The 57,671-nt window shown below is 56.1% G+C and carries 50 protein-coding genes (1 of these 50 running past the window's edge); 12 read left to right on the top strand and 38 right to left on the bottom strand.

The annotated features are described in order from the left end of the window. The 9 genes from CJP46_RS33915 to CJP46_RS33880 all read right to left on the bottom strand — a co-directional run. Positions 1-875: the 5' portion of a dipeptidase gene (locus CJP46_RS33915; RefSeq protein ID WP_094600030.1), read on the bottom strand. The gene continues 67 nt to the left of window position 1, outside the view; 875 of the gene's 942 nt are visible here — the first part of the coding sequence; it begins with the start codon at positions 873-875; its stop codon lies beyond the left edge, outside the window. Beyond that, positions 862-2,007, bottom strand: a complete 1,146-nt coding sequence (pqqE, locus tag CJP46_RS33910; protein WP_094600029.1) for a pyrroloquinoline quinone biosynthesis protein PqqE — start codon at positions 2,005-2,007, stop codon at positions 862-864. Before pqqE ends, CJP46_RS33915 begins: the two co-directional genes overlap by 14 nt. Beyond that, positions 1,998-2,276: a pyrroloquinoline quinone biosynthesis peptide chaperone PqqD gene (gene pqqD / locus CJP46_RS33905; RefSeq protein ID WP_094600028.1), complete on the bottom strand. Its 279-nt coding sequence runs from the start codon at positions 2,274-2,276 to the stop codon at positions 1,998-2,000. Before pqqD ends, pqqE begins: the two co-directional genes overlap by 10 nt. Further along, the gene (pqqC, locus tag CJP46_RS33900) at positions 2,273-2,983 is read right to left on the bottom strand and encodes a pyrroloquinoline-quinone synthase PqqC (protein ID WP_094600027.1); all 711 of its coding nucleotides are present in this window, start codon (positions 2,981-2,983) and stop codon (positions 2,273-2,275) included. Before pqqC ends, pqqD begins: the two co-directional genes overlap by 4 nt. Before the next feature lies 1 nt (position 2,984). Further along, entirely contained in the window at positions 2,985-3,908 is a 924-nt protein-coding gene (gene pqqB, locus CJP46_RS33895; protein ID WP_094600088.1) for a pyrroloquinoline quinone biosynthesis protein PqqB, read from the bottom strand. A 51-nt stretch (positions 3,909-3,959) separates the two neighbouring features. Continuing rightward, positions 3,960-4,031 carry a pyrroloquinoline quinone precursor peptide PqqA gene (pqqA, locus tag CJP46_RS37685; RefSeq protein ID WP_373558072.1) on the bottom strand — a complete coding sequence of 24 codons (72 nt, stop codon included), beginning with the start codon at positions 4,029-4,031 and terminating at the stop codon, positions 3,960-3,962. A gap of 234 nt (positions 4,032-4,265) precedes the next feature. Beyond that, the gene (gene nadE / locus CJP46_RS33890) at positions 4,266-5,075 is read right to left on the bottom strand and encodes an ammonia-dependent NAD(+) synthetase (RefSeq protein WP_094600026.1); all 810 of its coding nucleotides are present in this window, start codon (positions 5,073-5,075) and stop codon (positions 4,266-4,268) included. 116 nt (positions 5,076-5,191) lie between these two features. Next, positions 5,192-5,626, bottom strand: coding sequence for a BrxA/BrxB family bacilliredoxin (locus tag CJP46_RS33885; protein WP_094600025.1), 435 nt, complete (start codon positions 5,624-5,626; stop codon positions 5,192-5,194). A gap of 121 nt (positions 5,627-5,747) precedes the next feature. Then, on the bottom strand, positions 5,748-7,343 hold the full coding sequence (locus tag CJP46_RS33880) for an ATP-binding protein (protein WP_256992656.1): 1,596 nt from the start codon (positions 7,341-7,343) through the stop codon (positions 5,748-5,750). Positions 7,344-7,812: 469 nt separating this feature from the next. On the opposite strand from CJP46_RS33880, the gene CJP46_RS33875 reads away from it, so the two are divergent. Then, the gene (locus CJP46_RS33875; RefSeq protein WP_094600024.1) at positions 7,813-9,075 is read left to right on the top strand and encodes a BaiN/RdsA family NAD(P)/FAD-dependent oxidoreductase; all 1,263 of its coding nucleotides are present in this window, start codon (positions 7,813-7,815) and stop codon (positions 9,073-9,075) included. Further along, positions 9,056-10,177, top strand: a complete 1,122-nt coding sequence (locus tag CJP46_RS33870; protein ID WP_306431115.1) for an NAD(P)H-dependent flavin oxidoreductase — start codon at positions 9,056-9,058, stop codon at positions 10,175-10,177. Before CJP46_RS33875 ends, CJP46_RS33870 begins: the two co-directional genes overlap by 20 nt. 171 nt (positions 10,178-10,348) lie before the next feature. On the opposite strand, the gene CJP46_RS33865 is transcribed toward CJP46_RS33870, so the two are convergent. From CJP46_RS33865 to CJP46_RS33820, 10 genes are all read right to left on the bottom strand, one after another. After that, positions 10,349-11,614, bottom strand: coding sequence for an ABC transporter permease (locus tag CJP46_RS33865; protein WP_179281441.1), 1,266 nt, complete (start codon positions 11,612-11,614; stop codon positions 10,349-10,351). Positions 11,615-11,630: 16 nt separating this feature from the next. Next, complete coding sequence (locus CJP46_RS33860; RefSeq protein WP_094600021.1) at positions 11,631-12,341, bottom strand: ABC transporter ATP-binding protein; 711 nt, start codon at positions 12,339-12,341, stop codon at positions 11,631-11,633. Between the two features lie 234 nt (positions 12,342-12,575). Next, positions 12,576-13,589, bottom strand: a complete 1,014-nt coding sequence (locus CJP46_RS33855) for a S66 family peptidase (protein ID WP_094600020.1) — start codon at positions 13,587-13,589, stop codon at positions 12,576-12,578. Between the two features lie 177 nt (positions 13,590-13,766). Further along, positions 13,767-15,308 (bottom strand): MDR family MFS transporter, encoded by a 1,542-nt coding sequence (locus CJP46_RS33850; protein WP_256992655.1) that lies wholly within the window; start codon positions 15,306-15,308, stop codon positions 13,767-13,769. Positions 15,309-15,432: 124 nt separating this feature from the next. Then, positions 15,433-16,986 carry an ABC transporter ATP-binding protein gene (locus tag CJP46_RS33845; RefSeq protein ID WP_094600018.1) on the bottom strand — a complete coding sequence of 518 codons (1,554 nt, stop codon included), beginning with the start codon at positions 16,984-16,986 and terminating at the stop codon, positions 15,433-15,435. Further along, positions 16,967-17,521, bottom strand: a complete 555-nt coding sequence (locus CJP46_RS33840) for an ECF transporter S component (RefSeq protein ID WP_094600086.1) — start codon at positions 17,519-17,521, stop codon at positions 16,967-16,969. Before CJP46_RS33840 ends, CJP46_RS33845 begins: the two co-directional genes overlap by 20 nt. 201 nt (positions 17,522-17,722) lie before the next feature. Next, positions 17,723-18,496 (bottom strand): energy-coupling factor transporter transmembrane component T family protein, encoded by a 774-nt coding sequence (locus CJP46_RS33835; protein WP_094600017.1) that lies wholly within the window; start codon positions 18,494-18,496, stop codon positions 17,723-17,725. A gap of 32 nt (positions 18,497-18,528) precedes the next feature. Further along, on the bottom strand, positions 18,529-19,095 hold the full coding sequence (locus tag CJP46_RS33830; protein WP_094600016.1) for a GNAT family N-acetyltransferase: 567 nt from the start codon (positions 19,093-19,095) through the stop codon (positions 18,529-18,531). Positions 19,096-19,276: 181 nt separating this feature from the next. Further along, complete coding sequence (locus tag CJP46_RS33825; RefSeq protein ID WP_094600015.1) at positions 19,277-19,714, bottom strand: disulfide oxidoreductase; 438 nt, start codon at positions 19,712-19,714, stop codon at positions 19,277-19,279. A 14-nt stretch (positions 19,715-19,728) separates the two neighbouring features. Continuing rightward, on the bottom strand, positions 19,729-20,451 hold the full coding sequence (locus tag CJP46_RS33820; RefSeq protein WP_256992654.1) for a DsbA family protein: 723 nt from the start codon (positions 20,449-20,451) through the stop codon (positions 19,729-19,731). Between the two features lie 307 nt (positions 20,452-20,758). Here CJP46_RS33820 and CJP46_RS33815 point away from each other — a divergent pair, with 307 nt between their 5' ends. Then, positions 20,759-21,763 (top strand): alpha/beta hydrolase, encoded by a 1,005-nt coding sequence (locus CJP46_RS33815; RefSeq protein ID WP_094600014.1) that lies wholly within the window; start codon positions 20,759-20,761, stop codon positions 21,761-21,763. A gap of 112 nt (positions 21,764-21,875) precedes the next feature. Here the strand turns inward: CJP46_RS33815 and CJP46_RS33810 are convergent, their stop codons facing one another. Continuing rightward, entirely contained in the window at positions 21,876-22,367 is a 492-nt protein-coding gene (locus CJP46_RS33810) for a hypothetical protein (protein WP_094600013.1), read from the bottom strand. A gap of 71 nt (positions 22,368-22,438) precedes the next feature. Further along, positions 22,439-22,747 carry a hypothetical protein gene (locus CJP46_RS33805; RefSeq protein WP_094600012.1) on the bottom strand — a complete coding sequence of 103 codons (309 nt, stop codon included), beginning with the start codon at positions 22,745-22,747 and terminating at the stop codon, positions 22,439-22,441. Between the two features lie 247 nt (positions 22,748-22,994). Here CJP46_RS33805 and CJP46_RS33800 point away from each other — a divergent pair, with 247 nt between their 5' ends. The 3 genes from CJP46_RS33800 to CJP46_RS33790 all read left to right on the top strand — a co-directional run bounded on the left by CJP46_RS33800 (position 22,995) and on the right by CJP46_RS33790 (position 25,833). Then, a complete protein-coding gene (locus CJP46_RS33800) occupies positions 22,995-23,474 on the top strand; it encodes a GAF domain-containing protein (RefSeq protein ID WP_094600011.1) in 480 nt (159 codons plus the stop codon). Positions 23,475-23,582: 108 nt separating this feature from the next. After that, positions 23,583-24,218: an RNA polymerase sigma factor gene (locus CJP46_RS33795; protein WP_373558071.1), complete on the top strand. Its 636-nt coding sequence runs from the start codon at positions 23,583-23,585 to the stop codon at positions 24,216-24,218. Continuing rightward, positions 24,166-25,833 (top strand): DUF4179 domain-containing protein, encoded by a 1,668-nt coding sequence (locus tag CJP46_RS33790; protein WP_094600009.1) that lies wholly within the window; start codon positions 24,166-24,168, stop codon positions 25,831-25,833. Before CJP46_RS33795 ends, CJP46_RS33790 begins: the two co-directional genes overlap by 53 nt. 127 nt (positions 25,834-25,960) lie before the next feature. Here CJP46_RS33790 and CJP46_RS33785 read toward each other — a convergent pair whose 3' ends face one another. The 3 genes from CJP46_RS33785 to CJP46_RS33775 form a co-directional block, all read right to left on the bottom strand. Continuing rightward, positions 25,961-26,380: a TipAS antibiotic-recognition domain-containing protein gene (locus tag CJP46_RS33785; protein ID WP_094600008.1), complete on the bottom strand. Its 420-nt coding sequence runs from the start codon at positions 26,378-26,380 to the stop codon at positions 25,961-25,963. 169 nt (positions 26,381-26,549) lie between these two features. Then, positions 26,550-28,547, bottom strand: a complete 1,998-nt coding sequence (locus tag CJP46_RS33780; protein WP_094600007.1) for an endonuclease MutS2 — start codon at positions 28,545-28,547, stop codon at positions 26,550-26,552. Between the two features lie 488 nt (positions 28,548-29,035). Continuing rightward, on the bottom strand, positions 29,036-30,733 hold the full coding sequence (locus CJP46_RS33775; protein WP_094600006.1) for a glycoside hydrolase family 13 protein: 1,698 nt from the start codon (positions 30,731-30,733) through the stop codon (positions 29,036-29,038). Between the two features lie 373 nt (positions 30,734-31,106). Here CJP46_RS33775 and CJP46_RS33770 point away from each other — a divergent pair, with 373 nt between their 5' ends. Together CJP46_RS33770 and CJP46_RS33765 are read left to right on the top strand one after the other, a co-directional pair. Beyond that, positions 31,107-32,402, top strand: coding sequence for an ArsB/NhaD family transporter (locus tag CJP46_RS33770; protein WP_094600084.1), 1,296 nt, complete (start codon positions 31,107-31,109; stop codon positions 32,400-32,402). 137 nt (positions 32,403-32,539) lie between these two features. Beyond that, positions 32,540-32,821, top strand: a complete 282-nt coding sequence (locus CJP46_RS33765) for a hypothetical protein (protein WP_094600005.1) — start codon at positions 32,540-32,542, stop codon at positions 32,819-32,821. Positions 32,822-33,308: 487 nt separating this feature from the next. Here CJP46_RS33765 and CJP46_RS33760 read toward each other — a convergent pair whose 3' ends face one another. Beyond that, complete coding sequence (locus CJP46_RS33760) at positions 33,309-34,238, bottom strand: coiled-coil domain-containing protein (RefSeq protein ID WP_094600004.1); 930 nt, start codon at positions 34,236-34,238, stop codon at positions 33,309-33,311. A gap of 189 nt (positions 34,239-34,427) precedes the next feature. On the opposite strand from CJP46_RS33760, the gene CJP46_RS33755 reads away from it, so the two are divergent. Then, on the top strand, positions 34,428-35,183 hold the full coding sequence (locus tag CJP46_RS33755; RefSeq protein WP_094600003.1) for a peptidylprolyl isomerase: 756 nt from the start codon (positions 34,428-34,430) through the stop codon (positions 35,181-35,183). 242 nt (positions 35,184-35,425) lie between these two features. Beyond that, positions 35,426-36,160: a ZIP family metal transporter gene (locus CJP46_RS33750; RefSeq protein WP_094600002.1), complete on the top strand. Its 735-nt coding sequence runs from the start codon at positions 35,426-35,428 to the stop codon at positions 36,158-36,160. Positions 36,161-36,274: 114 nt separating this feature from the next. On the opposite strand, the gene CJP46_RS33745 is transcribed toward CJP46_RS33750, so the two are convergent. Genes CJP46_RS33745 through CJP46_RS33735 form a run of 3 tightly spaced genes read right to left on the bottom strand, consistent with a single transcriptional unit; the run spans position 36,275 to position 38,725 of the window. Then, positions 36,275-36,808 (bottom strand): MFS transporter, encoded by a 534-nt coding sequence (locus tag CJP46_RS33745; RefSeq protein ID WP_094600001.1) that lies wholly within the window; start codon positions 36,806-36,808, stop codon positions 36,275-36,277. 3 nt (positions 36,809-36,811) lie between these two features. After that, entirely contained in the window at positions 36,812-38,248 is a 1,437-nt protein-coding gene (locus CJP46_RS33740; RefSeq protein ID WP_094600000.1) for an FAD-binding oxidoreductase, read from the bottom strand. A gap of 3 nt (positions 38,249-38,251) precedes the next feature. Next, positions 38,252-38,725, bottom strand: a complete 474-nt coding sequence (locus CJP46_RS33735) for a MarR family winged helix-turn-helix transcriptional regulator (protein WP_094599999.1) — start codon at positions 38,723-38,725, stop codon at positions 38,252-38,254. A 308-nt stretch (positions 38,726-39,033) separates the two neighbouring features. Here CJP46_RS33735 and CJP46_RS33730 point away from each other — a divergent pair, with 308 nt between their 5' ends. Further along, entirely contained in the window at positions 39,034-40,305 is a 1,272-nt protein-coding gene (locus CJP46_RS33730; RefSeq protein ID WP_094599998.1) for a serpin family protein, read from the top strand. 256 nt (positions 40,306-40,561) lie between these two features. Here CJP46_RS33730 and CJP46_RS33725 read toward each other — a convergent pair whose 3' ends face one another. From CJP46_RS33725 to CJP46_RS33695, 7 genes are all read right to left on the bottom strand, one after another. After that, positions 40,562-42,517 (bottom strand): ATP-dependent DNA helicase, encoded by a 1,956-nt coding sequence (locus CJP46_RS33725; protein ID WP_094599997.1) that lies wholly within the window; start codon positions 42,515-42,517, stop codon positions 40,562-40,564. Positions 42,518-42,714: 197 nt separating this feature from the next. After that, positions 42,715-43,890: an AI-2E family transporter gene (locus tag CJP46_RS33720; protein ID WP_094599996.1), complete on the bottom strand. Its 1,176-nt coding sequence runs from the start codon at positions 43,888-43,890 to the stop codon at positions 42,715-42,717. A 2-nt stretch (positions 43,891-43,892) separates the two neighbouring features. Beyond that, a complete protein-coding gene (locus CJP46_RS33715; RefSeq protein WP_094599995.1) occupies positions 43,893-45,203 on the bottom strand; it encodes a hemolysin family protein in 1,311 nt (436 codons plus the stop codon). 614 nt (positions 45,204-45,817) lie between these two features. Then, positions 45,818-46,381 carry an NADPH-dependent FMN reductase gene (locus CJP46_RS33710; RefSeq protein WP_094599994.1) on the bottom strand — a complete coding sequence of 188 codons (564 nt, stop codon included), beginning with the start codon at positions 46,379-46,381 and terminating at the stop codon, positions 45,818-45,820. 209 nt (positions 46,382-46,590) lie between these two features. Further along, complete coding sequence (locus tag CJP46_RS33705; protein ID WP_094599993.1) at positions 46,591-48,072, bottom strand: DHA2 family efflux MFS transporter permease subunit; 1,482 nt, start codon at positions 48,070-48,072, stop codon at positions 46,591-46,593. Positions 48,073-48,120: 48 nt separating this feature from the next. After that, complete coding sequence (locus CJP46_RS33700; RefSeq protein WP_179281440.1) at positions 48,121-48,753, bottom strand: TetR/AcrR family transcriptional regulator; 633 nt, start codon at positions 48,751-48,753, stop codon at positions 48,121-48,123. A gap of 196 nt (positions 48,754-48,949) precedes the next feature. After that, positions 48,950-51,706: a glycoside hydrolase family 2 protein gene (locus CJP46_RS33695; protein WP_373558070.1), complete on the bottom strand. Its 2,757-nt coding sequence runs from the start codon at positions 51,704-51,706 to the stop codon at positions 48,950-48,952. Between the two features lie 151 nt (positions 51,707-51,857). Here CJP46_RS33695 and CJP46_RS33690 point away from each other — a divergent pair, with 151 nt between their 5' ends. Further along, the gene (locus CJP46_RS33690; protein WP_094599990.1) at positions 51,858-52,796 is read left to right on the top strand and encodes an ArsR/SmtB family transcription factor; all 939 of its coding nucleotides are present in this window, start codon (positions 51,858-51,860) and stop codon (positions 52,794-52,796) included. A 90-nt stretch (positions 52,797-52,886) separates the two neighbouring features. On the opposite strand, the gene CJP46_RS33685 is transcribed toward CJP46_RS33690, so the two are convergent. From CJP46_RS33685 to CJP46_RS33675, 3 genes are all read right to left on the bottom strand, one after another. Further along, positions 52,887-55,187, bottom strand: coding sequence for a glycoside hydrolase family 3 N-terminal domain-containing protein (locus tag CJP46_RS33685; protein WP_373558069.1), 2,301 nt, complete (start codon positions 55,185-55,187; stop codon positions 52,887-52,889). A gap of 244 nt (positions 55,188-55,431) precedes the next feature. Then, complete coding sequence (locus CJP46_RS33680) at positions 55,432-57,054, bottom strand: type 2 periplasmic-binding domain-containing protein (protein ID WP_094599988.1); 1,623 nt, start codon at positions 57,052-57,054, stop codon at positions 55,432-55,434. A 41-nt stretch (positions 57,055-57,095) separates the two neighbouring features. Beyond that, the coding region (locus CJP46_RS33675; RefSeq protein WP_143813062.1) for a carbohydrate ABC transporter permease at positions 57,096-57,671 on the bottom strand (576 nt) is incomplete at its 5' end.

Genomic DNA, 57,671 nt, shown 5'->3' with positions numbered 1-57,671 from the left:
TCTTCCTCGCTGTAATGCTTTTGCAGCATTTCGACCAGGTCATGATATTTCCCCGCATGCTCCAGGCCGACGATCTTTTCGCGGATACCGTCGAAATCCGAGCCCAACCCGATATGCCGGCGGCCCCCCAGCGAGCAGATATGGTCGATATGCGCCAGCAAACGGTCCATCGTTACCGGTTCCTCCGTATGGACAAAGGGAGGCACAAAGGTGACCCCGATGACACCATCCGACCGGATGATGGAACCAATCTGCTCATCACTTAAGTTTCTTCGCCGCGGGCATATTTTGCCGGCATTGGAATGGGAGGCGATGAGCGGCTTCGTAGACAGCGACGCCAGCTCCCAGAACGCTTTTTCCGAGAGATGGGATACGTCCAGGATCATGCCCAGACGGTTGCATTCCTGGATCAGCTGCCGTCCTTTCTCGGTCAATCCCGCTCTCCTGGACTCCATAACGCCGTCCGCCGCCCAATTGGCGTAGTTCCAAGTGATGCCGATACTCCGGACACCCAAATGATGCAAGATCCGCACATAGGCCAGGTTGCCCTGCAGCGCATCGACTCCTTCGAGCGATAATAACGCCCCGGTCAGCCCTTCCTTTTCGGCATATCTGAGATCCTCCTTGGATCGGATAAAATGGATCGGACCGCTCGCGAGCACCTTTTCATGAAACAGATCGACGCTCTCCAGCACATAGCGAAAATGCCCGGCATAGTTCTCGGGCAAGTAGATGGCAAAGTTCTGGAAACCGATACCGGATTGATGCATGCGTTCCAGTGTGACGTCCAGCAGATCCTTTTCGTGCGCAAAATCAAGCTGCGGATGCTCGAGCAGTTTGCTCAGCACATCGCAGTGAGCGTCAAATATTTTCACCGATCATTCCTCCGTTCTTCTTGAACCTGCCGCGATAGGAATAAGAAGGCACAAGGCGATGAGGTGCGGTAACCAAAGGTTGATCGTTGTCTTGATTCAGGGAAGATAAAATATCGGATATCAGTCCATGATGAGGCGACCATTGGCAGACAGGATCCGCCTGCCTCGCATCGCCGGCCAATAGGTAAGCTTGGCAGCGGCATCCGCCGAAGTCGCGGAAACGGTGTTCGCAGCTCCGGCAGGGCTCCGCCATCCAATCGAAGCCACGAAAGCTGTTGAAGGCGGCGGATTCCCGCCATATCCATTCGAGGCTCCGCTCTTTAACGGATTCAAAGGTCAAGGTTTGGATGCTGGATGCCGCGGTGCAGGGCAGCACGGTTCCGTCGGGAGTCACCGTCATGGAAATTTCGCCCCACCCGCCCATACAGGGTTTAGGGAAGTCCTCATAGTAGTCCGGGAGAACCCAAATCAGTTCAATCTGGCGGTCAAAGCGCGCTTTGGCCCGAAAAAAGGCTTCTTCAGCCGCCTTGAGCTGCGCTCTAGTCGGCAGCAGATGCTGGCGGTTAAGCAGCGCCCAGCCGTAGTACTGGGTATTCGCCAGCTCCAGCCGGCTTGCTCCCCATGACACGCACATCTCAATGATTTCCTCAACAAGATGGATATTTTGCCTATGCAGAACGACGTTCATATGTAAGGGAATCCCCGCCGCCTGGATGAGGCTCGCCGTTTTCTTTTTGAAATCGTGCGCCCGCGAACCGGCAATGGCATCGGCCAGCCCGGGCTCGGACGCCTGTATGCTGAGCTGGATGCTGTCGACCCCCGCGTTCACCAGCTGCTGCATACGTTTCTCCGTCACACCGACCCCGCTGGTAATGACATTCACAAAAAGGCCCAGTTCACGGGCCTGACGGATCAGCTGGTCCACGTCCGGTCTCATGAGCGGCTCGCCGCCTGTAAGGTGAAGCTGCACGACGCCGAGCTCACTGGCTTCCGCGAATACCCTGATCCAGTCCTGCGTGCTCAGCTCATGCTCCCTTTTGGCGAGCTCCACCGGATTCGAACAGTAGGCACAATGAAGTGGGCACCGGTGAGTAATTTCCGCTGACAGGGCATACGGTATGCTTACGGCCACTTTTCCACCCACCCCCGCTCGATCGCTTGCGTGAGAAACTCAAGAATATCCTCCTGCAGATTCGATTGATTGTATTTCGTCTCCAGCTCCCCGATGATTTGCTGAACCGACCGCGTCCCGTCACACAGCCAAAGAATGGCCCCTGCCGTCGGATTCAGGTTGACGACGCGTTCGGGGAGCAGGAGCAGATCGGTTTGCCTTGCTTTATCGAACTTCAGCCTTGCGGGACTGCGCAGCCTGAGTTGCTCCGACAGCTCCCAAGCTATCATCGCTGTGCCTCCGCATCGGGATACGCCAGACTTAACGCATCCAGGATAGCCCAAAGAACGTCGCATTTAAAATGTAATGCGGATATCACCCGCTCCTGCTCGCTGCGGTCCTTACATTCACGCAGAACGAGCTCCAAGCCGTGATCCGCGTCGCGCGGAGCCTGATGCAGCCTGGCTTGGAAATACTCAAGCCCTTCCGGACGGATCCATGGATACAGCTGCTCAAACACGGCGATTCGTTGGGATATCAAGACGGGAGCGAACAATTCCGTCAAAGAGGAAGCAACTGCAATGAGCCACGGCTGCAGGCGGCAGAAGTTTACGTAGGCATCGACTGCAAACCGAACGGCGGGAAGAACATGGCGCTCATCCAGCATTTCCTCTCTCGGAATGCCGACGGCTTCGCCAAGGCGAATCCAGGCCTCAATCCCGCCCTCGCTTCCTCCCGTTCCGTCATGGTCCACAATCCGCTGTATCCAGTGGCGGCGCTCCTCTCTGGAGGGCAGCTTGGAAAGGATGATGGCATCCTTGACGGGGATATTTTTCTGGTAATAAAACCGGTTGGCCACCCAAGCCCGAAGCTGCTCGGGACTCAACTTCCCTTCATGCATGCGTACGTGATAAGGATGCTTGTCGTGATACCGCAATTCCCCGACTTGCCGCAATTTCATCGTTAATTCTTCATTCGAGAGCAAATGCTGGCTCATGTCAGACCTCCAATTCCAATCCGTCGTAACCAACCTCAATCCTCAGCTCCCGGAGCTTACGGCTCTCCGCGGAATCCTCGTCAAGGATCGGATTGGTGTTATTGATATGGATGTAAATTTTGCGCCCGGCCGATATTTGAGAAAGGCGCTCCAGGCTACCGTCCGGGCCGGCTATCGGAACATGCCCCATATCGGGTGCGGTCAATCCGGAAATGCCCAGCTGCCGAAGCTCATCCGAATGCCAAAAGGTTCCGTCCACAAGGACGCAATCCGCCGCTTCCAATTGGGTGTGGAGCTCGTTCGACCATGACTCGACACCGGGCGCATATACGGCCGTCCCTCCTGTTCGCCGGTCCACGAACCGGTAGCCGACGACCCAAGGGACCGCAGGCGGCTCATTCCTTTGGGAACTCCGCTGGGCGGACGCGTACCTCGGCGGCTTGGAGCCCAAGAAGAACGGATATACCATTACTCTGCCCCCAAATAGTGGAAAAGATTCCTGCGGCTTGACCTCAAGCCATCGGTATGCGGCATAGGGCTCAAGGATTTGCCGAACCGGGAAAGCCTCCTTTAGAGCGTCCAGTACGGGCGCCGCAGCGTATACGTCGATTTCCGAGGACTCTCTTAAATGAAGAAGGCCCATCGTGTGATCCAGCTCCCCATCCGTCAGCAGCACGGCTGAAATGGGCGTATGCCGGATCCTGGAGCCCGGGGCGAGCTCGGCATGGGCCTCAATCTGTGCGCCGATATCCGGCGTGGCATTCACGAGAACCCAGTCGTTTCCTTCGTCGCTGACAGCCAGTGAATTATGCATACGGGCGTGTAAAGAGGGATCCTGCTTCCGCACGCGCCTGCAATTCGGACAGCCGCAGTTCCATTGCGGGAAGCCTCCTCCCGCCGCTGATCCCAGCACCTTCAACAGCATGTTCGTGCCCCCCTCAAAAAAATAGATGCCGGATCGCTCCGGCATGGGATGTCACTTCTGATACGCGTATGCGGTAACTTCCGCACAGACCTCAATGACTTCAAAATTAGGTTTAACCCACATGCCGCCACCCCCTTTGATGAATCTTCCCACCATGCCAGCCAGTGGGGAGCACAAGTCAGTTAATCATATGTTGCTTTTTGGCATTCTATAACACATGAACACCCGAAAGGGATGCCCGCCTTTCGGCCTCCTGCTAAGCTCTTCGTTCCGTCGGCACGGAAAGTCCTCTCTAATGATGGCATCAAAAAAGCAGGCCGCTGTATGGCGGCCTGCCCTTGATTCCCCGGAACCTGCTTAAATACCCGGGATCATATTGCGCTTATGCGCGGTTCGCTTATAGTAGCTCTCCAGGCGTTCCTTCGCCTGCGGGCTGACTTCCTTGCCTTCCAGATAGTCGCTGTTCTCGTCATAGGTAATGCCCAGCTCGCCTTCATCTGTCTGGCCTTCCCACAAACCGGCGGTAGGCGCCTTGTCCAGAATCGATTGCGGTACGCCAAGGTAGCTCGCCAGCTGGCGGACCTGGCGCTTGTTGAGCGTGCTGAGCGGCGTGATATCCACTGCACCGTCGCCCCACTTCGTGTAGAAGCCGGTAATCGCTTCGGAAGCATGGTCCGTTCCGACGACGAGCAGGTTCAGGTCAAATGCCAGTGCATACTGCATCACCATGCGGGTTCTCGCTTTGATGTTCCCTTTGCCCTGAGGGGTCAGGTGGCGATGGATGCCGATTTGCTTAAGGCCCTGCTCGGCTTCCAGAGCAATCTCACCGACGGCATCCTCGATATTGGTCTCGGCCTTATACTTCAGGTTGAAAGCTTCCGCGACCGCATAGCTGTGCTCGATATCCTCTTGAACCGCGTAGGGCTGGAACACGCCCAGCGTCATATATTCTTGGCCTTCCGCCTCCGTGAGCTCGTCGGTCGCCCGTTTACACAGGCCGGTCGCCACGGCGCTGTCGATTCCACCGCTGATGGCGATGAGCAGACCCTTCGCCCCCGCATTCTTCACGTAGGATTTCAGGAAATCCACCCTTTTCCGGACTTCGCTCTCCACATCAATCGTCGGCTTCACGCCAAGTGCCGCAATAATTTCTTCCTGCAAACTCACGATTAGCACCTCTCTTGAACAGAATAGTCGGTTAAATACGGTGTGACTTCAAACACAAAAGCCCCGTACGTATCGGATGTCCGAATACCCGGGGCATTATGTACGCGGTGCGCCGATTAACGGCACACCCGGTCAAACGCTTCGATCAGATCGTCGGCAATTTCTTGAGCCGAGCGGTCTTCGATTTGGTGGCGTTCAATAAAATGAACAAGCTCCCCGTCCTTCATCAGGGCGATGGATGGAGAAGACGGCGGATACGGAGCGAAATACTCGCGTGCTTTGGCAGTCGCTTCCTTATCCTGTCCGGCAAATACCGTAAACAGATTGTCAGGCACAAGGTCATGCTGCAAAGCCTGGGCTACGCCGGGACGGCATTGGCCGGCGGCACAACCGCACACCGAGTTGACGACAACCAGCGTGGTTCCTTGCGCGTCCGGAAGGTGGGTCTCCACTTCTTCCGCCGTTCTAAGTTCCTTGATGCCGAGGCGCGTCAGTTCGTCACGCATCGGTTGGATCATATCCTTCATATATCTGTCAAAAGACATGGCCATTCCCTATCACTCCTTGGATACAAAATATCAATGGACAAGCTCATAACAACATCCGCTGTTAATACTCCTATTATACATCCATAAGGGTCGAAATCAAGAGAAGCGGCGGCCTATCGGGCCCTCAGATCATGCCTGCCCACGAATCCGTAACCGGGAACTGAATCATGAAAGCCGTTCCTTTTCCCTCCTCCGATTCCACCGATATTTTGCCGTGATGGCGCTCCACGATGCTGAGACAGAGAGCAAGACCAAGGCCGGTTCCTTTGGCTTTCGTCGTAAAAAACGGCTCAAACAGCCGCTCCTGCCTGCTCTTGGCGATCCCCATCCCCGTATCCTTGACGATCAGCTCCACAAAGGAGTCGTTCAGCCTCGTCTCGATCGTCAGCTGTCCTTTTTCCTCCATGGCTTCCATGCCGTTCCGCGACAGGTTCAGCACCAGCTGCTTGATTTCCTTGGCGTTCAGGCTCAGTTCCGGGACCCTCTCGTCCAGAATCAGCTCGATCGTCTGTCCGCGCAAATTCGCGTCCGCCCACAGCAGCGGGCTCAAATCGTTAATAATATTATGCAGATGCCATTGTTCTTTCTCAGCGATACGGTTTTGGGCAAGGGACAAAAAGTCGTTGATAATGCCGTTCGCCCGGTCCAGTTCCTCCATGACGATCCGGTAGTAATGGTCGAGCGCTTCCGGACTCTTCTCCTTCATAAGTTGAAGAAAGCCCCGTACGACGGCCATGGGATTGCGTATTTCATGGGTAATGCTGGCTGCCATCTGGCCGACAAGGCTGAGCCTTTCAACATTCTCCAGCTCGCTTCGCAGCCTCGCCAGTTCGGTCACGTCCTGAAAAGCAAGGACCGCTCCGATGATGGCACCTGTATGTGTATTCGTTAATGGTGATGTGCTTATGTAGTAGTTATTCGTTCCGATGCGGATCAGCTCATTGCCCAGTTTCTTGCCCTGAAGCGCCTGAACGATCCGGTAGCTGATGTAGTCCTGACCCATAATATCCACAAACATCGTGACGGGATAGCCGAGCACGTCCCGCTTGGAGAGCTCGGGGTACTTGGTCTTCACCAGGCTCATCATCGTATCATTTATGCTTGTAATATTGCCGTCATGGTCGACCGAAACCATCGAAATGGGCGTGGCATCGATGACCTGCTGCAGCTTCTCCTCTTCCCTGAGATATTTCTCAGAGATGCCCATAACCTGCTCCTTCAACCGCAGCTTCTCCAGAGCAAATTCAATCATATACAACAAGGTACCCCCGGTGAACATACTGGTTAATATATAGAAGAGAACGATCAGCACCAGCCCTGCATTGGATAAATTCAGGTTGGGAGATTCAATAATCGGGGCGGACGTGATCAATAGCATGGCAGGTAAAAGGCACAGCCACAGCTTGTTGATCTTCTCCGTGAGCGGCCCTTTCCGGAACTTGGGGGACAGCCAAATCAGAAGAGGGTAAAGCGGTAAACCGGTATGCAGAAATAATCCAAGAACCGTCCAATTGGGATTAAATATGAAGTCGCACAGAAGGCACAGCCCCGCCAGCGGCAGACCCGTCTTATATCCTCCATACAGCATCCCGATAAACAGCGGCAGAATGCCCAGGTTTAATGGAATGTAGTTAAAAATGGAGGAGGAAAACAACGAGCACAGCACAATCGTCAGCGCGCTGGACAAAATAATGACAAGATCAAAATCCATTGCTTCCATTCGCTTTCTACGCCTAAAAACCCGGACATATTTGTCCAGTCCCAATGGGAAGAGAAAAGCGAAGGAACCGGCCATAAGTACCTGTGTTATAATGTTTTTCAGTGCATAAATAATCGCCAATCCCTCCTCCCCGCCAGGGCAGGTATGTGTAGTTCCCAACACGAATCTGAGTTATTGCAGCTGGTTCTTCTTGCCGTTCGAGCGAAGTATAAGCGGCAGCTAAAGTTTTTGGGATCGGTCCTTTGCGCTTGTTGGCAGCCAAGGTGATCGGCACAAAAACCGGAACGATTCATTACAGGTTTAACGGACTACAGGGAATAGGAAGATGTTACCGCTGTTTTTTGCGAAAGACGATTTCCTTTTGATTAAAGCACAGCCAACACGATATTACAATATATCCTGATATATCCTAAAAAAGGACACACGAAACAGCAAAACAGACTGTCGCAAAAATAAAGGAGAATAATCAGTGAACCGATATGACGTAATTGTTGCCGGGGGCGGATCCGCGGGTCTAATGGCATGTGTCTCGGCCGCCCGGCATGGGGCATCTGTCCTGCTTTTAGACAAAGGAAATAAACTGGGACGCAAACTCGGAATTTCCGGTGGCGGCCGCTGCAACGTAACCAATGCCAAAGAAACCGATGAGCTGATCGCCCATATTCCGGGCAACGGCCGTTTTTTATACAGCGCGTTCCAGCATTTTAACAACCGGGATATTATGAACTTTTTCGAAGGACTCGGCATTGCCTTGAAGGAAGAGGACAACGGACGGATGTTTCCGGTATCCGACAAAGCCGCCAGCGTCGTTGGCGCTCTCATTCAGGAGGTGAAGAAGCTCGGCGTGGAGATCAAAACCGACAGCCCGATTGCTGAAGTGCTCTATGAGGATGGAAGAACGGCAGGCGTGCGTTTAAAATCCGGGCATATATACAGAGCCACTTCCGTTATTGTCGCCACCGGCGGCAAATCCGTTCCCCATACCGGATCCACCGGCGACGGTTACCCTTGGGCGGAAGCCGCTGGCCATACGATTACCGAGCTGTACCCCACCGAAGTCCCCATCGTTTCCCACGAAAAGTGGATCCAGTCCAAGGAGCTTCAGGGACTCTCCCTGCGGGACGTGGAGCTCTCCGTATGGAATCCCAAAGGTAAAAAAGTGATCGGGCACCGCGGGGATATGATCTTTACCCATTTTGGCGTATCCGGCCCGATCGCCCTGCGCTGCAGCCAATTTCTGCGTCAGGTCAAAAATAAGTTCCATACGCCGGACGTCGAAATGGCCATCGACCTATTCCCGGACCTGGACGTTTCGTCACTCGACAAGCTGCTGAGGGACAAGCTGGCGACCGAGCCGAAAAAGGCGATCCGAAATGTGCTCAAAGGTCAGGTTGCGGAGCGGCTGCTTCCGCTGCTGTTCGATAAATCCCAACTGGACGGGGACGCCACTTACGACCATCTGCCCAAGCAGCAGTGGGGGGATTTTGTCGCTTGCCTGAAGCAGTTCCGCTTCCGTGCCGTCGGCACCAAATCGATAGAGGAGGCGTTTGTCACCGGCGGAGGCGTCAACCTGAAGGAGATCAACCCGAAGACGATGGAATCGAAGCTGATGCCGGGGCTGTTTTTCTGCGGCGAAGTGCTCGACATCCACGGATATACCGGCGGCTACAACATTACGGCTGCTTTTTCGACAGGCTACACCGCGGGCAAGCATGCGGCGGAGTATATTTAAGAAATCCAATCGCGAGGTGATCGGCATGAAGCTTAAACTGGATAATGATCTTTGCCGGCAATTCGGCATTCGTTACCCTGTCTTCCAGGCAGGCATGGCCGGCGGCCCCACCACGCCTGAACTCGTAGCCGCCGTATCGAAGGCCGGCGGTCTCGGCACGCTGGGGGCGGCCTATATGGAGCCAGCGGCGATTCGTGCAGCGATCGCAGACATCCGCGGGCGGACAAGCGCCCCGTTTGCGGTCAATCTGTTCACCGCCTCGATGGAGGACGACAATCGCCGGACCGCCGAGGTCCAGCGCACGCTCGACTCCATTCGGGACGAGCTGGGATTGCCGCCAGCCTCTCCCCAGGCGGTTCAAACGCCGGATCACTTTGAGCGGCAGTTCGCCGAAGTGCTCGAAGCCGGCGTTCCCGTCATCAGCACCGCCTTTGGCGTGCTGTCCCCGCGGTATATGGAGCTGGCCAAGTCGGCCGGCATGAAGGTGGTCGCCATGGCGACCACCTTGCAGGAGGCGCAGGAAGCCGAGCGTGCCGGCTGCGATGCGGTCGTGGCCCAGGGAAGCGAGGCCGGCGGCCACCGTGGCACATTCAACACCGATGATCGACCTATGGGGGCGAACATCGGAACCTTCGCCCTCGTGCCGCAGATCGCCGACCGGGTGTCCATCCCGGTCATCGCCGCCGGCGGCATCATGGACGGACGCGGCATGGTCGCCGCCATGGTTCTGGGAGCGCAGGCGGTCCAAATGGGCACCCGCTTCCTGACGGCGACCGAATCCGGTGCGCATCCCGCCTATCAGGCGGCGCTGCTTGCCAGCACCGAAGAAAGCACGGTGCTGACCAAGGCCTTCTCGGGCCGGCCGGCCCGGGGCATCGCCAACGCCTTCGTCCGGAAGTGGGACCAGACCGGCGTGGAGCCGCTCCCGTTCCCGACGCAGAACACGGCGACCCGGGATATCCGGAGCGCGGCCGCCCGGCAGAATCAAGCCGGCTATATGTCGCTGTGGGCCGGACAAGCGACAAGAATGCTGAAACCGGGCCAGAGCGCCGCAGACATCATGGAGGAGACAGTCCGGCAGGCGCTCGAAATATTGGAATAATCAAATCGTGACGGCAAACAAAAAAACGCCTGGATCCTAGATCCGGCGTTTTACTTTTAGATTATAGAATTCATAAATTTTCAGCGGAGCTGAACCATTCTATAATCGCAAGAAAAACTTCCGCTAAACGCGGTCTGTCTTCTGTGGATGTACATCGATATACATTTCTTCTTATATTTTTCGCAGCATCATCCACTGAAGCAGGGTGACCGTGACCCACGAAACGGCAAGAGCAAGCGGGATCAGCGCGACCGCCGCCGTCCAGACCGGCAGCAGCGTGAACAGCAGCAGCCCTGCCGTCACGAGCGCATAAGGCGCGAGCAGCATCCGAACGGCCTTCTTCATGGCGCTCAGCTTCACTTCGTCCGCCCAGGGGAGCATAGCAACAAAGCCTTCTTTCATAAAGGCCGCTGCGTTCAAGTACAGCCAGTAAGCCAGCAGCAGATGAAGTGCGGCGTAGACCAGAATCTTCACCCCAGGGGGCAGCGTCAGCAGAATGGCCGCGCTGAGCGACAGCACCTGCGCATATCCTTTAAGCTGCTTCGTCTGGCGCACATACGCCTTAACGCATGCCCCGGCCAGACGATGGACCGGCGTTTTTGATCGAAATAGGCGCTGGGACCGGCGGAAGATCCATGGGGTGCTGCGAATTTTCCGCGGCTTGTCCATGGTGCTGCTCAGCACGAGTCCGGTCAGCTTGGTCCGCTGAACCAGCTCTTCCTGGATATCGTTCATAAACGTTCCGCGAATCCTCATCCGCACCAGGAGACACAGCACATTGATCACCACCAGCAGGACGGAGGCGGCAGCCAGCAAAGACGGCGCATCTATCCACCATACCGACAGCACGACATAGGCCGCGGCCGGAAGCCCTGCCATGGGCAGGTACAGCAGCCATCTCCGCCAACCGTGTGCCCGGATTCGCGCGAAATGCTTCAGCCAGAGCATCAGGCCGCCGGCCGTCACCGTGAAGAGAAACCAGTACCCGGCGGCGTCCAGGCTGATCCCGTACCTGCGGACCATAAAGGGAAGCACCAGCAGAAAGCCCGCTCCCGCCTTCAAAGCCGTAGCGATCATGCTGTAGATGCCTCCCCTCAGCATCAGTCCGCGCAGCCATCTTGCGCGCTGATGAATGAAGAGCACGTCCGCCTCACGGATCATGAGAAACATTTTGCCGGCCGACAGCCACAATAACAGAAATACAGGAATGGCGCCGAATATCAAATGGCTGCTCCACTGCGGGAGCGGCTCCTTCCATAAGCCGTAATACAGCCGTCCCCCAAGCAGCGCGCCCGGAATCAGCATATACAAAAGCACCGTCCAGTCCGCCACCGACCGGATGACGGCAATCATTTCCTTCCAATGAGTCCGGAGCCGGTGCCAAAACAACCGCCCGGGGGTAGGATAGGCATAACCGGTATTCCGTGAATCCGCCATATTCATCTCCTCTCCATCAGGTCAAGGCATCAAAGCAGTCGAACAACGAGGCGTCCGGCAGGCCGGCCGTCCTCCGGATGTCCGTCAGGTTCCCCTTGGCCACCATCCGCCCGCCAGAGATCATGACGAAAGCATCGCAGATCCGCTCGGCCGTATCCAGCACGTGGGTGGACATCAGCACGCCGGCGCCCCTCCCCCGCTCCTCCTCCAGGAGACGCAGGAAGTCCTTGGTCGCCCGCGGATCCAGGCCGATGAAGGGCTCGTCCACGATATAAATATCGGGTTTCGCCAGAAACCCGAGCATCAGCATCATTTTCTGCTTCATCCCTTTGGAGAAACCAGCCGGCTGCTGATGCTTCACCCCGCTCATCCCGAACTGGGCCAGCAGCTCCTCCGCATGGCGTACGAAAGCTTCATATTCCAACTCATAAGCGGCCGCAGCCAAATCGAGATGCTCCCAGAGCGTCAAATCGTCGTAAAACACCGGCTGCTCGGGGATATAGGCATACCGCCCGCTCTCCCCTCCGATCGTTGCGGACGCCTTGGCGTACTTCAGCAGGCCGAGCAGCGTCTTCAGCGTCGTGCTTTTTCCGGCACCGTTCGGACCAATGACGCCCAGAAGCTCGCCAGGCGCCACTTGAAAAGAAACGTCCCAAATGCGCGGCTGTCCTTCTTCATATCCCGCTTCCTCGATACGTACATCGAGTACAGGCAGCAAAGGCTCCATAATCCACCTCCCGCAAAAATAATCCGTTTCATCCATAGAGCTTATGTATATTTAAAGATTGAGCGAGCCGGACCCCGTCCCTCGCCGTTACATGAAGCCGTCGGCCTCCCCAAAATACCGCATGGGATCGGGCCCGCTCCGCGTCCCCATCCCATATCATAATTTAACTATATGAAAAGTTCATCGGATAATCCATACGTCCCGGGGCTGAGATATACCTACGTCCGTTGCAGATTATTTAAAATACTGGACCAGCGTTCCTCCGCCGCCCTCCGCCTTCACTTCAGCATAAGCCCCGTTCACCAGCGTCATTTGCGGCGGCACGTGACCGCAGTCGATATCGTAAATGACCGGTATGCCGAGTTCTTCCGACAACTCCAGGTACACATCCTCCACCGTGTATCCTTCCATCGGACGGTTTGCCGCACTCCGGCCGAACATCAGCCCGGAGCAGCCTTCGAACCAGCCGGCATACCTCATCTGAACAAGAGACCTGCGCAGATCGGTTGTGTTCAGCTCGCAGTTCTCCAAATACCAGAGAAGGGGTTCGCCCGGAATATGGCGCTCCCGGAATTTCCGCACATCCCCGTAAGGCGTACCAATCAAATGGCGGATGACGTCAACGCATCCCCCGAGCAGCCGCCCCTGTATCGACACCGGTTCACCCGAAACCGTCTTCCAAACCGTTGGCTCCGTCAGATGGAATACGCAAGGACTCGGATCGTCGTGCCGCCATTCCTTCTGGTATTTGGCTGATGCCTGCTGCGGAATCCGGTCACCCGTCTTGGCCGTCAGCACGGTCTCCCACATGGCCGAGGTGTCATCCGAATACGTCCCTCGCAGGTCGACGAAATTGAGCCCGTGAGCGGTTGCAATTCCCGTCTTCAAGGTGATGGCCAGGAGGAGAACGCTGAGGTCCGAATAGCCGAGAATCCATTTCTGCGGCATGCGGTCAAAGTCCACCTGATCCAAAATTTCGATGAGCAGCTCGCCGCCCCACGGAGGAATAATCGCAGCGATTTGGGGATCCGCGAGCATCTCATTCAGTTCCCCGGCACGGACCTTGGCTGGGGCGGACTTGGCCTTGTGCTGCGTCCAGACCGTTTCGCCGACACGGATGCGGTAACCCTTCTCCTCCATCCGGCGGATAGCCATGCGGAACATGTCGTGCAAACTAGGCTCCACGCCCGAGGAGGGGGCTGTCACACCGATGACAGCCCCTTTCTTCATTTCCGGATATTGAATCACTGCCGCATCCCCCCACAAGATTTTCCCCTATCTTACTAGAAAAGGACGGCTGGAACAATGACGATATTACGGAACTGACGCGCCCCGAGTTTCCCTCCGGACACCTTGTTCACGAACAAAAAGCAAGGATTCTCCGGACATCCGAGAATCCTTGCTTCAGCAGCACCACGATGTGGTTTATCCATTCGCGCCTTCCCGAGCCCCTTCCCCCTCTTCCTCCGGATCAGCCGATGGAACTGTATTTCGAAGTCCGAGCACGATCAAGAGGCTCACTACGGCGATGACAGCCATCACGACATACAGGGAATGCAAGCTCCCCTCAAGAATATGCCTCAGCTCGTTCCACAACTCCTTCGGAAGCGATGCGCTTCCTTCCGGAGTCAACAGCTGGTTGACCTCTTCTTGGCTGACCCGCTCCAGTCCGGGAGTATCGGCGAGCCGCCCGGCCAGCGTCAAGTTGATCAGCGACCCGAAGACGGCAACGCCGACCGTCTGGCCCAGCGACCGGATAAAGGTATTCAGCGCCGTCGACGCGCCGCGAAGCGAGTAACCGACCGAAGACTGTGCAATAATCGTGAACACCGTGTTGGAATATCCAAATCCAAGGCCATAAATAAAGGTAAAAATCAATATCACATAATGCGGCGTCCCTTCGCCGATCCAGGCCAAGCCAAGAGCCCCGACCACGATGCCGGCCAGGCCGATCAGCGTCGTTTTCCGCGAACCGGCGGTCAGAATGAGCCGGCTTCCGGCTACGGAACCGAACAGCCAGCCGATCGACATCGGCGCCATCGTCAGCCCGGACATCGTGGCATTTTTCCCCATGACCCCTTGAATCCAGAGCGGCGTATACGTCGTGAGGCCGATCAGCAGCGCACTCGTGAGCATGGCGGCGACGGTTGACACCGAAATGTCACGGATCTTGAACAGCTTCAGCGGCAGCATCGGCTCCTTCGCCCGGGCCTCCACCACGATAAAGGATGCCAGGAAAATCAAGGCAAGAGCGATGCAGAGCACGATCCACACTGAAGACCACGCGAAAAACTGCCCGCCGGTCGCCAGCGCAAACAGCAGCGCCGTCATCCCCACCGTAAACGTTCCGGCACCTGCAAAATCGACATGCGTTTCGGTACGCTCCTGCCGCTGTTCGTGGAAATGGCGGGCGATCACCCACATGGACAGCAGCCCGAACGGCACGTTAAAGCCGAAAATCCAGCGCCAATTCAAATAGTCAACAAAGTATCCGCCGATTAACGGCCCGATCAGGGAGGCAATGCCCCAGACCGAGCTGATGAGTCCCTGGATTTTGGCGCGTTCTTCAATCCGGTACACGTCTCCGATAATCGTAAAGGTGACTGGAATGACCGCCCCGGCCCCGACGCCCTGAATCGCCCGGAACGCGATCAGCTGTCCCATGCTTTGCGAGAAGCCGCACAGCAGCGATCCCAGGACAAACAGCAGCGATCCGATTTGAAATACCGGTTTGCGGCCGTACAGGTCGCTGATTTTTCCGAATATCGGGGTGGATACGGCCATGGTCAGCAGGTAGGCGGTAAAAATCCAGCTGAGGAGCTTCATGCCGCCAAAGCTGCTGATGATGGCCGGACCGGCCGGACCCGTTACCGTGCCTTCAATGGCCGACAGGAATGTGGATACCAGGATTCCGGCCAGAATCCAGTTCCGGCTCTGCTTCCCCGGCAAATGTTCAGATCGATTCACGATGATTGTATCCTTTCTCCCACTTTGACAAAGTTTCCTTATAACGAAACGTATCCACCCAGTACATGAAAAATGGCCTCTGGCAAGAGACCGCTTTTCAGACTGGGCGGATTCATAAGGTTTATTATGATCTAACGCTTATTTTTTCTTGATTCCGGCTGAGCTGCCGGTAATCCTCTACGATTCCCTGATCGAGCCGGAGCACGAAGGAAGCATCCTCTTCCACCAGGCGGGGGTCGTGGGTAATCATGAGCAGGGCAGCTCCCGCAGCGGCGGCTCCCCGGCACAGCTTCAGCAGCCGCCGCGCCGCACGGTAATCGATGCCCGAGGTGGGCTCATCGAGAATGTAGAGCGCTTTCGGCTGGATCAGCTGGCCGATGACGCTGAGCAGCTTCTTCTCCCCCTTGCTGAGCAGATAAGGGGAGTCCTGACGACGCCCGCTCAGCCCGGCAGCCGCAAGCCATGCCTCGGCCGCTTCGGTCTGCTCAGGCGTCAGGTCAGCTTGCCGCCGGCGCCAGCCGCCTCGAACCCGCAGCCCGTACACGAGCTCATCCCACACGGTATGCTCCACGAATTGATGCTCCGGCTGCTGGAAGACGTATCCGATATCCCGGGCCAGCTGATGAACCGACATGCCGGATACGTCCCGGCCCTTCCAGTATACCGAATGGGAAGGAACCGGCAGCAGGCCCATCAGGAGCCGGGTGAGCGTCGTTTTGCCCGACCCGTTCTCACCGGTCAGCATCCCCCACGCTCCTGGATGCATCGCAAACGAGACGTCCCGGAGCGCTTCCTGCCCTCCGGGGTAAGTGTAGCTGAGGCTCCGGACCTCCAGCAGCGGTCCGGAAGCCGGGTCGCCGCCAGGGATATCGCCCCCTGGCGCCCTCTGTGCCGGCGCCGTCACCAGGCCGCCGGCTTCCGCTGCCCCCTCCCACGGGGGCAGCACGCCGAGCTGCGCCAGCCGATCCCGGCTGGTGCGCAGCAGCTCCTGCGGCGCTCCGTCCAGCAGGACTGCGCCGCCGTCCAGGACGATGACGCGCTCCGCGGCGCGCGCGGCATCGTCGAAGCGGCCGGACACCGTGACGACGGTCCGGCCATGGGCGTGCAGCCTGCGGCAGAGCTGCACGAACTGCGCTTGCGCCGCGGGGTCGAGGCTGGCGGATGCGTCGTCGAAGACGATCATCCGCGGAGCGAGCGACAGCACCGCGGCAATGGCGGTGCGCTGGCGCTGTCCGCCGGACAGCTCGCGCACCGGGGAGCGGCGGCGGGCGGTCAGACGGACCGCCGCCAGCGCTTCGGCCACGCGGGACTCGATCTCCGGCGGCGGTACGCGGAGATTCTCGGGACCGAACGCGGCCTCATCCTCGACAACGCCCCTCACCAGCTGGGCGTCGGGATCCTGAAACACGATGCCGGCGACCTTGGCGATCTCAGCGATCGGAGCCTCCGCCGGGTCAAGCGCGTCCAGCCGCACCTTCCCTTCCCGGCGGCCGCCTCCGCTCCGCGGAAGATATCCGCTCAGCAGCTGGCACAGAGTGGACTTGCCGCTGCCGCCCGGGCCGATCACCGCCGTAAACTGTCCGGCCGGAATCGTGAGCGACACGCCGCGGAGCGCAGGCTGCTCCACATCTTCATACCAATAGGAAAGTTCCGTCAGCTCAATGGAAGTTCCCTGCATCCGCAGAAGCCTTTCTGCCAATGGCAAAACGTTTAAGCAGTCCGCTTCGCTGAAGCATATCCCCAAGTACCTTGGTGAGCAGGCCGCACAGCACAATGCCGCTGATGATCCGCACGACCATCGTTACCGCCAGAACCTGAAAGCTCCAGGACGTATACCCGAACATGTTCGCCGCACAAATGAACCAGATCGGCACCATCGCACCGCCGACCAGCATCATCGCCCCGGCATTCCAGCGCTTGTACCGCATTAGAAAAAATACGCCTTCCGCCACAACCAGATAACACAGCGCCGCCACGATGCTCGCCGCGATCCCGTAGGTGTTGCCCACGAAGCATTGGATCGCGCCGCCGATTCCGTATGTAATCGCCGCTGTTCCCGGCTTGCGGATAATGTAATAGGCCAGCAGGCCGTACACCATGTACACGCCGACGATGGTGGAAGTCGCCACGGGGCCTCCCAGGCTGTTCAGCATTTTATTAATGTAAGATAAATAAAAGGTCAATACCGCGTTCGCTGTGGCCAGCATCGCCATCAGCACGATGTCCAGCGTGGTAAACGGGACAACACGTCTCTTTGATTGTGATAAAGTTTCCAACTCATGTCAACTCCTAATCAGGAAAATAGTGGGATTATCCCGCCTGTGGATGACTCGCATCGGCAGGTTCCCTGCGTCAAGGCCATGCCTCCCTGCTATTGTGCATGATCGGAAACGAAACGTCAACCTAAAAATAAATCACAGGTTAACAATATGGATATACCACCACAACGCCGCGGTGATCAGCACGACCCCAACCGCCATGATTTGCCCGGCTGCAGATGGCTTCTGCTCCCTTAGAAACGTCCGCTCAGGATAAGCGCCAAAGCCTTTAGCTTCCATTGCTCCCGCTGTCTGCTGAATCCGGCGCACGGCATTATGCAAAATAGCGGACACAAAAACCTTCCACCAGCCTAGGCGCTGCTTGATTCCCTTAGGGCGAGCCGCTCCCCTGACCTGATGGGCAGCCGAGATGCTTCTTCCTTCTTCTTCAAGCAAAGGCAAAAACGTGAGCGCCATCGAAATGCCGAAGGCAAACCGGTAAGGAACCTTCAGCCGCCGGGTTAACGCGGTGACGAGATCGCCGGGATCGGTTGTGACCATGAAGACAAAGGATGAAAGAAACACCGTAAATATGCGCAGCGTCACCGAACCGGCCGCATCGGCCCCCTCCGTCGTCACGTGCAGCACGCCGAACTGCCAGATTGTATGGCTGCCGGGTACGGTCAGCAGAGTCAGTACAAAATACGGAACCGCAAAACCAATCAGGAAGGCCATCGCTTTCCACTGCCTTTTCCAACTGATACCGCCTGCCGTTCGAGCCATGACCGCCGCTGCCAGAAGCAGCAGTGCCTGCCCAGCCGATGTGTGCAGACGCATCGTCAGCACGGCGATGCAGAACAGGACCACAAGCTTGCTGAGCGGATCGATCCGGTGCAGCGGCGAGCCTCCCCTTTGATACGATATGATCATCGTGTGATCGCTCCTCCTTGTTCTAATCTTTTTTATTCCGCCTGCTCCCACTCTTCGCGCAGCAGCGAATGGAGCAGCGCATCGTGAAATCCCGACGCCGTATGGCGGTACTGTCTCAGTCGGCCTTCGGCCGTGAATCCCAGGGACCCAAACAGCCGGACGGCCCGTTCATTCCGTGGATCGGTCAGCGCTTCAATCCGGTTGAGGCCCATGGTTCGGTAGCCGAACCCGAGCATCAGGCCGATCGCTTCGCGCATGTAGCCTTTCCCCCACTGGGGCCTCGCAAGCTCGCAGCCGATTTCCCCCCGGTAGGCACCCTCCAGCTGCCACCAGTTAAAACCGCAGCTGCCGATGATCCCCGCCTCCGGCAGGAGAATTCCCCAGCGCAGCCCGTCCTCGGTAGCCGACAAACGGTTCAGCAGCCGGATGAGCTCCGCCGCCGCCGTTTCGTCCGGCAGGTCGGGAAGATCGGAGTACCTCCGCACCTCCTCGTCGTTCCAGCACGCATATAGCGCCTGGGCGTCGCCGTCCTGAAGCGGACGCAGCCGGATCCGCCACCCTTCAAGCTCGGGAATATGCCCGCTGCATTGATAGCTCATCCAAACGCCCCTTTCGTTTTCTCTGCAATATTATCAATGTACAACGCCTGCCCCCTGAAGCACAAGGGCGCCTCCGCTCCCGGTATCTTCCATTTGAACGCAAAAAGCACCCCGGCGCTAACCCTGGGTCCGTAAGGAGGGCTGCAGCCGAAGTGCTTGTCCGTCGCTGTATTTTTCGTGATTAATGCTGTGCTTCCGTTCTTCCCATCAGCAGAAATGCAATGATGAAAATAAAAGCGATCAATGCCAGAAGCGGGATCGTAATGAAGCCAAGCCAGTTCAAATAATCGAAATTGCAAGGAATGCCTACTTTGCATGGCAGTGCTTGGGCAAGCGCAGGAATCTTCTGCTCCGCATAATGATATATCGAGATGCAGCCGCCGATCGCGCTAAGGGTCACTGCATAAGGAATGATTTTACGATCATTTTTGTAGCTGGCGATCCCGAGCAGGATCACTTCCGGATACATGAATATCCGCTGGAACCAGCACAGTCTGCAGGGTTCGTAGTGCATCACTTCGCTTAAATACAGGCTGCTTCCCGTGGCGACAATGGACACGATCCAGGCAAAATACAGGCTATAGGGCTTGATGAACGCAATGAAACGGTTGCCTTCCATCCGAAAAACTCCCCTTACTTGTCGGTGTCAGCCGACTTTTTATCCAAGTAGCTCTTGAGTGCGGAGTAATCGAGCGTAACATTCTCCGCCACCTTTTCACCGTTCACGTACAGCGTTGGCGTGCTGTTCACCCCAAGCTTGGTGCCGGTAGCCATGTGGCTGTCCACTTCTTCCTGATACGTCTTCTCTTCGATATCCTTGCTGAGCTGATCGTAATCGACCTTGATGTCATTGTCGCGGGCCAGCTTCACCAGAACCTCCGGTGTAGCCCACTCGGTAGTCTCGTCCTGCTGGTTGTCGAAAAGCACATGGTAATACTTCCAAAATTCATCCTTGTTTTGATGGAACACCGATTGCGCGGCCAGTGCAGCCGTGTTGGAGTCGGCTTTCGGACTGATGATAAGGTAATTCATGAAATACAGGGCGGCTTTGCCGCTATCGATAAAATCTTTCTGCAGGCTCGGCTCGATATCCTGACTGAAGTACTGGCAGGCCGGACACTTGTAGTCACCCATTTCCACGATCTTGATCGGGGCGTCCGGGTTCCCAAGCACCGGAAGCGAGCTGTAATCAAACGATGCTTCCTTGGACTGCGGCCGAATAAATACCAACAGCAGGATCAGCACGACGATGCATGCACCTGTAATCCACATGATGTTCTTCATGCGTTTCTCCTGCGCTACCCGCTGGGCTTTGCGTTGGGCGACGGCGTTGACTTGCTTCTTCTTCGGTTTCACGAAGCCTGACGTCTCCTTTCTTGTGAACTAAAGCTGAGGCGCCTTGGCATTTAGGTCTTTAGTTCTTCCTTAATGTAAGTTACTTAACACTTCTTCTCTAGGTTATTCTAGCATCTCCCCCCGCCTATGACCAGAAAGAACCGCTTCCAAAACGGCTCGAATCGGGAATTGTTAAATAAATTGTAACAAAATCAATTACATGACACCATGTAGTGAGTTCTTTTTATGAAAAAAACATGAGTTGCCTGGAAAAGTTCCGGTGATACTACGTTTACTGGACTGTGCAAAAAGAAAGGGGGAACATCCTATGGAGTGGCAGACTGCCGTTATTGTCGTATTTGCTGCTGCCCTGGTGATGGTGGGAATTACGCGCTACGCTTTTCATCAAATGACGCAGATGAAGGCCCTCACTTACGAGCAGACCTTTCAAGCCATGGAGCAGGTGGGGCTGTTCAAGCAGGATTACTTTGAGTCGCTGCCCAAACAGGAGGTTCAAATTACGAGCTATGACGGCCTGAAACTAAGCGGCATGCTTGTGCCAAACCCGTCGGAATCTAACCGTTTTATTATTCTGGTCCATGGGTACACCGCCTCTCTACCGGCTTCCATTCCCTTTATGGATATCTTCCAGGAGGAAGGGTTTCACACGCTCTTGATCGACATGCGCCGGCACGGAAAAAGCGAAGGTAAATACACGACCTACGGGTTTCACGAAAAGCACGACATGGACTCATGGATCCGGTGGATTCGCACCACCTACGGCAGCGATGCGGTCATCGGACTGCACGGTATGTCGCTTGGAGGCGGAACCGTGCTCGAATACCTGTCCTTGCCTCAAACCGACGCATCCTTTGTGATCGCCGACTGCCCTTATTCCGATCTGACACGGCTGATGCATCATCAAATGCAGGCGCTGAACCGTATTCCCGCCGCCGTTTTTCTTCCGCTTGTCGACCGCAGGCTGCTCCGGAAAGCCGGCTTTACGCTCAATCAGGTCAGCCCTGTCCGTTCCGCCCGGTACAGTTCCGTTCCGGTCATGTTTATCCATGGTACGCAGGATCGCTATATCCCGACGGAGATGAGTGAAGAACTGTTCGCCGCCAAGGAGGGTATGAAACGGCTCCTTCTCGTTGAGGGAGCCTCCCATGGCAATGCGCTGGGGGTCAACCCCGAGCTGTATAAAAAAGCCGTGCAGGAATTTGTCCGAGACGTCATGGAAGGGGCCTCCCCTGCCCGGCAGCCGGAGCAGGTCGCGGAGCTTATGGAAGAGCCTGTACAGGCGGGGCTCCCCCAGCCGGAATTTAATATGTAAACGTTCCGCGAAAAGTTTGAAATTTCGCTATAACTAAAAGCCCCTTAGGCTCCGGACGCCTGTCCTTCGGACCAAGGGGCTTCTCCTATATTCATGAACATAAGGCTAGCCATTATCGCATCCAGTACTGCTTGCTCTCCTCTGCCGCAATGTCTTCCCGGATGCTCATTTTCTCCGCGTTGTAATGACTGATCGCCTGGTTTAATCCTTTCAGATCGAATACGGAGACGTCCAGCTCGCTGAGCGCATCCACGTCCGATCTCAGTCGGTCCCTTAGATCCGTCAGTCTGAGGATACGGGACTGCGCGAATTGACCGGCTCTTTCCTCCGTCAATTCCGAGGATTTTTCGGCGACCAAGGTGCCGTTGACTTTGACCAATTCATCCGACAGCGTATGCTTCAAACGACCGAGCCGGCGTTTCAGGCGGGCCCCGATCATGGCATACACGGCAAATCCGAACAAAAGAATCGCCAGCGCATAGGACAACCAGTACCAAGCTCCGTGCGCGCTGTGCTCTGCCTCAGCTTCGGGCAGCTCCGCTGCCAAGACCCGCTGCAACAGCACCGGGCTTGCCATCATAACAGAAATAAGCCATTTGTGCATAGTCAATCCCTCCATTCTAAGATGCGGTAACGATTCTGGGTGGCAGGAAGTTGATTTGCGGAGCCAGGGCGTTAAGCGCCGGTATTCGCGCCCTCCGTTTCTTCGAGCGGTGCCAGCACTTCCCCGCACAGCTTCTGGAGCATGACCTGAATTTCCTTAAACTCTCCGATTCCCGTTCCGGTCAAGCTGTATTCATCGCCGTGAGCCGTCAGAAAGTTCAATTCGGTCAGGCGCTCCAGCTGCTGCTTCACTTCCCGTTCCCCCACCTTGTAGCCGTGCGCCTCCAGCACGGGCTGCATATCACGGATGGTCAAATCATGGTGATGGGCATGGTAAAGCATATGGATACTCATAAATAAATTTTGTACGTCTGCACGCATAGATTCCTCTCCTTCCGGCTAACGCCTGGTAAAAATGAGCCTGTCATTACCATTGTTTACCCCTCTTCCGTAGTCGGGAAACAATGGCCGTCCCGGTTAAACCGCGCCGAATGCCGGAAACAGCAGGCTTAACAGGAAATGATCTTTACTTTGACAGGAAGGAATTTTACTTGACGTGGAAGGAATTCCTGTATACTATCTTTTATAATTAACCAACGGTTAAAAGACAGAAAAGAGGTGGATCGTCATGTTTCAAGCCCTTCCCTACGAAGGAAACCGGAATGACCAATTTGCAACAGTTCTCGAGCAGCTTAAGTCGCTCATCCATAATGAGCCAAGCTCCATCGCCAATCTGGCCAACGCCTCAGCACTGCTGAACAGCTTCCTTCCTGACATAAATTGGGTCGGTTTCTATCTTCATGATGGAACTGAGCTTGTTCTCGGACCGTTTCAAGGCCTCCCTGCCTGCATTCGCATTCCCATGGGCAAAGGGGTATGCGGTACAGCGGCAGCCGAGCAGAGAACGATTGTGGTCGATGACGTGCATGAGTTTCCCGGGCATATCGCTTGCGATGCCGCCTCGAACAGTGAAATCGTCGTTCCGCTTATCCAAGGCGAGCGCCTGATCGGCGTACTCGATATCGACAGCCCGCTGAAAGGGCGGTTTGACCAAGATGAGCGGCAGTTTCTCGAGCAGTTTGCCGGCATTTTAACGGCACAGCTGTAATACAAGAATCCTAAGAAAGAAGCGGTCTTCTGCTTATCATGCGGAAGACCGCTTTTTTCCATTCCTGCATGATAAGATAATGAACGAAAATACGGCGTTGTTTGTCTTATGGGCAAATGGAGCAACGCCGGCCGGCATCGGTTCCATGGAATACTGCAAGTCAAGGAAGGTGAAACAATGACGGACAAAGAGCTGTTCGAGACCTTTAACCAGGATGTCTACAGCTTTTGCTATTATATGATGCAGCGCAGGGAGGACGCCGAGGACCTCTGCCAGGAGACGTTTATCCGGGCGCTGCTCGCGGACCGGAGCTCTATTCAGGACGTCCGGCGCTGGCTCATTCAAATTGCGGCCAATCTGTGTAAAAACTCGCTCCGCCGCTCAAAGGCAGGCGTCATCAAGGAGAAGCTCTTTTCCTATCGCCAGCTGGCTGCTCCCTCGCATTCGGTCGAGGAAACCGTCGAAGGACGGGAATTGGCCCTGGAGCTGTCCGGGCTGTATGGGCGGCTTCCCGCCAACATCCGGATGGTCATGATTCTCCGTTACATTAACGGACTGACCCAGCAGGAGATCGCCGACATGATCCGCGTTCCTTTGGGAACCGTCAAATCCAGAATCAATAAGGGGCTATCGCTGATGAGAAAGTATATCGCAAAGCACTCATCCCCCCTCATGAAAGGAGAGAACGACGATGAATCGATTCAGCTTGGAACAGGTGGAACGGGCCATTTCACGAAAGCCTGAGCCCGCTCCCGACTTTGAGGTGATGTGGAATGCCATCGAGGAAGAAGTCGGAAAACGGCGCGGAGTACTGCCATCTGCTGCGAAAAGGTCATCGGCGACCCGCAAGTGGGTTCCAGCGGCCGCTTCCGCTGCGGTCTTCCTGGTGGTTGCGGTTCCCGTGTTTGCAGCCATAAACCCCAATTGGGATTTTTGGGGACGGTCGGGCGTGAACAATGCCATTCAGCACGGCTTTGGCGAGCCGCTGAATTTAAGTGCCCGGCAGTCGGGCGCCACGATGAAGCTGCACGGCGTCGTGACCGATGGCGAGCAGATGGATGTGCTCTTTACCATGCAAGTCCCGGGCCTGCCGGAATATGACGCCGTCGATTTCGAATCCGTCTCCCTGTCCGATTCCAAGGGGAAAGGCGCCGAGCCATACGTTCTGGTACAACGCGATGAAACGAAAGACACTCTGAAAGGAATGTTCGAGCTGCAGGATGAGCTGCAAAAATCGAAACAGAGCATGCACTTAGACGCCAGCAACCTGGTCTTCTTCCAGTACGACGATCAGCCTCTTGCGGGAGATATAGCCGAAGGCTCTACATTAGCCCCATCGCCGTCTGCCGGCGACTACGCGGCCGTGACCATCCAATCGATCGTCCGGAAAAACGATCAGTTGACCATTCGGTACGCCCTGACGTCACCGCTTGAGGATCCCGGCAATCTGGACCCCCACCTGGTGATCACCTCCGGTTCCCAGACGTATCAAAGCGTGTCCCGGGCGGTCCTGCCTCCGGACGGCAACGATTTGTTATGCCAATCGACCTTCACCATTCCGGAACAAGCCTGGAAGGGGGCGAAGCTTCACCTGACCTATTTGCAGGAAGTCAAGAGAGTAGCGGGTACCTGGGCTTTTGACTTCAACGCAGACGGCAACAAGGCCAGCGAAGCCATTTACAGCAAACCGTTGGCGGCAAATGACGAGCAAACTGCAAACATCAACTACAACCTGAAACAGCTGATCATCACGCCGCTTCAGATCAAAGTTCCGTATAGAGCAGCATCAGATGATTGGACTCAAGGCGTGAGGCACTTCAATAAGGTAAGCCTTCAGCTTGGAGATCGACGCATTGAAGGCGGGGATTACCATACCGGAGTATACGAGAAGGTGCCCTTCAAGGAATATTTGAATGAAGGATACCTGCGCTTTGAGTCGCCCACATGGTTCAAAGACTGGTCAGGGGAGCCGATGAAGCTCCTGTTCTCAGATTTGGAGATCACAAAAAGGGATCTTTCGAAGCATTGGTATGATTTAGCCGCCCCGACCCCTGCCGAGCAGCAGGTACAGATGAATCTGGACGGACGGAAGGTCACGTTTACCTATTATTTGAAAGGCAGTCAGCTGGTCGTGAAGTCTTCATCCGAGGATCCAACGTTTAAAGGGGTGTCGCAATCGGTGCTGCGCGTTAATGGGAAAGGAGTTCTCCCGGACTACGCCCCTTCGCCGCCTTCCTCTGGACCGTTTACGAAAGTGGAGACCTACTCGAATATTCCGGATGGAGCGGTGCTGCAGCTGAACCCCGGCATTTACATGCTGCTCGAGCCGGACCAGACAGCCGGGGTGGTCATCAATTAGAATCTTTGGCTAAGTTCTCCGGATCCGGCATCATGAAATGAACGAAAAGCCCTCAAATGCAGGCAACAAGCCCGCCCGGCCGTAATTCGGCCAGGCGGGCTTGATCTGTTCACCTTTTTACATATACCTACTTCAACTCGCGCTCTGCGAATATTTTCATCCCGTCCCGCAAAAAAACGGGAAGCTGCGGATGATAAACCGTAAACAGCTGCTTGTGATCGGTCTGGTCCACATACAAATTTCCCAGTTCGATATACACGATAGCCGACGGCGTATAATAATGGCTCATCCATTCATAGTGCCGGCGGATCATCTGCTGGACCGGCGGATCGCCCGGATGAAAGCCCTCCTCGATCGCCGCCTTTAAATCCCGGCTAATCTGATCGATTTCCCGCTGGGACCGCAGGTAGTCTTCTTTGGTCCACAGCTGCATTTTTTCCTTGCTCACCTGCGCTTCGAATTCGCCTCCCTGCTGGGCCAGCACATCCTGCTCGGTTTCATTGGATCCGGCCGGGTTTATGTCCCGGCCTCTGTTGTCTGGTTCCATCGTTTCTCCCTCCACTTGACTTTCTGATCTATGTCTTTTTGCCGCATGGTCTTCTCGATTGATGTCAGGTCTTGTCTTGTCACCATCCAATTACCCGTTTTGCAGGAATTTAACCGCCGCCGGAAGGGCATTATGCCATAATTTTCAACATTTTTTCACCGTTTCCGATTCAGGGCTTCGAGTCGGGCTCGCGAATGATGGACAGTCCCTCGACATGCTTGCGCTGCATCAGCTTGCTCTTCTTCCGGTCCTCCTTGGACTCGAAAATAATGTCGAAATCGTAGTCCTCCGGATATAGCTCGTTCTTCTCAATGAACAGCTTGAGCCGCTTCTGGTTGATCCGGATCTTCTCCTTCTGGATCATGACCCCTACCATGCCCATGGCATCCTCCGGTTCGTAGACGATGCCCGTTCGCCCATAGGAGCTGACATAGACAGCGTCCCCTACCTCAAGCTTACGCGCGGGTGCGGCCGATGCTTTCCCCTGATCGTCAGCCGCCGGATCCCGGTTCCCTTCCCCATTACTCTGATCGGTTTCAAGTGGATCGAGGGACTGAGCCGTCTCCTCACCCTGCGCAGCCTCTGCTTGAGCTGGGATTTGCGCCTCGGCTGCATCGTCCGGCTGCAGGACAGGCAGCGGCTTCTGCCGGTGCAAAATTTCCTGCGACCGCTCGATGATCCCCGCAGCCATCCCAAGCTTCGTGGCAATTTGAATCGCATAGCTCTGCCCCGCCTCCCCGATCGTCAGCCGGTAGAGCGGCTCCAGCGTCTCGACATCGAACTCCATCCGGGCGTTCTGGAAGCCCGGCGTCCGCGCCGCAAACGTCTTCAGCTCATTAAAATGCGTCGTGACCATGATCATCGCACCTCTGCGGCTGAGCTCCTCAAGAATCGCGATCGACAGGGACATCCCTTCCCCCGGATCCGTTCCGGCCGCCAGCTCGTCGATCAGCAGCAGGGTGTGGCGGTCCGCAGCATCCACCATCCCGATCAAACGCCGAATCTGGGCGGAAAAGGTGCTGAGCGACTGCTCGATGCTCTGTCCGTCCCCGATGGCCGACAGCACTTTGGTGAACACGGTGAACGTACTGCCCTCCTCCACTGGCACAAGCAGCCCTGACTGGACCATCAGGGTGAGCAGCCCGAGCGTCTTGAGCGCCACCGTCTTGCCGCCGGTATTCGGTCCGGTAATAATCAGCGAGCGGTAACCGCTGCCCAGCTCCAGCCGCAGCGGAACCATCGTCTTCAGCATGAACGGATGCCGCGCTCCGTCCACCTGAATGCGCCCGCTGTCGCTCAGAAGAACGTTACGCCCGCCAAGCGTGCGGCTGTACTTCGCTTTGGCAAAAATAAAATCGTACGTCCCTGTAATCTCGATGTTCAGCAGCAGATCGGCTGAAGCCGATTCAAGCAGTCCGGTCAGCGCGCTCAGCACGATGCCTTCTTCCCGGGCCTCATCCGCCTCAAGCATGCCGAGCTCGCTTTGGAGATGGGCTACCTCCTCCGGCTCCACAAAGACGGTCTGCCCGCTGGTCGACTGGTCCAGCACCGAGCCCTTGATCGTTTTGTGGTACTCCCGCTTAACCGGAATGACGTACCGGCCGCCTCGGACGCTGACTAGGTTTTCCTGCAGAATCGAACCGTGTCTGGACAGGATCGCGGCGATCTTTTTCTGAATACGCTCCTTGACGATAGCGATTTTCTTGCGGACGCGTTCCAGGTTTTTGCTGGCCTGATCGTCCACCCGGCCAAACCGGATGCAGCGCTCGATTTCGCCCTTCAGCTTCGCCAGCTCCTGCATCGAGGAAGCATACGAGCTGATGCCCGGCGCGATGTCGCGCTTGCCGGCCATATACTTTCGCAGCTGCCCGCAGCTGTGCAGAAACGTATGAACCGCGGTAAAATCCTGCTCGTCGAACAGGTACCCCGTATGCAGCAGGGAGACGATCCGGTCGATCCCTTCCAGGGACGGCAGCGGGACGCTGGCGCCTTTATCCAGTAGTAGCTTGGCTTCCGCCGTCTCATCCAGCGCCCTGCGCACCACTCCCGCCACGGTCAGCGGCTCCAATTCATCGATATGCCTGCGCCCTTCGTACGACACCGCATAGTCTCTTAATGCTTCCTTCATTTTGTCGTATTCCAACATGATCATTGTCGTTTGATCCATAACTTGTTTCATCCTCCTATTTCCGGTTTGTCTTCCTATGGCAACGCAAAAAGGGGCAGAGAATACGCGCGTGCGATTCCCTGCCCCTGGTCTGCCGGACTGCCTTTGTCTTCTGCCTCTGCGGTACGCAAAAAAACCGTGCTGCAAAGAGCACGGTCCTGTATGCCGAAGAGCCAGCCGCCCAAAAGGCGGCGGCCCGTATCCGGCATGACAACGGTGGAGCGGCCAGCGCTCACCGAGTCGGATCACAAAGGTTTCAAACAGTCCGCAAGGGATTGATCGTTTGATGCTTCGCGTGTTCTTAACTATTTCCAAGACGATACGCAGCAAAGAGACGCATGGAAAGAAAGGGTGCCCTTCGGGCATTCCTCGCCTGTCTTCGTTGCATACAGCCGATATGGAGTTTGATTAGTTAAGAACAACCACCGTCATCAAAATCTCTCCCTTGTTATAGGATGAGGTAAATTTACCAAGTTTGCGCCATGAAGTCAAGGGGCTGGCGTCATCATCAGGTATACCCTCGCTTCATACGGCCGCAGCTTCAAATTCCCGAGGTCCTCCTCCCCTTTGATCGGGTAGTTGGAGACTAGCAGCTGCTTGGCCTCCGGAACGAGCTCCGCCGGAAGCTTCAGTACCGGTTCGCCTCCGAAAAAGTTAAGGATGACCAGGAGACACTGCTCCTCCAGCGTCCGGGTATACACATACAGCTCTTTGTCGAGCGGAAGCAGCAGGTTGTATTCGCCGTACACGATGACTTCATGCTCTTTACGGAGCGCGATCAGCTTTTTATAGTAATGGAAAATCGAATTCGGATCTTTGATCGCATCCTCTACATTGATCAGCGGATAGTTCGAGTTCACCTCGATCCACGGCTTGCCCCGCGTAAAACCTGCATGCTCCCCGTTCGTCCACTGCATCGGCGTCCGGGCGTTGTCCCGGCTCTTCTTCCAAATCGCCTGCATGACCCTCTCTTCGGGCACGCCCTGATCCAGCTGCTCCTCATAGTAATTCAGCGTCTCGACGTCGCGGTAATCGTCGATCGAAGCGAAGGCGATGTTCGTCATACCGATTTCCTCGCCTTGATAAATATACGGCGTGCCTTCGAGCGTGTGCAGGAAGGTGGCCAGCATCTTCGCCGACTCCACCCGATATTTCTTGTCGTCTCCAAACCGGGACACCGATCTCGGCTGGTCATGGTTGCACCAATAATTCGCGTTCCAGCCCTTTTCGTGCAGCACCGTCTGCCACCCGCTGATGACCTTCTTCAGCTCCAGCAGGTTCCAGGGACGGATATCCCACTTGCCGGATCCGGAAGCTCCCGCATCGAGCTGCATATGCTCGAACTGAAATACCATGTTCAGCTCGTTGCGCGTGTCCCCGACATAGCTGAGCGCCTGCTCCGGACCCAGGCCCGACGTCTCCCCGACGGTCATGATGTCATAGTGGAACAGCACCCTTTCGAACAGATTGTTCAGCAGAGTGTGCACGTTTTCCAGGTTGGAAAACAGCTCATAGGCGCGCACCGTGGGCAGCTGGTCCGGGTTTGCCCCGTCCGGCAGGCCGACCGCTTTGACAATATGCGCGATCGCGTCAAAACGGAAGCCGTCCACGCCCTTTTTAAGCCACCATTCCACCATTTCGTGCATGCTGTCGATCACCTTCTGATTTTCCCAGTTCAGGTCCGGCTGGTGCTTGGAGTACAGATGGAGGTAATACTCACCTGTCTTATCGTCGTATTCCCAGACCGAGCCGCTGAAATAGGATTCCCAGTTGTTCGGCGGTTTTCCGTCTTTGCCTGTGCGCCATATATAGAAATCCCGTTTCGGATTATCCTTGCTGGAACGCGACTCGATAAACCATGGATGCTCGTCCGAGGTATGGTTCAGGACCAGATCCATCATAATTTTGAGACCGCGCGCATGCGCCTCCCGCAGCAGACGGTCAAATTCCTCCATCGTGCCGAACTCGTCCATAATGTCGCAGTAGTCGCTGATATCGTATCCGTTATCGTGATTGGGGGACTTATAGATCGGGCAGATCCAGATCACGTCGACACCCAGGTCCTTCAAGTAATCCAGTCTCGAGATAATGCCGAGCAGATCCCCCTTGCCGTCACCGTTCGTGTCGAGGAAGCTGATCGGATAGATTTGATAAACCACGGCTTCTTTCCACCATTTTTTGTTCATAACCTGCTCCTTACATGCTTCTTTTTGAGCCGGATATCCGGCTGTTGTTTACAAGATCGCGCGAACACTTTATAATTATTGTAAACCGATTTCCGGTTTCCCTTTCAGAATGAGAGCAAGTTTTTACATTTCAATTAAATACGATACATTTGGAGGAGCCTGCCATGTGCGGGCTCCTTTTGTCTTTTTCACCCCTCTCATTCGTTGTGTGAGTCCGCCATGCGCTCTTCCTTCAGCTTGAGGCAAAGGAGGATAGGCACGTCTGATGGAAACCCGGTAAAAAGTGTCGAGATCTGGAGACGCTATACGTCATGCCGATCTTTTCAAAAGACCAGACCCGGGCTGCAAGATTCAAGACTCATACAATTACAGGATGGGGAGGCACGCTATGGAACAGCAAGCTGTACTGGCTATTGGTATTTTTCTCATTGTTTACGCATTTATTATCGCGGAAAAAATTCACCGGACGATCGTGGCGATGATCGGGGGTGCGCTTATGGTCATTTTCGGTGTCGTGAGCCAGGAAACCGCGATTCATCATATTGATTTCAACACGCTTGGCCTGCTCGTCGGCATGATGATCATCGTCAACATCACGGCCGAGACGGGATTATTCAAATTCATTGCGGTATGGGCCGCGAAAAAGGCCAAAGGCCGGCCCGTCGCCATCATGGTGGCGCTGATTCTGATTACCGCGGTCGGATCGGCGTTTCTCGATAACGTGACCACCGTTCTGCTCATGGTACCCGTCACACTCAGCATTACCCGGCAGCTGCGGGTTAACCCGACGCCATTTCTGATCACCCAGATCATGGCGTCGAACGTCGGCGGCACCGCCACCTTGATCGGCGACCCGCCCAACATTATGATCGGCAGCGCGGTGAAGGAGCTGACCTTCGTCGCGTTCATCAATAACCTGACGCCGATTGCAGTGATCATTCTCGTCGTGTTCATTCCATTATTCATTCTCATGTTCCGCAAGCAAATCAAGACGACGCCGGAGCTGATGCAGAGCATCATGGATTTGGATGAAAAAGAACTCCTCACCGACCGCAAGCTCCTGATCAAATGCCTGACGGTGATGGGGCTGACGATCGTCGGCTTCTTCCTCCACCAGCTGGTTCACCTTGAATCGGCCACCGTCGCGCTCGCCGGTGCTTTTCTGCTGCTCCTGCTGACGGGCGAGCGTATGCTTGAGGAGGCTTTTGCCAAGGTCGAATGGCCGACGATCTTCTTCTTCGTGGGACTGTTCGTGCTGGTGGCCGGCTTGATCGAAACAGGGGTTATCGCCACCCTGGCGGAGAAAGCCACCGATCTCACCGGCGGCGACGTCGCGGCGACGTCGATGCTCATTCTGTGGATGAGCGCAATCGCGTCCGCTTTTATCGACAACATTCCGTTTGTCGCCACCATGATTCCGATGATCCAAGACATGGGCAGCCTCGGCATTAGCAATTTGGAGCCGGTGTGGTGGAGCTTGGCCCTGGGCGCCTGCCTGGGAGGCAACGGCTCCCTGATCGGTGCGAGCGCCAACCTGATCGTGGCCGGCATGGCCGCCAAGGAAGGATATCCGATCAAGTTCGCCCAGTTTCTGAAGTTCGGTTTTCCGATGATGCTGCTGTCCGTCGCCTTGGCCAGTGGTTACGTGTATCTTCGGTATTTGATGTAACCGCCGCTGACAATTTGCCGTTGTTGATGTCATATGGAAATCATGGGGGACATTGGCAGGTTGGACATCGCTGAAGGCGGCAAGCCGGATGGCCTCTGGAAGCAGCGCAAATAGACACTAGCGAGGGAGGATCACTTATGCTGGAGTATCGTTACGACCCGAGCATCATTCAGATTACGGAAAGCGTCAACGAGCAGGACGCGGAGTTCCGCATCCGGTTGCTGCAGGAAGAGCCTTATCTGGACCGGCTCAAGCAGATCAGACGCTTTTTCGAGGACAACGATATCTACACCGACGCCTTGTTTTATGTCTACAAAAATCACGAATACGGCGCGATCGTCCGGAAGGAATATTACGTGGACTTCGTGCTGGCGCTGATGAAGCATCAGCTGCTTCAGAGCGTGGAGTGGAAGCCTTAGGCGGAGACCTTTTAGCCCGTCGGTGACTAAATAGCTGGCACATATTCATCCAATCTACGGATAATAGCCTGCCGTTAACTAAATAGCTGGCAAAAGTGATCTAATTTCACGATTTTAGCCAATTGACCGTTAAATAACTGCAATTGTGCATCTATTTCGGCCTTTGATGGCCGTTTTGGCTTAGACTGACCAAATAACGGCATTTTTGCAGTTATTTCTTCGAAATGGCCTGTTTCGCCGCCAAATAGATGCACTTTTGCATTTACGTCTACGTTGGGGTATGGCCGTGGCCATTTACGCCAAAGTTAGCACGTTTGCCAAATAAGAAGCCGCACGGCATGCTCGTCAGAGCAGGGACCGGCGGCTTCTTTTTGCAAGTGTCGTCATGACATCGCGTTTTGTTTAACATTGCGGCTGCAGAGCGTTGTTTTGAGTTCTTTGACATGACGGTTCTTTTGGCATAACGTTCTTTTGACATCGGATTATGCTACTCCGCCAACTCGATGATAGACTCGTATTTCCGCTTCGTATCCGCCAGCCGGGTATCGAGGCGTGAATACTCTCCCTCCAGGCGGCGGACAATCCGCTCTACTTCGGTTATTTTCTCCTGCACCTCGTCCTGGGTGTCCCGGATTCTCCCCTGCACGAGCCAATCGGATATAAAACCGTCGAAGAAATAATCGGAAAATTTCAGAAAGCTCCCAATTCCGATCTCGATATCCAGCGCCATTTGCACGTCCTTCAGCTCTTTGCCGAACCGGCGCAGACTGGACTGGGCTGATTCAATCTGTTCCATCGCCTCGTCGATGCGGCTGTGCTTCATATGCGTGGAGATCATGCCGCCACCGAGCATATCATAAGTGCCCCAATTCCTGGCCGATCCCAGACTGTCATCCGCCCGCTCCAGGTCTTCCAGCACGACTTCGCCCGCGCGCACCGCCTCTTTCAGTTCCTTAAGTTGGACCGACAGATCGGCCTGCTCTTCTGCAAGTCCCGCCAGCTCGGAGTTGTTCCGTAAAATCACTTTTTCCTTCTCGTCCAGAATCTTCTCATATTCAAACTCCGCGTAACGAACCTCCTGGAACTTCCGTTCCAGCTCTTGCAGTTCGCTTTGGATGTCCGCCACGCCGCGGATGGCCATATCGTATTTCGCCTTGACCTCCAGCACTTCCAGCTGCTCCCGCTCCAGCTTCTCCTCTTTCCGGCCGATCAGGCTGTAAAACAAACCGGAGAGCGAGGCCCCCGTCAGACGCTCCACGTCCTTGTCCTCATCGGCAAGCCTGAGCTTCCAGCGCTCGGCTTCATCCTTATGCTCTCTCAGCTCCCGCGCCAATTCCTGCATCCGGTTATCATATTTCGTTTTGTTCCGGATGTCCTCTTTCAGCTTCGTCAACTGACGGTTGGCTTCTTCAAACATAACGTTCCCTCCTTTTCAGTATGCGATCTTCTGTTATATGTAATAAACGTCATAGCGTGCCGCGAAGTTTCATGGAATGTCAGCATGCAGCAAAAAGCCTGAAGAATCCAGCCTTCTGCCAAAGTGGATTTTATCCGCAAAAATCGCTATGATTAAACCAGATTGCACAAAGGAGTGAACCTCAATTTCATGAAACTGAAGACATTCACGCTTCCACTCGTTCTCGTGCTGACAGCGGCACTTGCACTTGGCGGATGCGGCAAGAAAAACAGCGACGAGGATGCGTCGAAGGACACATCCGGGGGACAAACTACAGAGCAGACGACGGATCAAACTTCCGGCAATTCGTCATCGTCCGATACGGCAGGATCGGATTCCTCTACGGACGGTTCGACCTCGGCCTCCGGTCAGGAGCAGAAGAGCTGGACAAGCCCGCCTGCCATGCAGATCGACCAGAACAAAAAGTACGAGGCTGAAGTCAAAACGTCCAAAGGCACGTTTACGGTCGAGCTTTTCGCCAAGGACGCACCGAAGACAGTCAACAACTTCGTGTTCCTGTCCAAGGAAGGTTTTTATAACGGGGTCGTGTTCCACCGGATTATCGAAACATTCATGGTACAGACCGGCGACCCGACCGGAACAGGCTCCGGCGGACCGGGATACTCTTTTGAGGATGAGAAAACGAATTATAAATACGAACCTGGCATCGTCGCCATGGCGAATGCCGGACCGGATACGAACGGCAGCCAGTTCTTCATCTGCACCGGCGCGGACAGCGATTACCTGAACCAACAGCCGAACTACACCATTTTTGGCAAGGTTACGAAGGGTATGGACGTCGTGATGCAGATCGCCAAAACACCGGTCACCGTCGGACCTAGCGGCGAGGAAAGCACCCCGACCGAGAAAGTTACGATCGACGGCGTCACGATTACCGAGAAATAAACCTGTGCGAAGCCGCTCGCTTGTACGGCGCAGCACATCGTAATACAACAAAGAACCGTTCGCCCCTGAGGGTGGACGGTTCTTTGTTGTCAGCATGCTAAATATCTGGTCGGGGTCATGCTTCGGCAGGCTTGTTCATATTTTAAATTAAATACGAACAAGCCCGACGGCTGTGATGACATGCACCGGTATGAAAACAGGTGTAGCCATGGCATTTTAGTCGCTGGCGGCAGGAGGCATACGTGAACGCAATGATTCTGGGGAGCCTTGCGACTTCCCTTTGTACGGCGGCGGGAGCCCTTCCCGCCCTGCTCTTTTCGAATATCAGCCACCGGGGCAGAGACAGCCTGCTCGCCTTCACGGCAGGGATCATGGTTGCCGCCTCGACGTACGGGCTGATTCCATCTTCCCTCAAGCTGTCGAACCTGTGGGTGCTGACGATCGGCATCCTCCTCGGAACGGTGACGTTGACCCTGATGGAGCTGCTCATCCCCCACACGGATCCGGATCATGACATCCAACGGAGAGACAATGCACAGACCGGGTCCTGGATGTTTCTGTCGGCCATGGCGCTGCACAATTTACCCGAAGGGCTGTCGGTCGGCGTCAGCTACGGCAGTCCTCACCTGGAGCTGGGAACGATCGTGGCGCTGAGCATCGGCCTGCAAAACATCCCCGAGGGCTTTCTGACGGCACTCTACCTGGTCACGCACGGCATGCGAAAGCGGTATGCCTTTCTTCTCGCCGCGCTTACGGGCGGGCTGGAGTTCCTCTCCTGCTGGGCCGGGCTGAAATTTACTGCCTCCTTCACCGGTATCGTACCATACGGGTTGGCTTTTGCCGCCGGTGCCATGCTGTTCGTCGTTTACAAGGAGCTCATTCCGGAAAGCCACGGGGACGGCAACGAGCGGGCTTCGACCTTTTCCTTCATCTTCGGGCTCCTCTCCATGATCGCGATGACGCATATGCTGGGGTGAGCTTGTCTGGGAACGAGTCACAAAAAGCGAAAAAAACTGCCGCCAAGCCATAACGGCCATCACAACAGTTTTTTAGCATGTTCACAACAATTCCGGAGAAGGCCTCCCCGTCCTTCACGGCCTGCGCATTCTCCAAACCGCCCAGGCACTGACTCCGTACATGACGGCACTGGCATAAAATAAGGCGTCGATCGTCAGCCAGTCGATCAGGTAACCGCCGAGAATGACGGCGAAGCCGGATGCGGCCGAGGTCCAGAAATGATAGGAACCGATCACCGGTCCCCGCTCTCCCTGGACCGTATGATCGGCAAGCAGCAGGCGTTCGCTCATCTTTTGCATAGCACTGCAGCAACCCATCAATAGCTGAAGAAACAGTACCCACGCATAGGACTGGACCCAGGGGAACGCCAGCATCGCCAGCATCATGCCAAGGGAGCTGATAAGCAGCACCCGGTAACTGCTGCGGTCCAGCCTCGGGGCGAGCCACTGGGAAAACGCCGCGGAGCTGATCGTAAACACGGCAAAAGCCAGGCCGTATTTGGCATAGCTGTTGCCCAGATTTTTCAGAAACAGAAGATAATAAGGATATATCATGCCGGAAGCGAGCGTCACCATGCTTTGGGAACGGATCAGCCACCTCATGTTCATGGCCTACTCCCCTTTGTATTGTTCATAAAAATAGTTCATAAAAAGATGCCGAGGATCGTATTCATCCTTCTTCCGAAAAAAATCGCGATACTCCGGATAGACCCGTCTGAACTGGTCAACCGTAGGGTATGCCGCATAAGGCAGATAGTAGGTTCCACCCTCATGCTCCACTTCATCGATCAGATCCCGGATCCCTTCCCTTACTTTCGCCTGCCCTTGCTCCGATAACGGCACATGAAACAAACATACGAGGGCAAACATGTCTTTTTGCGCATAAGAGAGAACGGCTTCATGATCCTCCTGAACGTAGCGGACGGTAATATTCAGCAGGTTAAGCTTGTCATCCCGCACGATATCTTTCATCCCATGAACAAAATCCGCAAATTGGTCCACCGGAATAAAATACTCCTGCAGCAGATCATTCGCGCCGGGCTGGCCGTATTCCATAAATTCGCTCTCGGAGCGCATGGCGTTGTTCCGACTGATCGCCTTATTTTGCTGCTTGGTAAAATACAGCTTCTGCAAAGACCAGAATGTGTTCTTTCCCCAATCGCTGCCCCGGTTCAGGCTGAACATGATTTTACTCGGGATGACGCCCTGATCGCGGGTCCGCAGCTTATCATAATCCACCAGCCGCAGCTTAGGGTCTGCCGAATAATTGATCGCATACATGTCCGTCAAAAAGCGGTCCGGCGCCACCGAAACCCGGGCGATATGCATGCGCACATCGGGATTTCCCAGCACCTTCTCCTGAAAATACCGGCTATAATCCTCCACCTTCACTGCCTCGCTCCTCATCCGGTAAACCTCGTCATCCGTCAAATTCAGCGTTACATCCAGAATGATGCCGAACAGGCCGTACCCGCCGAGCGCGAGCCGAAACAGTTCCGGGTTGTCTTCCCGGCTGATGCTGCGGATTTGACCGTCTGCGGTCAGCAACCGGAATGAATCCACGCTGCCGATCAGGGAACCGCTCCGGATGTCGCGTCCGTGCGCGTTAACGCTAATGGAGCCGCCAACGGTAAAAATATTTTGCGACTGCATCGTCTTTACGGACAAATGGTACGGATTAACGGCTTTCTGGACCTGCTCCCAGGTAGCCCCGGCCTGTACGCGGATTTGCCGCTGATCCGGATCGACGGACAGGACCCGGTTGTAATCGGTCATATCGACGACAATCCCGTCTTTATAGTAGGTATGCCCTCCCTGGCTATGACGCTGGCCCGCAATCGATACGGTAAGTTGTTTCTCCCTTGCCTCCTGAAGCAGCCGGACCAGCTGCTCCTCCTTCTGGCCTTTGACCACCCTCTCCACCTTAACGGGGTGAAGCCGGCTGTAGTCGGTAATGAGATAAGGGTTCTGGTCCGGCGTATCGGTACGGATATATTCATACACGCAAAGAATGACCAGCAGCAGCAGCACCGCTCCCTTTTTCGCCATCGCCTACCACACGGGGCGCAGTGGGTGCTGTAGATCCTCTTCGTTGACGTTTTCGATAATGTGCTTCAAATCCTGCTGCAGCGCCTTCATATGGTCACTCCCGATCATCCGGGCCCAGCGCTGCTCAATCTCCTTGTAAATGTTCTCTTTCGTCCGCACCAGCGACCAGCCGCGGTCGGTCAGGACGACCATCTTGCCCCGGCCGTCGGACGGGTGGGGCTTGCGCGCGACATAGCCGCATTCCTCCAGGTAGTCGAGCATTTGGCTGACCGCCTGCTTGGATATGCCCAGATGCGCCACGAGCGTCTTGGCCGTCGCCCCATCCGGCATCAAGCCCTGGAACAAAAAGCTGTGCGCCGGACGCACATCGCCGAATCCCGCCTCCTTCAGGCGGTTATGGAGCTCCTGGTTCATCGCGCTGAAGGAGAGCGATAGCAGGGAAGCCAAATCTTGGTTATATGGAAATGTTTTGGACATGTTGTACAACTCCTTGCTGTCTTAAAGGAATAAATTGGTCAGTTAGATTGACTTCAAAGCATTCTCATTATACCGTTCCCGAGTTGTGCGAATCAAATTCCGGGAAGTGGCAACGCTTCCATCTAGAAATGGGCTTTAGGTGCAACTTCCGGCGGCTCATAACCGTCTGGTAGGCAACACCCCTTTTACCATTTTTTAACGCAAACCATTTCAACATATGAAATATGAACGGACGTCATCCTTTTTACCGGCGCGAATAGTTAACCTATCTGAAGACCTGATTCCATCGATAAGGAGGTTTCCGATCCATGCCAACAACCAAAATGCTGCACCTGCTGCTCGCCATGCTTCTTCTGGCACTAACCGCATGCTCGAAGCAGGAAGATGGCAGTCCCGGCCAACGCGGCAATCCGTCTCCTCCGATCTCCCTGGAGGCCCGGAAGCAGGAGGCGGGCAAAGTCGATCCTGCGCTCATCTCCGCCCACAACCGCCTGGGACTGCAGCTCCACCGCGAACTTGTCGGGCAGGCCGAAGCCGGAGACAATGTTCTTCTCTCCCCCTACAGCATCTGGACGGCCCTATCCATGGCCTACAACGGCAGCGCCGGCACGACGGCAAGCGAAATGGCTTCCGTATTCGGGCTGAAAGACATGCCGCTGAGTGAGTTTAACGCGGGAAACCGAATTTTAGCCAGGCTGCTGGAAGGGGAGGATTCCGGCGTGCGGCTGAACATCGCCAATGCGATCTGGCACCAGCAGGGCGTTCCCTTCAAGGACTCTTTTATCCAGGCAGGCAAGGACAGCTACGGGGCCGAGGTTCAGGAGGTTGATTTCGCTTCCGACAAGTCGACGAAGACGATTAACCGCTGGATCAGCAAGGAGACCGGGGGCAAAATCGAGAAGATGCTGGTGCAGCCGCTGCCAAAGTCAACGATTGCGGTGCTGGCCAACGCGATTTATTTTAATGGGGCATGGACCGATCCGTTCAATCCGAAGTACACCAAGGAGGAACCGTTCATGCTGGCGGACGGCAGCGAACGGACGCTTCCCATGATGCATACCGCCAACATGCTGCCGTATAAAGAAACCCCCGATTGGCAGGCCGTCCGCCTTCCTTACGGAGACGGCCGCATGGATATGCTGGTCATCCTTCCCGCCGCCGGCTCTTCACTGGACCAATTGGAGCAACAGCTCTGGGCAGACCCCGCTCTGTGGCAGCAGCCCTTTGATGAGGCATCCGTGCAGCTCGGACTGCCCCGGTTCAAGGCAGAGTACGGCGGCGACCTGAAGGATCCGCTTATCCGGCTCGGCATGAAGCAGGCCTTTCAGCCGGATGGGGCCGACTTTTCCCATATGGCCGACATTCGCCCGTTATTCCTGTCCAAGGTTCTGCACCGGATGGTACTGGACGTCAACGAAAAGGGAACCGAAGCGGCGGCGGCAACGGTCATCGGGGCCGAATCCGGCTCCATGCCGATGAAGGTGCATGAAATGACGGTGAACCGGCCGTTCTTCCTGGCGATCGAGGATACGCAGACTCGCGCCTGGTTGTTCATCGGCTCGGTGAACGATCCTGAATGACTTGCTCGCACACGGACAAAAAAAAGCCAACCCCTTCCTGAATCGGCTAGGGTTGGCTTTTAAACATGCGCATTGGGTTCATCTTTATAGAATGAACTAAAGAAATGAATGTGCTATAGGCCTCTATTAGGCCGCTATAACAAGAGGTTCAATGCAAAACTCTAGTTCAATCTATCTGATAAAAATTAACGGGATTAACAACTTAACGCGACTTGCGTTTCCTGAGCGTCTTTGAACCCGGTTGAGACGCTGCAGGTTAAGACAATACCTGCAGCGTCACGCCTTCGGGCAGCACCGCCAGCACCTGCTCCTGCACGGGCGTGGTGCCGGCAAGCTCTTCGCCTAGGATGGCGACGGCGCCCCGGTCCTCGCGGGAGCGGATCAGCCGGCCGATGCCCTGGCGGAGCCGAAGCAGCATATACGGCATGTCCACCTCTTCGAACGGTGCCGCCGATTCTTTGCGCTTCGCCGTAAACACCGGATCATGCGGCGGGAACGGCAGCGACCAGACGATCACGTTTGAGAGCGCCGGTCCGGGCACGTCCAATCCCTCCCACAGACTGACAGCGCACAGCACGCTGGTCTCCTCGCGCTGGAAGGCGGAGATCAGATAGCTGATCTCCTGATCACCTTCGAAGTAAAACGGAACGTCCGGTACTTGGATCGCGCCTGCGGCAAGCTCCTGCTTAAAGCGCCGCAGCTCCTCCCTGCTGTTAAACAGGATCAGCGCGCGGCCCCCCGACTCGCGCAAAAGGCGGGCAGCGGCTTCCAACTTGCCGTTAAAATCGGCCGTCGACAGAGGATCCGCCGGGGCCAGCACCTGCATCTGCTCCGCATAGTCATACGGGGACGGCACGGAGAAGGCGAGAGAGCTGCCGATGCCCAGGCTGTCCGACACGTAGCCGAAGGAGCCCTGAACCGACAAGGTGGCTGAGGAGAACACGACCGGCATTTTCGCGCCGAACACCTGCTCCTGCAGCACCTCCTTGACCGTTCTCGGCATGATCGACAGCGTCAGCCCGTCCGGGCCATCCACCGCCCAGCAGATCAGCGCCTCGGACCGCTCGAACAGATGGAGCGCCTTCTGCATCATCTCCAGATGCTCTTCCACGATCCGGAGCTCGTACTCGTTCAGCGTGTACAGCTCGCTCTCAAACACGAGCTCCTCCTCGATCGAGGTGAGGAGCGAGCGGAAACGGTGCACCTCGGCGAGCAGCGCGCCGTCCAGCACGATTTCCTTTCGGTCGGAGCCGGCCACGCTGCGGCTCTGTCGACCGAATGCCGCGAACATCGCTTCGCTCTGCACGATCGCCTCGTCGATCAGCACCGCCAGCGATTCGCGGATCTCGCCCTGAAGCAGCCGTGTGATGAGTTCCTCAAACACGACATGCTTCATTTTATAGCTGAGGGCCTTCATGGCGGCCGATTCGAGCAGATGCCCTTCGTCGAAGACGACGGCGCAGTGCTCCGGCAGTAGGGGCAGCTGCCCCTCCCTCTTTCGGCCCTCGTAAGTCCATACATGCTCCATGTAATAATCATGCGAGCAGATGATCAGGTCCGCCGCCTGGCGGTAATGATCCCGCGACAGCGTCTGGCCGCAGCGATGGCGGCGGTCGCAGGTGAAGCAGTCCTGGAACGGATCCCAGTTAATCCGGCTCCACTCCTCATCGGTTAACTCCGGGTACCCCTTCCGGTCCCCGTAGGCATGAAAGGACTGCATCGGCGCGGAGGCATACACGAAATCCGGCAGGCCAGCGGCCAAGTCGTCCCAGCGTACCCCTTCTTCGTCCCGCAGCCGGACATCGTCCAATTTGCGCAGGCAGAGGTACTGGTCAGGCGATTTACCCAGCCGGGCATCGATGTGAAGCCCCAGGTGGCGGGCCAATTTCGCAATGTCGCCCTCCGGCTTCACCAGCTGCTCGATCAGCGATTCGTCGGCGCAGGCGATGACCGCCGGTCTGCGGGTATACCGCGCGTAGCAAACGGAATAGAGCAAGTACACCAATGTCTTGCCCGTCCCGACTCCCGCCTCGGCAAATATCGTTTTTTTCTCAGCAAAAGCTTTCTCCAGCTGAAATGCCATATAAATCTGCTCATCGCGGATTTCAAATCCCGCTTCCGGCAGCAAATCGTAAAACACATCGGCCACCCATTCGCCCGCTTGCTGGACGAAGGGCCGTGTTGGATCATACGTAAAAGGATACCGCTCCACGTCTTTTGGTTCCCTCCAAGCTACTCATAAATACAGCCGCCTCCACTTCCGTGAAGGCGAACAACCCATTATCACATGCTCCCTCCCGAATTACAATGGGGAAAAAATAAAGCCGTCCCCGCCGGATCTAGGAATCCGGGGAGACGACCCGTGCCATCTTCAGTTTAACGCGATCTCCTCTATAGCAGCTCTCGACATCACGGCTGCCGGGAATCGCCCGCCTTGACAGCCGGTGGCCGCTCGGGTTCGTAAAGTCCCGAACGCACCCGGAACCAGCGGTACAGATGGGATACGACTACCTTCAGCACGGCATATCCCGGCACCGCGAGCAGAATGCCGACGATGCCAAACAAGTTGCCGCTCGTCAGAATGACGAAGATAATCGTGATCGGATGAATCTTCAGCGTCTTGCCCATAATTTGCGGGGAAATGAACTTCCCTTCGATGAGCTGGACGACGGTCCAGACGATCACCATCTTGAGCAGCATGATCGGCGAGGTGACGACTGCGACGATGAGCGCCGGTGTAATGGCGATCGCCGGTCCCAAATAAGGGACGACGCTGGTGCATGCCGCGATGATGGCCAGAATCAGCGAATACTTCAAGCCGATAATGATATACCCGGCGAACAGCAGCACCCCGATACAGAAGCTAACGATGATCTGCCCGCGGATATAAGAGCTGATCTGGTGGTTCATTTCTTTCATGACCCGCGAAGTTTCCCCGCGCAGCCGCGTCGGCACAAAGTTTAAAATATAACCCGGCAGCCGTTTGCCGTCCTTCAGCAGGTAGAACAGAATGAACGGCAGCGTCACCACGGCCAGCACCACTTCGATCAGACCGCCCACGAATCCGCCAAGCCCCATCCAGGTGCGGTTCAGGAATTCCGTACCTTTCTCCGAGACGGTTTTCATCAGCTCCTGCGGATCGAACAACACGTTTTCCTGCAGCTTGCTGACCAGATTGCTCCCCATCAGCTCTTCGACCTTGATCCGAGCGACCTCGGCATAGCCCGGGAAATTGTTCACCAAATCCATGATCTGCTCCCGGATGACCGGGATGACCAGCGTCACAAGCGCGGCGATGATGCCGATAATGAGAACGTACAGCAGCAGAATGGTGTGCAGGCGCTTCACCTTTCGTTTTTCCAGAAAATCCACAATCGGATTGAGCAAATAATACGCAATTCCGGCGAGAATGAGCGGCAGCACGACGGTTTTGACCAGGACGATCAGCGGCTCGAACACGAATGAAATTTTGGTGAGGACCAGAATGTTCAGTCCCAGCAGCAGCACCACCAGCATAAACAATACAAATCTGTTATTTAGTAAAAACCGCTTAAAACGGCTTGCCCAATTCACCGGATTGTCCATATTTATTCCTCGCTCATCTTGATCTTCTTGATTTCGATGCGGCAGTAGCGGTTATGATCCCGCTCCAGCAGGGTGAAGGCCGTTCCTTCATACACAAACGTCTCGCCTTCGGCCATTTCGCTGATCTGGCTGTAGAGCCAGCCGCCGATCGTATCCCATTCCTTTGTATCCAAATCCATAAAGAAATAATCATTAACCATTGAAATCGATACTTTGCCGTCCACGATCAAATGCTGCTCACCGATCTCCTGGACGTCTTCGACTTCGTCCTTATCGAACTCGTCGCGAATCTCGCCGACGATCTCTTCAATAATGTCTTCAATCGTAACGAGACCGGAGGTTCCGCCGTATTCATCGATCAGGATCGCCATGTGCGTCGCTTCCTTCTGCATCCGCTGCAGCAGCACATTGACCGGCATCACTTCGGATACCGCCATCACCGGATGGATCAGGCTCGCCACATCCAGCTCTTCGTTTTCTTCATAAGCCAGGAAAAATTGCTTCGTATTAATGATGCCGATGACATTATCCTTGCTTCCGTCGATAAGCGGAAACCTGGAGTACTGCTGTTCTTTAATAACTTTCATATTTTCAGACCGCGACTTGTCTTTATCCAGACAGATCATGTCCGTACGCGGTACCATAATTTCCTTGGCCAGCATGTTGTCAAACGCGAAAATCCTGCTGACATAACCGAATTCGTTATCGTTAATTTTTCCACTCTCATGGCTCTCACTCAGAATAATCTGCAGTTCCTCCTCGGAGTGGGCCTCCTCATGCTCGGAAGCGGGCTTTACGCCGAACAATCGAACCAGCTGGTTCGCCGATCCATTCAGCAGCCAAATGAACGGGTACATGATTTTGTTAAACCAGATAATGGGTGTCGCCGTCAGTAAGGCAACGGTCTCCGCTTTGCGGATAGCCACCGTTTTCGGCGCCAATTCGCCAATGACGACGTGCAGGTACGTAATGACCGTAAATGCAATCAGCAGTGACAGAAAATGGCCTAACGCTTCGGGCATATGCCACTTCTCAAACACCGGGGTAAGAATCTTCTCCACCGTAGGCTCCCCCAGGAAACCAAGACAGAGTGACGTAATCGTAATCCCGAGCTGACACGCGGACAAGTATCCGTCCAGATTGTCGATGACCTTCTTTACAGCCTTTGCGCCCTTGCGACCTTCAGCGATCAGTTGATCGACCCGGCTTCCCCGGATACGGATGACGGCAAACTCCACCGCGACGAAAAAGGCCGACAAACCGATCAGTAAAGCAACCAAAACCAAATTTAACGCATACCTGTCACTTTCCACTTCAACATCTTCTCCTTATAAAGTAGTCTTGATGATTCCATCCGGCATCCTGCAAGAAGTTTCGCCTTCTGCCGCCATGGCAGCAAATGGATCAAAGAAAGCCTGAGCCTTCCCCATTCATTTACCATGTGGCGACCCGTTGAAACAGGTTTTTGCATGATGCTGGTTAACTAGGTAATACGCACATGCCCGGGTTCAGGTTTCAATCGGTCCCCAAAAAAACAGTTCCTGCCGAAATGCAAAACGTCTATCGATGTACTTTCCAACAGAAGGCAGACTGCCTGCAGAGGATGTCTTACTTGCCGGATCAGAAATGCATTTCTATAGGAGGCTGCACGTTCCGGACTTTCAAAAAGGAAAAAAGGCTCCAGCAGGCACGGTGTTCCCCGCGTACTGGAGCCTTTCCCGCCCTGTAAGCGGACGCCCCTAGCGGCGTGCACGAAGCGGTGTTGCACATATCCCTTGTTGGACGGGCCTTTGTCAGCACCCGTCGTTAAGTATTCTGTTCACGCTGCTTGATCGCAGCCTTTAAATCCCCGTTTCATTCAGCCCATGAAGGCGGTCCGGGAAATTCACCAATACAGTTTACCAGTCGGTGCGCCAAGTCGGCCTGCTTACTGCTCCTCAGCATGCTTCTTGACTTTGGTGACCACATTATCCACGAGCTGCTGCATAATTTGCTGAGCCATCGGGTCGGTCAGCGCACCGGAATCGTCAAATTTGGTATGCGATTGCGGGAGCAAAAATTCCGGCCGGTTCACCGCATCCATATTGAGTGCAAACAGGAGTGAGCGAATGCCAACCTGGGCTCTGCCCGTGCCGCCCATGCCCGGCGTTGCGCCCATGAGCGCTACCGGCTTTAGTGCCAGCGGCGTTTGGACGGCCGGTCTTGAAGCCCAATCCAGCGCATTCTTCAACGCGCCCGAAAGCTGCCCGTTATATTCCGGAGAGCTGATCAAAAAGCCATTGGCCGAATGCAGCAGCTCGGCAAACTGCTTCACCGCTTCCGGCAGTTCACTTTCCAAATCCTGATTATATAAAGGAAGTACGGAAATATCGGCAAGCGTGAAGCGGAAATCCTCCGGCAGAAGCGCTGCCGCGTTATGAAGCAGCTGTGTATTGTGGGAATGCTTGCGGAGACTTCCGGAAATCCCCACGATATGAAAACGTTCAGACATGATCGATTTCTCCTTTTTTATCGTAAGTATAGAAGCGAGGGATATGGCAGCCTGCCCCGTGCCCGTGAAGGGCCCTAGCATCATGATACGACAGAATCCGACGAGTGAACATTAAATTTTCCCAAAAACAAAGGGAACCCGGCCCCTTTTCCCAATGGAAGAAGGATGCCGGGTTCCTGTTTACAGAACGCATTTCGATGTCTTGCCGATCAGTGGCTGATCATCAGCGACGGATCCGGCTGATTTCCGTCCGCGACATCCGCTGCGACTGGCTTCGGTCTGCGCAAAATGAGGCACAGCAGCACACCAACGATCGCAAAGCAGGATGCCAGGAAGAACACGTCGCCGAATCCCTGGACAGCCGCAGTCAGAGGATTGCCTCCATGACTCGCGTGACTGGTTGTGCGGCTGATCAGGTAGCCTGACATGCCGGCGACCGCAAAGGACACGACGACCTGCTGCGCGGCAGCGGTCAACGGCGTAACCCGGTTCACCAGCTTGCGCGGCGCGGCGTTCAGCACATGGGTATTCAGCGGCATCATCGATAAGCCCATGCCGAATCCCAGCATGAAGAGCAGCGGCATGATCGTCCACAGTGACGTGTCGGCCGTAATATTCGACAGGCTGAACAGTGCTGCCGAGATAAGGAGAAGGCCGATAATCGCCACGGGGCGGGCGCCGTATCTATCGAAAAACTTCCCGCCGATCGGCATGCCGATCCCGGAAGCCAGTGCCTGCGGCAGCAGGATAAAGCCGGTCTCCAGCGGCGTGAATTGGCGGATCTGCTGCAGGTACAGCGGGACGAACAGCATCGAGCCGAACAAGGCTGCCTGCATGATCCAGGAGAGGATGATACCCCGGGTGAAATCCGAGGAACCGAAGACGCGCAGTTCCAGCAGCGGGTTCTTCTGGCGAAGCTCCACGGCGATAAACATCAGCAGGGCAGCCCCGCCGACGATGAGTCCGGTCAATGCACCGGTCGAGGACCAGCTCACGCTGCCTCCCTCATTGACGCCGTAAGCCAGCATAGCGAAGGCGATCGGGGCCAGAATCATGCCGATCAAATCGAGGTGCGGAGTCTGCTGCCGATCCGCTGCCGGCAGAAACTTCACGCCCAGGATGACGCCGACGACACCGATCGGAACGTTGATCAGGAAGATCCAGTGCCAGTTCACGTATTCCACCAGCCAGCCCGACAGAATCGGGCCGAGCGCCGGCGCAAGAAGCATTGGAATGCCGAGCAGCCCCATGATCGAGCCGCGGCGCTCCGGAGGGGCGAGCTTAAAGACAAGCGCCATGCCGATCGGCGCGACCATGCCCCCGCCAAGCCCCTGGATAACTCGGTAAATAATCAACTGGGTCGACGTCTGCGCCATAGAGCAGAGCGCCGATCCGATCACAAACATAATGATGGTGGCAATGAAAACCTGTTTGGAGCCGAAACGGTCGGTCATCCAGCCGGCCAGCGGAATGACTGCCGAAAGGGCCAACGTATAACCGGTAATCGCCCATTGAATGGTCTTCAGGTCAGTGTCAAAGTAGCTCACCAGGTTCGGCACCGCGACGTTGACCACCGTGCTGTCCAGAATAACCATGATCATGCCGACGATAATGGCCAGCATGGGCGGAATGATCTTTTTCAGCGAGAATGGGACTTCTGCGGCGGGGTTGCCCGCCAAGGTTTTAGACATAAATCTCTCCACTCATTTCTATATATAGTCTGGTTCTCCCGTTCCACTCTAGCTGTATTGGTGAAAATAATGCTCAAACAACGTGTCAATCTGCTCCTCAAGCGGCGCGATATGGATGGTTGATGCCATGTCCTCGTCGCCATTGGCCAGAAAAGACTTCATGATGACCGGGAAAAAGATCGCCCCGTACAGCTGCATCAGCATCTTCCGGATTTTATCGTCGTCTTCCTCCCCGGTAATTTCTCTGACAGTCCCGATCAGCCGCCGGGTCTTCATCACCTTGCAATAATGCGAGTACTCATGCTGCGACTCGAAAATAACGCGGGTCTGATCGATCATCTGTCTCACCAGCCCCGGGTATTCCTGTAAATGGCGGACATAGCGGTAAAAGAACTGCTTCAGTCTTTCCTTCGCCGGCATCGCGTCGTCCTCCAGCGCGTTAAACACGTCCTCGAACGTCAGCACCAGGGAACGGATCGCCTGAGTGATCAGTTTCTCCTTCGAGCCGAAGTGGTAGTTGACCAGCGCCAGGTTGGTATCCGCCTTGGTCGCGATCCGGCGCAGGGTGGCACACTCGATGCCTTCATCCCGAATCAGCTCGACGGTGGCTTGTAAAATATCGTGTTTGGTGTCGGTTCCCGAGGTATGCCCTGTAATGTCTTCCTTCATCGGTTCTTTCACCTGCCCTCCTCCCTTGTCATGCAGCATATTTAAACAGTGTTTAATACGTTGTTTAATTTACTCTCGGCCGCCCCCTTTGTCAACATTTATCTGTAAAAAAATACATATGGTTACGATGGGCGGATCTGCGCGCACACGCAAAAGGCCCGACAGCATCACGCTGCCGGGCACCTCAATTGTTGGTTGTTCTATCGCATTATTGGCATTGGATTACGATATCCAGCGGATACCGGCCGGCATTCCGGCCATACAGCGCAATCCCGCCTTCATCGGCCTGGAGCTCCAGCCGGAACTTGCGGCTTCCGTTCAACCGCGAGGCGATCCGGCTCGGCACCTCCACTTTGCATAGATAGCCGTAAGAACCGGCTTCCTCCAGCTTGTTATGCGCCAGCTGGTAATGCCATGACAGTACGCCGCGGGAATCAGCAGGATCATCCGGCAGAACGATCGTGGCAACCGCCTCGCCGTCGATCAGGACGCGCACCCGCGATTCGTGCTTCCGTTCCCCTGTCATGTAGTACGTATTCGGATTGTATTCGGGATCCGACAGGGCGCCGTGCATGAAGTGGATGCCGGACTCCTGTTCCCTTGCCCCTTCCTTGTTCCGGACGAGCAGACGCTTGGAACTTGCTTCGAACAGAATTTCCATCCGCCCGATCAAAGGTTGTTCATTCGTACCCGGCAGGGAGATATCAAAGGCAAAAGCCCCTTCCTCTCCACCGCTTACCTTGTGGTTCTGGATGGAATTCCACTGATGGGCAAAGGTTTGCTCGGCGAAATCCGCGACCGGAACGCTCAGAGTCAGCCCGCTCACCCCATAAGCTCCTTCGCTCTGACCGCTCCGGACATCGAACGTGGTGAAGTTCCGGGTAATGACGTTTCCTGCAGCGTCTACAAGCTGTACGGCGAACACGGCCACGGCGTCGGCCGCAGGCATCTGCACCTGGACCGGGTCCAGCGGGGCTACGCCGTAGCCGTCCCATGCGGCGGCTGCACTCCCGCGGTCATGAACGATCCGGGTCCCGAGCCGGTCATAGGCCAATTCCCATTCCAGGCGCAGCGGCTGGCCGTGGTAGCGGTCGTCGTAACTGGAGCGAAGCAGGGATACCGTCTGAACCGAACCCGCATCGACCGTCGTGCACGGCGGCGCGTCAATGACCACGAAGTCGGCCGTGTGCAGGTCTGACAGCGACATGCCCGGCACAATGCCGTCGTAGCCGAAATCCTTATCCGTTCCGTCGAGCCGGTAGTAGCCGTTGAACTCGTTCGTCACGTCCCGCAGCTCCGTGAACACGAAGCCGCACATTTTGTCATGACGGCGGAACTCGTTCAGCATGAAATGATAATGCCAGGCCAGATCGCTGTCCCCTGTGCCGCCTTCCACGCCCCAGACGTTGCCGCATTCGCTGTTCATCAGCGGAGCATCGGACTGAACGTTGCCGCCAATGTAGTTGGCGGCAGAGCCGGGATAGGTCTGCTCTACGACTTCGGTGACATGGGCCCGAAGCTGGTCGTATCCATTAATATAAAAGTGCCAGGTGTTGATATCCGTTTCGACATGGTCCCGGTTGCAAGGCGAGTTGTCCTCTACGATGCGGGTAGGATCCAGGCGCTTGGCCCACTGGTAAATGCCCCGCACCCATTCCTGCGTGTCCGGCAAATAATTGATTCCCTGGTTGCCGTCGCCGGTAAGACCCGCAGCCTTGGGATCCGTCTTAAGCCCCCAGGTTTCATTGAACATGACCCAGGAGAAAACAGACGGATGGTTGTAGTCCCTTTCAATGGTCTCCAGCGCTTCGCTTTCATAAGCCGACCGTGCCTGTTCATCCGGGTTGCCCCAGAAGCAAGGCATGTCTTCCATTACCAGCACGCCGAGCTTGTCGGCCCAATACAGCTTTCTCGGCTCCTCCGGCTTGATATGGATACGGACAAAATTAAGGCCGATCCGCTTCAGCATATAAATTTCGTGGCGCATATCCTCATCGGACGGGAACGTAAAATACCCGGTCTCGTGATAGGACTGGTCCAGCGTCCCGTTTAAATAGATCGGCTTGCCGTTCAATGTAATCCAGCGGTATCCCCGCTCCCCGAACCGGGCCGTACCGATTTCGCGAATGCCGAAGTACGTGCGGACGAGGTCCTGTCCGAAATTTCCGCTCAGACGGATCTCACCTTCATACAGCTCCGGCGAATCCGGGCTCCACAGACGCGGACTCTCCACCCGGAACGACGTTTCGATCCGGTTCTCTCCTGCTTCAAGGCGAATCGACTCCCGATGACGTACCGCTCCTCCGTCAAAATCGAACTCCAGCTCGGCCTCCTGTGCCTCTTCGGATACGATTCTGGCCTGAACGCTGACGGTGCCGTCGATCGCAGTATGGAACTTGCTGTGCTGAATGTAGCTCTGCGGCCGCGCCTCCAGCCATACCGGCTGCCAGATGCCGCGGCTTTCTCCGTACCCCTGCTTGCCGCGCGCCTGAACGTCCAGATCGTTGTCTTCTGCACGGATGACGATCGTATTGTCCGCCTCCGTACGCCACAGCGCGGTCACGTCGAATTCAAACGTGCCGTAGCCTCCCTGATGCGAGCCTGCCGGACTGCCGTTTACCCAAACGTCGCAGTGGTAATCGACCGCACCAAACCGCAGAAATACGCGGTCACCCGGGTTCACAGGAGCCCATGCCACGGTACGGCGGTACCAGCCGGTTCCCTTCCGGTCCTGGCCAATGCCGGATAGCGGGCTTGCCCAGGAGAACGGAACCGTGATGGTCAAATCGTACGCCGTCTCTGCGGCGAGGTGAGGCGAATCCCCCGCTCCCTCATTGTCAGCGCCAAACCGGAAGGACCATTCCCCGTTTAAGTTCAGCCAATCGGTCCGCTCCCAGTCGGGACGGGGGAACTCCGGCCGTGGAATATCGGTGTGGACCTGGTTCAGGATGGTATGCGTCAACACGAACACAACCTTTCATGGATTGGATTTGCCCCCATTGTAGCATCGATATATATTTATTACAATGTACATTATGTTTTTACAATACAACAAATTTATTGTAAACTAATCGGTATGAAACCATGTTGAAAATGAAAAGAAAAGGAACTGGCCTATGAGCGAATTCAAACAGGAATTAATCCACTTCCCCGCGTCCCGTATGATCGATGTGGCCAAGGCGCTGTCCAGCGATGTCCGGGTGCGGATCCTGGAAGCCCTCGCCGAAAAGCCGATGAGCGTCAGCCAGCTTGCCGACGCGCTCGGCGTCGCGCAGCCGACAGTGTCGATCAACGTGCAGATTCTGGAGCAGGCCGAGCTCGTCGAGTCGCGGACGGGAGCCGGCCGCGAGAAGATCTGCTCCGTCAGCTACCGCTCCATCCTGCTCGAGCTTCCCTCCCGTCCCGGAGACGGGCTGAGCCGCACCGAGGAGATCCACATGCCGATCGGCATGTTCTCCCACTGCTCGGTTCAGCCGCCCTGTGGGCTGGCCGCCCGGGACGGATCCGGCATCGGTTCGCCGGACGACCCCCGGGCCTTCTACATGCCCGAACGGACGGACGCCGCGCTGCTGTGGTTCTCGGGCAGCGGATATTTGGAGTACTACTTTGCCAATCCGATGCCTCCCGGCGTGGAGCTCGCCGAGCTGTGCGTCCGTGCGGAATTGTGCTCGGAGGCTCCGGGCTTCAAGCAGGACTGGCCTTCGGACATTACGGTCTCGATCAATGATTGCCCGTTAGGCACCTGGACCAGTCCCGGCGACTTCGGCGACCGCAAGGGCCGGTTCAGTCCGGACCGCTGGAGGGGCAATACCGAATACGGCCAGTTGACCGAATGGCGGGTGACCGGCAGCGGCAGCACGGTGAACGGAGAGCCCTCCGAGGGCACGACTATCGAGCAGTTGAAGCTTGCCTTCAATCAGCCCGTCCGCGTCCGGCTTGAAGTTCGGGCGGATACCGCCAACCGCCGCGGGCTGAACCTGTTTGGTTCAGGCTTCGGCGATCATCCGCAGGATATCGTATTGTCATTCGTACGGCGGATCGAGCGGGAGGAATAAATAAGAAGCCTGCAGCAATGGCCATTGCTGCAGGCTTCTTTTGTAGGGCTGGCAGACTTGGGCCGCCCTTGAAATATTAGCTTCAATGAATCATTCTTTTCCCCGGACCGTCAGGACGGCAGACTGCACGTCCTGCGCATGCCGGCCGATCTGGATTTCAAATTCGCCGGCCTCGACGACCGGTTTCAGATCACGGTCAATGAAGGACAGCTCTTCTGTCCCGACCCCGAACGCGACCGTCTTCGTCTCTCCCGGCTGCAGCCAAATCTTCGCGAAGCCCTTCAGCTCCTTCTTCGGCCGGGTCACCGTGCTGACCTTGTCGGATATGTACAGCTGGACCGTTTCCGCGCCAGCCCGGCTGCCGGTGTTGGTGACCGTTACCACAGCCTCGGCCCGCCCTTCCGGCGTCATTTCCGCCGGCGAGACGGTGACCTGGCTGTACTCAAACTCTGTATAGCTGAGCCCGAACCCGAAAGGATAAGCCGGATCCAAATCCGTCTCCAGGTAGCGCCGCCCGGTCGTTCGCTTGCTGTTATAACGGACCGGCAGCTGGCCGACGTGCTTCGGAACGGAGACGGTCAGCCGCCCTGAAGGGTTCTCGTCGCCGAATACGATATCGGCGATCGCGCGGCCGCCCTCTTGCCCCGGATACCATGCCTCCAGGATGGCGTCGGCATGCTCGTCGATCCACGGCTCCGCGACCGGCCGGCCGTTGATGTACACCACAACCAGCGGCTTCCCGAGCTTCGCCAGCTCTTCCGCCAGCTCCCGCTGCACGCCGGACAGGCCCAGCGTGGAGCGGTCGATGCCCTCGCCGCAGTCCATGTCGCTGTGCGGGCGGTCCGTCACGACCGAAGCACCTGTACGTAGGTCGATCGTGCCTTCGCCGAAATCGCGCGCGCTCGAGCCGCCGAGCACAAGCACGATCGTATCCGCGGCGGCCGCCGTCTTCAGCGCCAGGTCGAAGCCTTCCCTGCTGTCATCCTTGACCCGGCAGCCCGGCGCATACAGCACCCGCTCCGGCGCGTGCGCCAGACTGGCACGGATGCCGTCCAGCACGGTTGACACCTGTTCCCGCGGCTGCGGTGAGGTATAGTCTCCCAGCTGATTGTAGACGTTGTCGGCATTCGGTCCGATCACCGCGACCGTCCCCGCCTCCTTGGACAGCGGGAGCGTCTGCCCCTGATTCTTCAGCAGGACGATGCCTTCGACGGCCGCCTGGCGGGCGAGCCGGATATGCTCCTCGCTGCCGATGACACGGGCGGCCCGATCGGGATCGACATAAGGCTGCTCGAACAGCCCCAACTCGAACTTGGCCTTCAGGACGCGGTGCACCGCTTGATCTAGCGTCTGCATCCGGATGCGTCCGCTCTGCACGGCCGCAGCCAAGTGCGCACGGAACATGTCGCCGGACATTTCCATGTCCACGCCGGCGTTCACCGCCATGGCAGACGCTTCTTGCGGATCAGCCGCCGTGTCATGCCCCCACACCAGCATGTTGATGGCGCCGCAATCGGTAATGACGAATCCGTCGAAGCCCCACTCCTCGCGCAGCAGGTCCGTAAGCAGATATTTGTCGGAGGTGCACGGAACACCGTCGATTTCGTTGTATGCGGTCATGACCGATTTCGCACCGGCCCGAACCGCCGCCTTGAACGGACGAAGGTCCACCTCATGCAGCTCACGCAGCCCCATATGAACCGGCGCGCTGTTGCGTCCGCCTTCCGAGCTGCCGTAGCCGGCAAAATGCTTCAGCGTCGCAATGACGCTGTCGTCGGCGTCCAGCCGCTTGCCCTGCAGCCCCCGCACCGCCGCTTCCGCCATGACGGTAGCGATCCAGGGGTCTTCCCCGTACGTCTCTTCCGTCCGCCCCCACCGGGGATCCCGGACGACGTCGAGCACCGGGGAATACGTGGCCGCACCGCCCTGGCTGCGCGTCTCCAAGGCGATCGCCCGGCAGATCTCCTCATACAGCTCCGGGTTCCACATGCTTGCCAGCGTCAGCGGCACCGGAAACACCGTCGCCCCGATCGCCATATGACCGTGCGAGCACTCCTCCCCGAACAGAATCGGGATGCCTAAGCGCGAGTGCTCGATTACGTACCGCTGGATGGCGTTGATCGTCTCGGCGCCTTCCTTTGGCGACAGTCCCGTCGCCAGTGTCACTTCCGTCCATGGATCGGCGCGCAGCACGCCGTACAGCGAACCGATGCCGCCTCGCTCAGCAGCCTCCTTGAACGCTTCGTCGAGCGCGACGCCGCTTCCCTCCCGCCGGTACGTTTTCCAGCCGAACAGCTGCACGAGCTGCCCGACCTTTTCCTCCAGTGTCATGAGGCTGAGCAGATGCGCTGCCCTCGCTTCGCTGCTCAAGGCAGAATCTTGGTAACTCAATAGATTTCCCTCCATATTCCTTGATCCCGCTGCACCCTCTGGGTTCGGATGGTTAAAGGGCCGAGCCGACCCGTAAACGAAATCGTTGGATCGCAAGCTGCAGCGCCTCATACGCCTTCTTCCAGAAATGCGCCGGGTTTTTTATGTATTTTTTATGGCCGGTTCCCATCTGAAAATGACAATTAGCCAACCCCCGGCCTCACGGCCGGGATATGTTGGCTCCTTGCATTTGGTATGAATCGGCTTATTTGCCGGTATTCCACTGATCGTATGCGGCTTGGTACAGTTCCACGATGCGGTCGGATCCCATCTTTTTCACCTGTGCCTCGTACTTATCCCAGTTGGAAAGCGGCTCCTGTCCGGTAATAAACTTCGCTTCCATCTGCTGTACATACGTATCGAGGTCGGACAACAAGGCGGACGCTTCGCTCTGCTGTTCATTCGTCAGATAGACGTTCGGGAACGGCGTTTTGCCGATCGGCGTCAGCTTCTCTGCGTTCTCCTTGTCGATCCAGTCGTCGAAGTCGGATCTGAGGCCTTTAGTCACTTCCGGATCGTTGACGCCCGGCGTCAAGATGCCGAAGTTCGGCGTAATTTTGCCGCGGTATTCCTCGCGGTCGCCGCCGCCTGGTACCGGCAGCCATTCTTTGACGTGGTTTTCCTTGTCCTTGTATTTCCACAGCGTATTCTCCGGCCCTTGGTTAAACAGCGTCGAACCCTCGTAGCTGTACAGATAATCGATCCAGCGCATCGTCGCTTCCGGCGCCGGGTCCTTGCTCGTGATTGCAAACGTGCCGTTGGCGGACATGCCCGGATGCTTGCCGTAAACCGGCGTACCCGCAATTTCGCTGGCAACCGGCGTCATGAGCGGGTTGTCCGAGCTTGGCTCGCCGCCCAGCGTGAAGTAAGGGAAGTAGTCGTTAAACAGACCGATCTGGTTGTTTTGCCCCTTGGCTTTTTTCTGGTCCGCTGTCTGCGAGAACGTCTCGTGATCCAGCAAATCTTCTTTCCACAGTTTGTTCATGAAGGTCAGGTAACCCTTGTAGCCTTCTTCTTGAGGGGAGTAGTGCACCTTGCCGTCCTTATCTGCATAAATCTTCTCGTCGTACATGCCCCAGAATCCGAAGAAAAACATCCGCAAATCATCCAGCTTGACCGAAGTCAGCGGGATTTCATCCTTCTTGCCATTGCCGTTCGGGTCTTCATCCTTAAAGCGTTTCAACAGCGTGTACAGCTCGTCCGTCGTCTTCGGCAGCTCGGTTACGTTCAGCGCCTTCAGGAACTTGCCGTTATACCACATCGGGCTGCGATACCAGACGGCGGCCGTATCAATAAACGGCAGGGCATACATATGGCCGTCAGGCGTCGTAAACGATTTGCGCACATCCGGGTGCTCGTCGAGGATCTTTTTGATGTTCGGCGCATAGCCTTCGTCGATGTATTTTTCGAGCGGAATCAGGACGCCCTGGGTTCCGTACGTCACCTGCTCCGCCGGCTTCAGGTCGGCTGCATACAGCATATCCGGCAGATCACCGCTGGCGAACATCAGGTTCTTCTTCGTTTCAAAGCTGTCGATCGGCGAAAGCTGGTATTCCAAATGGATGCCCGACAATTTCTCCATCTCTTGCAGCACGGGCATTTTGTTCCAATCGGCCACGCCTGCGTCCTGAGACATCACTTTCAGCGTGAGCGGCTTATCCACGATCGGAAAGCCTTCCTTTTTTACTCCCTCTACGGTCGCCGATCCTTTTTCGGATGATGCGGATCCGCTTCCTCCGTCTCCCTTAGAAGATCCGCAGGCTGCAAGCAGGCTGGCGGAGATCGTCAGGCAGAGCAGAATGGATGATGCTTTGCGAAGATTTTTCATGACAACAACTCCCCTTTTAAAGTTATTGATCTATGGCAAGATCAGCCCTTAACCGAACCGATCATGACACCTTGCACAAAATAACGCTGAAGGAACGGATAAATCGCAATAACCGGAATAGTGGCGACGATAATCACTGCATACTTCACCAGGGCGGCGATTTCCGCCTTGTTGTTCATCGCGGCCGCCGTGGAGGCGTCGATCGCTCCTCCGCCCTGCGCGGCCATCTCCTGCAGCACCAGAATCTGGCGCAGCACCAGCTGCAGCGGGTATTTCGCCGAGTCGTTCAGGTAAATGAGCGCCGAGAAGTAGCTGTTCCAGTTGCCCACCCCGTAGAACAGGGCCATGACCGCGATGATCGGCATCGACAGCGGCAGAATGATCTTCAGGAACAGTCGCATGTTCGTACATCCGTCGATCTGCGCCGCTTCCTGCAGCTCCTTCGGAATCGAGCTCTGGAAAAACGTCCGCGAGACGATAATGTTCCAGATCGATGCAGCCGACGGAATGACGATCGCCCACATCGTGTTGACCATGCCCAGCTGCTTGATCAAGAGGTACGTCGGCACCAGGCCGCCGCCGAAGAACATCGTGACCATGAACATGCCCATAAAGAA

The organism is Paenibacillus sp. XY044 (genome assembly GCF_002257645.1).
In the GTDB taxonomy this organism is placed as follows: Bacteria; Bacillota; Bacilli; order Paenibacillales; family Paenibacillaceae; genus Paenibacillus_AQ.
Note: the sequence above shows the minus strand (reverse complement) of the source record. Positions and strands in the feature narration are given on the sequence as shown.

Bases quoted from the DNA above. Each gene is read 5' to 3' on its own strand.
- CJP46_RS33765 (WP_094600005.1), top strand. From the start codon at position 32,540: ATGCTGGAGTATCGTTACGACCCGAGCATCATTCAGATTACGGAAAGC.
- CJP46_RS33745 (WP_094600001.1), bottom strand. From the start codon at position 36,808: ATGAACATGAGGTGGCTGATCCGTTCCCAAAGCATGGTGACGCTCGCT.
- CJP46_RS33830 (WP_094600016.1), bottom strand. From the start codon at position 19,095: ATGAGCTATCAATGCAGCGGGCATATTCCCGAGCTTGAAGGGTGGCGG.
- CJP46_RS33840 (WP_094600086.1), bottom strand. From the start codon at position 17,521: ATGGCGATGCTGGCCACAGCGAACGCGGTATTGACCTTTTATTTATCT.
- CJP46_RS33730 (WP_094599998.1), top strand. From the start codon at position 39,034: ATGCCAACAACCAAAATGCTGCACCTGCTGCTCGCCATGCTTCTTCTG.
- CJP46_RS33790 (WP_094600009.1), top strand. From the start codon at position 24,166: ATGAATCGATTCAGCTTGGAACAGGTGGAACGGGCCATTTCACGAAAG.
- CJP46_RS33835 (WP_094600017.1), bottom strand. From the start codon at position 18,496: ATGATCATATCGTATCAAAGGGGAGGCTCGCCGCTGCACCGGATCGAT.
- CJP46_RS33770 (WP_094600084.1), top strand. From the start codon at position 31,107: ATGGGGAGGCACGCTATGGAACAGCAAGCTGTACTGGCTATTGGTATT.
- CJP46_RS33815 (WP_094600014.1), top strand. From the start codon at position 20,759: ATGGAGTGGCAGACTGCCGTTATTGTCGTATTTGCTGCTGCCCTGGTG.
- CJP46_RS33705 (WP_094599993.1), bottom strand. From the start codon at position 48,072: ATGTCTAAAACCTTGGCGGGCAACCCCGCCGCAGAAGTCCCATTCTCG.
- CJP46_RS33845 (WP_094600018.1), bottom strand. From the start codon at position 16,986: ATGCAGGGAACTTCCATTGAGCTGACGGAACTTTCCTATTGGTATGAA.
- CJP46_RS33800 (WP_094600011.1), top strand. From the start codon at position 22,995: ATGTTTCAAGCCCTTCCCTACGAAGGAAACCGGAATGACCAATTTGCA.
- CJP46_RS33740 (WP_094600000.1), bottom strand. From the start codon at position 38,248: ATGGCGAAAAAGGGAGCGGTGCTGCTGCTGCTGGTCATTCTTTGCGTG.
- CJP46_RS33720 (WP_094599996.1), bottom strand. From the start codon at position 43,890: ATGGACAATCCGGTGAATTGGGCAAGCCGTTTTAAGCGGTTTTTACTA.
- pqqD (WP_094600028.1), bottom strand. From the start codon at position 2,276: ATGATAGCTTGGGAGCTGTCGGAGCAACTCAGGCTGCGCAGTCCCGCA.
- pqqC (WP_094600027.1), bottom strand. From the start codon at position 2,983: ATGAGCCAGCATTTGCTCTCGAATGAAGAATTAACGATGAAATTGCGG.
- CJP46_RS33710 (WP_094599994.1), bottom strand. From the start codon at position 46,381: ATGTCTGAACGTTTTCATATCGTGGGGATTTCCGGAAGTCTCCGCAAG.
- CJP46_RS33760 (WP_094600004.1), bottom strand. From the start codon at position 34,238: ATGTTTGAAGAAGCCAACCGTCAGTTGACGAAGCTGAAAGAGGACATC.
- CJP46_RS33755 (WP_094600003.1), top strand. From the start codon at position 34,428: ATGAAACTGAAGACATTCACGCTTCCACTCGTTCTCGTGCTGACAGCG.
- CJP46_RS33785 (WP_094600008.1), bottom strand. From the start codon at position 26,380: ATGGAACCAGACAACAGAGGCCGGGACATAAACCCGGCCGGATCCAAT.
- pqqB (WP_094600088.1), bottom strand. From the start codon at position 3,908: ATGCTGTTGAAGGTGCTGGGATCAGCGGCGGGAGGAGGCTTCCCGCAA.
- CJP46_RS33690 (WP_094599990.1), top strand. From the start codon at position 51,858: ATGAGCGAATTCAAACAGGAATTAATCCACTTCCCCGCGTCCCGTATG.
- CJP46_RS33805 (WP_094600012.1), bottom strand. From the start codon at position 22,747: ATGCGTGCAGACGTACAAAATTTATTTATGAGTATCCATATGCTTTAC.
- CJP46_RS33885 (WP_094600025.1), bottom strand. From the start codon at position 5,626: ATGGCCATGTCTTTTGACAGATATATGAAGGATATGATCCAACCGATG.
- CJP46_RS33880 (WP_256992656.1), bottom strand. From the start codon at position 7,343: ATGGAAGCAATGGATTTTGATCTTGTCATTATTTTGTCCAGCGCGCTG.
- CJP46_RS33865 (WP_179281441.1), bottom strand. From the start codon at position 11,614: ATGGCGGATTCACGGAATACCGGTTATGCCTATCCTACCCCCGGGCGG.
- CJP46_RS33680 (WP_094599988.1), bottom strand. From the start codon at position 57,054: ATGAAAAATCTTCGCAAAGCATCATCCATTCTGCTCTGCCTGACGATC.
- CJP46_RS33825 (WP_094600015.1), bottom strand. From the start codon at position 19,714: ATGGAAGGCAACCGTTTCATTGCGTTCATCAAGCCCTATAGCCTGTAT.
- CJP46_RS33860 (WP_094600021.1), bottom strand. From the start codon at position 12,341: ATGGAGCCTTTGCTGCCTGTACTCGATGTACGTATCGAGGAAGCGGGA.
- CJP46_RS33780 (WP_094600007.1), bottom strand. From the start codon at position 28,547: ATGGATCAAACGACAATGATCATGTTGGAATACGACAAAATGAAGGAA.
- CJP46_RS33735 (WP_094599999.1), bottom strand. From the start codon at position 38,725: ATGTCCAAAACATTTCCATATAACCAAGATTTGGCTTCCCTGCTATCG.
- CJP46_RS33810 (WP_094600013.1), bottom strand. From the start codon at position 22,367: ATGCACAAATGGCTTATTTCTGTTATGATGGCAAGCCCGGTGCTGTTG.
- CJP46_RS33870 (WP_306431115.1), top strand. From the start codon at position 9,056: ATGCGGCGGAGTATATTTAAGAAATCCAATCGCGAGGTGATCGGCATG.
- CJP46_RS33775 (WP_094600006.1), bottom strand. From the start codon at position 30,733: ATGAACAAAAAATGGTGGAAAGAAGCCGTGGTTTATCAAATCTATCCG.
- CJP46_RS33795 (WP_373558071.1), top strand. From the start codon at position 23,583: ATGGGCAAATGGAGCAACGCCGGCCGGCATCGGTTCCATGGAATACTG.